The 57,671-nt window shown below is 34.6% G+C and carries 46 protein-coding genes and 1 pseudogene (1 of these 47 cut by a window edge); 8 read left to right on the top strand and 39 right to left on the bottom strand.

The annotated features are described in order from the left end of the window. From G634_RS0115140 to G634_RS0115100, 10 genes are all read right to left on the bottom strand, one after another. A protein-coding gene (locus G634_RS0115140) for an FtsW/RodA/SpoVE family cell cycle protein (protein ID WP_026505963.1) crosses the window boundary here: on the bottom strand, positions 1-755 show its 5' portion. Its footprint begins 649 nt before the window's first position; 755 of the gene's 1,404 nt are visible here — the first part of the coding sequence; it begins with the start codon at positions 753-755; its stop codon lies beyond the left edge, outside the window. Between the two features lie 8 nt (positions 756-763). After that, positions 764-1,612, bottom strand: a complete 849-nt coding sequence (locus tag G634_RS20570; protein ID WP_051234111.1) for a hypothetical protein — start codon at positions 1,610-1,612, stop codon at positions 764-766. 51 nt (positions 1,613-1,663) lie between these two features. Next, on the bottom strand, positions 1,664-2,977 hold the full coding sequence (locus G634_RS20565) for a peptidase U32 family protein (protein WP_051234109.1): 1,314 nt from the start codon (positions 2,975-2,977) through the stop codon (positions 1,664-1,666). An 18-nt stretch (positions 2,978-2,995) separates the two neighbouring features. Beyond that, entirely contained in the window at positions 2,996-3,439 is a 444-nt protein-coding gene (locus G634_RS19575) for a cell division protein ZapA (protein ID WP_051234107.1), read from the bottom strand. 60 nt (positions 3,440-3,499) lie between these two features. Beyond that, positions 3,500-4,528: a Holliday junction branch migration DNA helicase RuvB gene (gene ruvB, locus G634_RS0115125; protein WP_035800408.1), complete on the bottom strand. Its 1,029-nt coding sequence runs from the start codon at positions 4,526-4,528 to the stop codon at positions 3,500-3,502. 24 nt (positions 4,529-4,552) lie between these two features. Beyond that, positions 4,553-5,164 carry a Holliday junction branch migration protein RuvA gene (ruvA, locus tag G634_RS0115120; protein ID WP_026505961.1) on the bottom strand — a complete coding sequence of 204 codons (612 nt, stop codon included), beginning with the start codon at positions 5,162-5,164 and terminating at the stop codon, positions 4,553-4,555. A gap of 22 nt (positions 5,165-5,186) precedes the next feature. After that, positions 5,187-5,678, bottom strand: coding sequence for a Gx transporter family protein (locus G634_RS0115115; RefSeq protein ID WP_026505960.1), 492 nt, complete (start codon positions 5,676-5,678; stop codon positions 5,187-5,189). Positions 5,679-5,697: 19 nt separating this feature from the next. Further along, positions 5,698-6,099 (bottom strand): NusG domain II-containing protein, encoded by a 402-nt coding sequence (locus G634_RS0115110; RefSeq protein ID WP_051234105.1) that lies wholly within the window; start codon positions 6,097-6,099, stop codon positions 5,698-5,700. Continuing rightward, the gene (locus tag G634_RS0115105) at positions 6,096-7,058 is read right to left on the bottom strand and encodes an NAD(P)-dependent oxidoreductase (protein WP_026505958.1); all 963 of its coding nucleotides are present in this window, start codon (positions 7,056-7,058) and stop codon (positions 6,096-6,098) included. The genes G634_RS0115110 and G634_RS0115105 overlap by 4 nt, the downstream gene beginning before the upstream one ends. A gap of 219 nt (positions 7,059-7,277) precedes the next feature. Next, positions 7,278-8,654: a Sapep family Mn(2+)-dependent dipeptidase gene (locus tag G634_RS0115100; RefSeq protein WP_051234103.1), complete on the bottom strand. Its 1,377-nt coding sequence runs from the start codon at positions 8,652-8,654 to the stop codon at positions 7,278-7,280. 212 nt (positions 8,655-8,866) lie between these two features. Between G634_RS0115100 and G634_RS0115095 the strand changes: the two genes are divergently transcribed. Then, positions 8,867-9,658 carry a histidine phosphatase family protein gene (locus G634_RS0115095; RefSeq protein ID WP_026505956.1) on the top strand — a complete coding sequence of 264 codons (792 nt, stop codon included), beginning with the start codon at positions 8,867-8,869 and terminating at the stop codon, positions 9,656-9,658. 192 nt (positions 9,659-9,850) lie between these two features. After that, positions 9,851-11,536, top strand: coding sequence for a bifunctional diguanylate cyclase/phosphodiesterase (locus G634_RS0115090; protein WP_026505955.1), 1,686 nt, complete (start codon positions 9,851-9,853; stop codon positions 11,534-11,536). Positions 11,537-11,726: 190 nt separating this feature from the next. Here G634_RS0115090 and G634_RS19570 read toward each other — a convergent pair whose 3' ends face one another. From G634_RS19570 to eno, 8 genes and pseudogenes are all read right to left on the bottom strand, one after another. Continuing rightward, the gene (locus G634_RS19570; protein WP_051234101.1) at positions 11,727-12,542 is read right to left on the bottom strand and encodes a TraX family protein; all 816 of its coding nucleotides are present in this window, start codon (positions 12,540-12,542) and stop codon (positions 11,727-11,729) included. Between the two features lie 17 nt (positions 12,543-12,559). After that, entirely contained in the window at positions 12,560-14,161 is a 1,602-nt protein-coding gene (locus tag G634_RS0115080) for a hypothetical protein (protein WP_026505954.1), read from the bottom strand. A 3-nt stretch (positions 14,162-14,164) separates the two neighbouring features. After that, positions 14,165-14,873: pseudogene (locus tag G634_RS19565) on the bottom strand (ABC transporter ATP-binding protein). 41 nt (positions 14,874-14,914) lie between these two features. Then, the gene (locus tag G634_RS0115070) at positions 14,915-16,000 is read right to left on the bottom strand and encodes an NADH:flavin oxidoreductase (RefSeq protein WP_026505953.1); all 1,086 of its coding nucleotides are present in this window, start codon (positions 15,998-16,000) and stop codon (positions 14,915-14,917) included. Positions 16,001-16,116: 116 nt separating this feature from the next. Further along, positions 16,117-18,855 (bottom strand): type I pullulanase, encoded by a 2,739-nt coding sequence (pulA, locus tag G634_RS0115065; RefSeq protein WP_026505952.1) that lies wholly within the window; start codon positions 18,853-18,855, stop codon positions 16,117-16,119. A 243-nt stretch (positions 18,856-19,098) separates the two neighbouring features. Then, a complete protein-coding gene (locus tag G634_RS0115060) occupies positions 19,099-21,198 on the bottom strand; it encodes a heavy metal translocating P-type ATPase (protein WP_026505951.1) in 2,100 nt (699 codons plus the stop codon). Between the two features lie 6 nt (positions 21,199-21,204). After that, entirely contained in the window at positions 21,205-21,453 is a 249-nt protein-coding gene (locus tag G634_RS19560; RefSeq protein ID WP_035800406.1) for a DUF6110 family protein, read from the bottom strand. Between the two features lie 216 nt (positions 21,454-21,669). Then, positions 21,670-22,971, bottom strand: a complete 1,302-nt coding sequence (eno, locus tag G634_RS0115050; RefSeq protein ID WP_026505950.1) for a phosphopyruvate hydratase — start codon at positions 22,969-22,971, stop codon at positions 21,670-21,672. Between the two features lie 441 nt (positions 22,972-23,412). Here eno and G634_RS0115045 point away from each other — a divergent pair, with 441 nt between their 5' ends. Continuing rightward, on the top strand, positions 23,413-23,919 hold the full coding sequence (locus tag G634_RS0115045) for an HXXEE domain-containing protein (protein ID WP_026505949.1): 507 nt from the start codon (positions 23,413-23,415) through the stop codon (positions 23,917-23,919). Between the two features lie 78 nt (positions 23,920-23,997). On the opposite strand, the gene G634_RS20560 is transcribed toward G634_RS0115045, so the two are convergent. The 16 genes from G634_RS20560 to G634_RS0114965 form a co-directional block, all read right to left on the bottom strand. Next, the gene (locus G634_RS20560; RefSeq protein ID WP_026505948.1) at positions 23,998-25,413 is read right to left on the bottom strand and encodes a hypothetical protein; all 1,416 of its coding nucleotides are present in this window, start codon (positions 25,411-25,413) and stop codon (positions 23,998-24,000) included. A gap of 326 nt (positions 25,414-25,739) precedes the next feature. After that, positions 25,740-26,777, bottom strand: a complete 1,038-nt coding sequence (locus G634_RS0115035) for a branched-chain amino acid aminotransferase (RefSeq protein ID WP_026505947.1) — start codon at positions 26,775-26,777, stop codon at positions 25,740-25,742. Between the two features lie 156 nt (positions 26,778-26,933). Next, positions 26,934-28,430, bottom strand: coding sequence for an AI-2E family transporter (locus tag G634_RS19550; RefSeq protein WP_051234099.1), 1,497 nt, complete (start codon positions 28,428-28,430; stop codon positions 26,934-26,936). A 30-nt stretch (positions 28,431-28,460) separates the two neighbouring features. Then, positions 28,461-29,291: an Mrp/NBP35 family ATP-binding protein gene (locus G634_RS0115025; protein WP_026505946.1), complete on the bottom strand. Its 831-nt coding sequence runs from the start codon at positions 29,289-29,291 to the stop codon at positions 28,461-28,463. Between the two features lie 30 nt (positions 29,292-29,321). Beyond that, the gene (leuD, locus tag G634_RS0115020; protein ID WP_026505945.1) at positions 29,322-29,807 is read right to left on the bottom strand and encodes a 3-isopropylmalate dehydratase small subunit; all 486 of its coding nucleotides are present in this window, start codon (positions 29,805-29,807) and stop codon (positions 29,322-29,324) included. Positions 29,808-29,839: 32 nt separating this feature from the next. Beyond that, positions 29,840-31,111, bottom strand: a complete 1,272-nt coding sequence (leuC, locus tag G634_RS0115015; protein WP_026505944.1) for a 3-isopropylmalate dehydratase large subunit — start codon at positions 31,109-31,111, stop codon at positions 29,840-29,842. Beyond that, positions 31,059-33,581 (bottom strand): YfhO family protein, encoded by a 2,523-nt coding sequence (locus G634_RS0115010; RefSeq protein WP_026505943.1) that lies wholly within the window; start codon positions 33,579-33,581, stop codon positions 31,059-31,061. Before G634_RS0115010 ends, leuC begins: the two co-directional genes overlap by 53 nt. Positions 33,582-33,721: 140 nt before the next feature. Beyond that, positions 33,722-34,741, bottom strand: a complete 1,020-nt coding sequence (ilvC, locus tag G634_RS0115005; protein ID WP_026505942.1) for a ketol-acid reductoisomerase — start codon at positions 34,739-34,741, stop codon at positions 33,722-33,724. Positions 34,742-34,933: 192 nt separating this feature from the next. Then, positions 34,934-35,458: an acetolactate synthase small subunit gene (gene ilvN, locus G634_RS0115000; protein WP_026505941.1), complete on the bottom strand. Its 525-nt coding sequence runs from the start codon at positions 35,456-35,458 to the stop codon at positions 34,934-34,936. Between the two features lie 370 nt (positions 35,459-35,828). Continuing rightward, the gene (locus G634_RS0114995) at positions 35,829-36,173 is read right to left on the bottom strand and encodes a phenylpyruvate tautomerase MIF-related protein (protein ID WP_026505940.1); all 345 of its coding nucleotides are present in this window, start codon (positions 36,171-36,173) and stop codon (positions 35,829-35,831) included. Between the two features lie 16 nt (positions 36,174-36,189). After that, positions 36,190-37,029: a DUF3737 family protein gene (locus G634_RS0114990; protein WP_026505939.1), complete on the bottom strand. Its 840-nt coding sequence runs from the start codon at positions 37,027-37,029 to the stop codon at positions 36,190-36,192. 46 nt (positions 37,030-37,075) lie between these two features. Then, positions 37,076-37,840, bottom strand: a complete 765-nt coding sequence (locus tag G634_RS0114985; RefSeq protein ID WP_026505938.1) for a zinc ribbon domain-containing protein — start codon at positions 37,838-37,840, stop codon at positions 37,076-37,078. A 73-nt stretch (positions 37,841-37,913) separates the two neighbouring features. Continuing rightward, the gene (ilvN, locus tag G634_RS0114980) at positions 37,914-38,402 is read right to left on the bottom strand and encodes an acetolactate synthase small subunit (protein WP_026505937.1); all 489 of its coding nucleotides are present in this window, start codon (positions 38,400-38,402) and stop codon (positions 37,914-37,916) included. A 22-nt stretch (positions 38,403-38,424) separates the two neighbouring features. After that, a complete protein-coding gene (gene ilvB, locus G634_RS0114975) occupies positions 38,425-40,053 on the bottom strand; it encodes a biosynthetic-type acetolactate synthase large subunit (RefSeq protein WP_026505936.1) in 1,629 nt (542 codons plus the stop codon). A 54-nt stretch (positions 40,054-40,107) separates the two neighbouring features. Then, positions 40,108-42,627, bottom strand: a complete 2,520-nt coding sequence (locus tag G634_RS0114970) for a homocysteine S-methyltransferase family protein (RefSeq protein WP_026505935.1) — start codon at positions 42,625-42,627, stop codon at positions 40,108-40,110. A gap of 92 nt (positions 42,628-42,719) precedes the next feature. After that, the gene (locus G634_RS0114965) at positions 42,720-43,676 is read right to left on the bottom strand and encodes a hypothetical protein (RefSeq protein ID WP_026505934.1); all 957 of its coding nucleotides are present in this window, start codon (positions 43,674-43,676) and stop codon (positions 42,720-42,722) included. A 502-nt stretch (positions 43,677-44,178) separates the two neighbouring features. Between G634_RS0114965 and G634_RS0114960 the strand changes: the two genes are divergently transcribed. Continuing rightward, on the top strand, positions 44,179-44,745 hold the full coding sequence (locus G634_RS0114960) for a tyrosine-type recombinase/integrase (RefSeq protein ID WP_026505933.1): 567 nt from the start codon (positions 44,179-44,181) through the stop codon (positions 44,743-44,745). A gap of 150 nt (positions 44,746-44,895) precedes the next feature. Here the strand turns inward: G634_RS0114960 and G634_RS0114955 are convergent, their stop codons facing one another. Beyond that, positions 44,896-45,546, bottom strand: a complete 651-nt coding sequence (locus G634_RS0114955; protein WP_026505932.1) for a hypothetical protein — start codon at positions 45,544-45,546, stop codon at positions 44,896-44,898. A gap of 27 nt (positions 45,547-45,573) precedes the next feature. Next, positions 45,574-47,004 (bottom strand): alanine/glycine:cation symporter family protein, encoded by a 1,431-nt coding sequence (locus G634_RS0114950; protein WP_026505931.1) that lies wholly within the window; start codon positions 47,002-47,004, stop codon positions 45,574-45,576. A 329-nt stretch (positions 47,005-47,333) separates the two neighbouring features. Here G634_RS0114950 and G634_RS0114945 point away from each other — a divergent pair, with 329 nt between their 5' ends. Beyond that, a complete protein-coding gene (locus G634_RS0114945) occupies positions 47,334-48,920 on the top strand; it encodes a DUF438 domain-containing protein (RefSeq protein ID WP_026505930.1) in 1,587 nt (528 codons plus the stop codon). 50 nt (positions 48,921-48,970) lie between these two features. Here G634_RS0114945 and G634_RS0114940 read toward each other — a convergent pair whose 3' ends face one another. Then, positions 48,971-50,584: a cellulase family glycosylhydrolase gene (locus G634_RS0114940; protein ID WP_026505929.1), complete on the bottom strand. Its 1,614-nt coding sequence runs from the start codon at positions 50,582-50,584 to the stop codon at positions 48,971-48,973. A 239-nt stretch (positions 50,585-50,823) separates the two neighbouring features. Between G634_RS0114940 and G634_RS0114935 the strand changes: the two genes are divergently transcribed. Continuing rightward, positions 50,824-51,381 (top strand): hypothetical protein, encoded by a 558-nt coding sequence (locus G634_RS0114935; protein ID WP_026505928.1) that lies wholly within the window; start codon positions 50,824-50,826, stop codon positions 51,379-51,381. 141 nt (positions 51,382-51,522) lie between these two features. On the opposite strand, the gene G634_RS0114930 is transcribed toward G634_RS0114935, so the two are convergent. Together G634_RS0114930 and G634_RS0114925 are read right to left on the bottom strand one after the other, a co-directional pair. Then, positions 51,523-54,411, bottom strand: coding sequence for a glycosyl hydrolase 115 family protein (locus G634_RS0114930; RefSeq protein WP_051234097.1), 2,889 nt, complete (start codon positions 54,409-54,411; stop codon positions 51,523-51,525). Positions 54,412-54,527: 116 nt separating this feature from the next. Further along, on the bottom strand, positions 54,528-55,097 hold the full coding sequence (locus tag G634_RS0114925) for a GNAT family N-acetyltransferase (protein ID WP_035800401.1): 570 nt from the start codon (positions 55,095-55,097) through the stop codon (positions 54,528-54,530). Between the two features lie 327 nt (positions 55,098-55,424). On the opposite strand from G634_RS0114925, the gene G634_RS0114920 reads away from it, so the two are divergent. Both G634_RS0114920 and G634_RS19545 read left to right on the top strand, forming a co-directional pair. Beyond that, positions 55,425-56,786 (top strand): MATE family efflux transporter, encoded by a 1,362-nt coding sequence (locus G634_RS0114920; RefSeq protein WP_026505925.1) that lies wholly within the window; start codon positions 55,425-55,427, stop codon positions 56,784-56,786. A 14-nt stretch (positions 56,787-56,800) separates the two neighbouring features. Continuing rightward, a complete protein-coding gene (locus G634_RS19545) occupies positions 56,801-57,580 on the top strand; it encodes a PHP domain-containing protein (protein WP_051234095.1) in 780 nt (259 codons plus the stop codon). Positions 57,581-57,671: the final 91 nt, after the last annotated feature.

The raw sequence follows: 57,671 nt of genomic DNA, 5'->3' as shown, positions 1-57,671 counted from the left end.
TTTCTTGTAGACAAAAACACCATGCAAAGACATATTACAAATAAAATCGCAGATGTACCTAAATCCTTACTAATCATAAGTATGGCAATATATATCATTGTAATTGCAAAACTTAGAGTAGTTTCTGTAAGCCCGTTTGACTGATACATTGTGCTTGCTATGAAAAAAATAAGCAAAATCTTTACGAACTCTGACGGCTGGAAAGTTACATGTGCAACAGTAATTGACAAATAAGATCCATTAGTAGCCTTACCCACTATAAGAACTACACTTAAAAAGAAAACTCCCAAAAGAGAATAAACCCATTTTAAATCCATTAGTACAGGAAAACGATATACAATTTCACATGCGGCCATCATAAGAGCTATTGCAATTGCAGAAAAAATAAGTTGTCTTATTGCTTTTTTCTCATCTATTCTAAGTAGAATAATCATCGAAGTCATCATTAGAAAGGCCATATGATTTATGATAAGTCTATTAGCATCAGGAAAAATAGCTTTAGTCAGCAGCATCATTGCAAGTAACACAATAGTCATAAAAACGGCATAAAAAAAATGACTTATTACTCCCGTTCTCATTACTATCTGTAAAAAACCAAGTATTTCTATTAAAGCAAGTATAATGGTTTGCAAAACATAAATAGGACTTCTCTTTTTTTCACTTCTGTAATTAAGTGCCACGAAGCCTAAAGTAGCAAATAAAATACTAAGTCCTGCCACTAGATACTTCGAAATTTCTAATATATAAAGCGTCATTTATACTTTTACTCCACCCCTCGTTTAAAATGTCCAGTCGTATAGTTTTCATAAGGGCAATCCGCCTTATGAAGCGTTAATAAATCATTCCAAAAAGCTAAAATCTTAGAAGTTGTATTTTCATCTTCTATAGTAAAATCAATTCTAAAATTAGAAATTCCACTTTCTTTCTGTAATAATGAAAGCTGTTTGTGTAGTGAAAGCGGAACAGCATTATAGCAGACATTGAGACAGCACTTGCAATCATTTAATACCGGCAATTTATTATTTTTCCTGTCAGTCATAATAGTAATATCTCTATTAAAACGTCCCATTTTCCCACTGCAAGAATCTGTAGTTTTCTTAAGGCATCCACTACTAATCATCATAGGAATATGACCATAAATGCACATCGAAAAATCTCTTCCTGTAGTTTTATCTAAAAGAGAACTTATTTCTCTATTGTTTAATTCATACGGAATACAGGCTTCATCAATAATTTCTTCGTTAAAAAGGAAATTGCTTGCACCATGATTCCATATATAAACACCGTAGTCACCTATTACTTTTCCTGTGTATGAAATTGATTTCAAAAAGCCTAGTTCTTCAAGATTTCTTGCAAGAACCCCTTTTAAAAAATTGTTTTCTGCAAGGATTTTCTGAATATCTTCTGTAGAAAATAAATCTTTTTCTTCCCTTAACATAAAAGGAAGAACTAAATAGAAATCAATTTCACTTGCACTTTTTACCAGTGATGAAACACTATCATCTGCAAAAAGAAAATAGTCTATATATATTCTGGTTATATCAGCACTACTATTTATAACAGCTTTAAGCTGTGGTATAGTCTGCACATAAACATCTAGTTTCTTTGTCAAAATTACTTAAACCTCGAATTTATTAAATTTTTAAATTGGCTGCTCCAAAAATTATTTAGAAGGTGTCAATACACTTTCTAATTCATCTATTGCTTTTCTTCTTAATTCGTTAAGCATTTTTATAGGAATAAAAATACCTTCATCTTCCGATATATCAAGTGTTAAGTCTTCTTTAGTCAGGCTAAAAAAGCTATCACCGCATTTCATAAGATGCTTTGCAATATCATCGCTTGTCATAGGCCTGTTTGAAGCTTTTTGTACAACATCTCCAACAACTGATATACTTTCATCTCCAATAGAAAGAGTTAACACAGACTCTTCTCCAACATGAAAATAGGCATATGCGACAATAGGAAGTTTCTTTTCACCGATAATGTATTTTTCTCTTATCTTAGATAGAAGAATTTCATCTGAACCAGCGTAGCCTGGCTGATCTAATGTAACCATATTTTTGCCATTATGCTGATTATAGTATCCTGTGCTTATTCCTGTTCTAAGATATAAATGTCTAAGAATATCCATATCCTTTTTGGAAACTTTATATTCAGCCTTTGGATTTGCAAGATATTTATCTATATATTTTCTATAAATTGCTGTCACTCCTGCGGCAAATTCAGGTTTTTTCATTCTTCCCTCGATTTTGAAAGAATCTATTCCAGCTTCTATAAGGCTTGGCAGAATTTCAATTGTACACATATCTTTAAGGCTAAGAGGGTAAAAACTTTCTTGACCTTCTACTTTATAAGATAATCTACAAGGCTGTGCACAGCGACCTCTATTCCCACTTCTTCCACCTACGATACTAGAAAAAAGGCACATTCCTGAGTAGCAATAGCACATTGCTCCATGAATAAAAGCTTCAACTTCGATATCAGCTTCTTTTCGTATCCGTGAAATTTCTTTAAGGCTAAGTTCTCTTGCAGGAACTACTCGAACTGCACCTAGGCTCTTCATAAGTTTTGCTCCATGAACGCCACTAATCGCCATTTGAGTACTTGTGTGAAGCTCTACATTTGGAAAATGCTCCTTAATAAATCCAAATACACCAAAATCCTGTACGATTACTCCGTCAAGCCCTGCATCAGCATACGGCTTTAAAAAATCGTACAGGTCAGCAAATTCTTCTTCTTTAACCAGTGTATTTACGGTCATATAAAGCTTACGATTATGCAGATGTGCATATTTTATAGCTCTTACAACCTGACTTTCATCAAAATTATCAGCATACGCTCTTGCACCAAAACGCTGACCACCTATATAAACAGCATCGGCACCTGCTGCAATAGCACCTAGGAAAGCTTCATAATTTCCAGCAGGTGCTAATAATTCAGGAACATTTTTTCCTTTAAAATTGTTAAAACTCATATTTTTTCTCTAAATTAATTATCTCTTTTTATTATTTGATTGATATCCTGAAGATGAATTATTATTGTTTTTTAGCTGTGTTTCCAGTTCGATAAGCTTTTTTGCATCAGCATCAAGATTATCCTGAACATTTTTTAAATTTTTCTCTGTATTTTCCAGCTTTATTTGTGATGTAACAAGTTCATGCTTAAGATCATATAATTCTTTTTCTTTTTCCTTGATTTCTTCATCAAGAAGTCTTATCTGATCTTTCGCTTTAAAATAATCGTCTGCAAGATTGAGCTGAATCATAAGATTCTGCATATCAATTGGTTGTCTGTTAAATCCCTCAATTTCACCACACTCTGAAAGTTTGCTGTTAAGATATGATGCTACTTTTTGTAAATATTCTTCGCTTTCAAAACCTGTCAGAGTCAAAACTTTACCACCAATAATGACTTGTGTATCCGTTTTTTCTGCCATAACATCCTCCCTAAGCCCTAAATATAATGCTTTTAAACATAATATCTTATTATAGGCTCACTATTGTATTTTATCAATTCCCATTTGACGATATCCTAAATCAGACACCATTCGTCCCCTTGGAGTTCTCGTAATGAGCCCGCATTTTATAAGATACGGTTCGTATACATCTTCTATTGTTCCAGAATCTTCTCCAACAGCTGCAGCCAAAGTGTCAAGTCCAACAGGTCCTCCTCCGAACTTTTCAATCATTGTACGAAGAAGTTCGTGATCTGTTCTATCTAGTCCCATATCATCAACATCTAATAATCGTAATGCTTCTGAGACAATGTCAAGAGTTACTATTCCATTATTTCTGACCTGGGCAAAATCTCTTACTCTTTTTAGCGTTCTGTTTGCAAGTCGCGGAGTTCCTCTACTTCGTCTTGCCATTTCAATGGCACTGTCAAAATCAACTTCAACACCTAGAACTTTCGCAGATTGAATAATAATTTGAGCAAGCTCATCATCATTATAAAACTCCATTCTATGTATCATTCCAAATCTATCACGAAGAGGTGCAGATAACATACCCGCTCTTGTAGTAGCTCCAACAAGAGTAAATTTTGGAAGGTCAAGTCTTATGGAACGGGCTGTTGGCCCTTTACCAATCATAATATCTATAACAAAATCTTCCATTGCAGGATAAAGCACTTCTTCAACCTGTCTATTAAGACGGTGGATTTCATCAATAAATAAAATATCTCCTTCTTGAAGATTATTAAGTATTGCTGCCATTTCACCCGGCTTCTCAATTGCTGGTCCGGAAGTTATCTTAATATTAACCCCCATTTCACTTGCCATAATTTGAGCAAGTGTTGTTTTTCCAAGCCCTGGAGGTCCATAAAACAAAATATGATCGAGACTGTCGCCTCTTTCTTTTGCTGCTGCAATATATATTTTTAAACTCTTCTTTATCTTTTCCTGTCCTATATAATGGTCTAAAGTTTTTGGTCTTAAAGAACCTTCAACCTGAACATCTTCACTGGTAAAACCAGGTTCCATCATATTTTTACCGGCAGCAGATGTCTTGATACTGCGCTTTGGCATACAAATCCTCCAAGTTACATATTGTTATATAAATTTAAGTGACTGTTTCAATATTTCCTCAGTACTGCTTTGAGGATTATCGATAAGTACTTTTCTGACCGCTTTTAAAGCATCTGTTGAATTATATCCAAGAGCAACAAGTGCTTCAACAGCTTCATCTTTTGCTGCATTATCGCCTAAACCAGATGCTGTACTAGAAATATTTGCAGAATTAGCAGATGAAGTAATCTCTTCATTAGAAAATTTATCTTTTAATTCAAGAACCATTCTCTCCGCAGTTTTTTTGCCAATACCAGGAGCTTTTGAAATCGTCTTTACGTCGCCTGCCAAAATAGCAAACCTTAAATCGTCAGTTGAAAATACTGATAATATTAAAAGTGCCCCCTTTGGTCCTATACCAGAAACACTTATAAGACGCTTAAACATAGCAATTTCATCTCTTGTAATAAATCCATAAAGACTCATTTCGTCTTCTTTAACATTTAAATATGTAAATAATTTAGCCTTATTCCCTATTCCAGGCAGTCTGTCACAAGTCGATGCGCAAATATGGACTTCATAGCCAACACCGCCAACGTCAATAACTGCCAAATCTATATCAAGATATTCAAGAATACCTTCTACAAATGCAATCATTAGTTTTCCTCATAAAATTATTTTACCGAATCGTTTTCTTTACCACAGGAATGACAGCCTCTGCAATTATTCCTATAAGAAGACCGGTAATAAGACCTGCAATCATTAGAGCAGGTGTATAATACATTATTCCGCTTGTCTTGACGATAAACGCCGCCACAAGTAATTGACCGACATTGTGGGATACACCTCCACAAATCGATGTCCCTTTTATTGAAAATAAATCAAAATGTTTAACCAAAATCATTATAAAGCCACTTATTAAAGCTCCTGAAAGACTAAACAGTATTCCAAAAAGACTCCCAAACATAAATCCGGATAACAATATTCTGGAAGCGTTGATAAGTAAAGCTTCTTTCCAGCCAAAAAGGTATAAAACCATTACAATTGCCATGTTAGGCAAACCAAGTTTCATTCCTGGAACTGCAAAAGGAAAGGGAATTTGCGATTCAATATAAGATAGAATTAACGAAGTGCAAAGTAATAGACCAAGCTGTGACGTTTTTATCTTCATATCTCCCCCTTTTTTTACACTATTTTGCTGTAGCATCAACTTCATTTTCTTCACTCGAACTGATTCTAACTACAAGCTCGTGTGGCAAACAGATAATACTTTCTCCATTTTTAGATATTTTACCTAATAAGACACATACTTGATCGGGGCAATTAGCGCAACTCATATAACAGCTCTTGTCTTTGATAACAAGAGTGTTGCTATTACCAAATTCTCCTTTTATTTCAACTGTCTGATCAACATACAAATCATACGTTTGAGTAACTTTTCCGCCAACTACGATTTCGACCTTTGGATGCTCTGTTTTGCCATAAAAAAGAGTGAAAAAAAGCCAAATGACCAAAGCAGTCGCAGTGACTGCAATAGTCAAAATGATTTCTCTCTTAGTCTTTTTCGTACCACTTGCGCTCGTATTTGTCATGGGTTTACTATATTCCTCGGATTTCCAAGCTTCCATGCTTTGATGTTTTCTTTAACTTCTTCAATACATCTTTTTCTTGACCCTGTACTTGCCCACGCTATATGTGGAGTAACAATAAGTTTTCCACTATCTTGAATTTCGAGAAGTCTTGAATTTTGAGCCATCGGTTCAGGATCTAATACGTCTAATCCGGCTGCTGCAATTTCATTATTTAACAGTGCATTGACCAAATCGTTTTCAGAAACGACCGCGCCTCTCGCAACATTGACTAAAATAGCAGTTTTCTTCATCTTCTTAAAAGCAGTTTCATTCATTAAATTTCTGGTCAAATCACTAAGTGGACAATGAAGCGATATAATATCGCTTCTTGATAAAAGGTCATCAAATTCGACTCTTTCGTAATCGGTACAACTACTCTTTCCAGATGCTGAATAGAAAATGACTTTTGCACCAAAAGCTTTAGCTATTTCGGCTACTTTTCTTCCAATATTGCCCATTCCGACAATTCCCCAGGTCATGTTACTAAAATCACTAAAAGGTATGTCAAGACAGCAGAAATGCTCTTGGGCAGCGTAAGCACCGCTTTTTACAAAATTATCATAGTGAGGTAAATGCTCTAAAAGATAAAGAGCAAGAGCGAAAGTATGCTGAGCGACTGACATAGTCGAATAATTTCTGACATTTGCGACTTTAACATTATGCCTTGAGCACTCTTTTATGTTAGCATTATCAAAACCAGTTGCAAACTCGCATATAAGCTGAAGTTTAGGCGCATTCTCAAGAATTGTAGCTGTAATCTTACTTTTATTTATTAGAAGTACCTGTGCATCAGCAAGCCTTTCTTTGGCATTTATGTCAGTTATTTTATCTTTATAATAATCAACTTCTCCTAATTCATTAAAAATAGTGTAGTCAAGATCTTCTCCTACACTATCAATATCTGCCGCAACAATTTTCATAGTATGTTCTCTTCCTATCTTAGACTATAAGTTTTACGCAACCTTTTTGAATCTTTTCAACAACTATTGTTCTATCGCTGATTTATACAGTTTTGCTGTTTGCATATTTCATCGTAGATATCAAAACAGAATAAAGTTTCCCAATAATACCACTTATGAAATAGTACAAAACAGCAAAACTCATCTTTCTAGATTACAATATTTTTGATGATATTAAATTCAGTCTTCAATAGCCAAAAGGTTAAGAATTCCATGAACATAAATCTCAGCCTGAAGCAAAAGTTCATTTACAGGAACCCACTCATTAGCATCATGAATCTTATAGTCTGTGCCAGGAAATGCACATCCAAAAGCGATTGTATTGTTGATTTCCTTGGCATATGTACCGCCACCAATTGTCATTGGCTTATTTACTGTATCGTTTGTAACATCCTTATATGCATTATAAAGAGATTTAGCAAGAGGTGATTCCGGATCAACAAATAAAGGCTCTGATTTAACATCTATGGCTATTTCTCCGTTTTCATCCTTTGCATTTTTATCTATAAGCTTGCATACATCTTCAACATGCATTGTTACAGGGAATCTTATGTCAATTGTACCCTCTACTACACCGTCTTTCATAGAAATAACACCGCAGTTAAGAGTAAGTTTTCCATACTTATCTTCAAGCTTAATTCCAAGCTTGTCGCCATCTGTACCTGTTCCAAAGTGATCGCAATAAAAATCTGTAACAGGATCAACAAATCCAGCCTCTTTAAGTCCTTCGAATAAGAAGCTGATTGCATTAATTCCGAGTTCTGGTAAAGAAGCATGTGCCGGCTTACCTGTTACAACGAGAGTATCTACTCCGTTTTCTGAAGTTACAACAAGACCACAACCATTTTCTTCAATAACATTTTTAAGAGTATCCATATTATAGGTATTGCTCTTAACTTTAGCTGTAACCTTTCCAGGAACGATATTTTTTGCAGCACCACCCTCGATAGCGATAAGATTTGTATTCTGGCATGTATAGTGACCATGAATGATACCCTTTTCACCATAAATTTCAGGGAAATCGCCATCAGGAGTAAATCCGTAGTCAACATGACCTTCAACTTTTACATAATGTTCAAGACACTTAGAACCTGTCTCTTCGTTTGTACCCATAATAAGACGAACTCTCTTATTCATTGGAACATTCATATCTTTAAGAACTTTGAATGCTATCATTGAAGCCACAACAGCTCCTTTATCATCTGCTACTCCTCGTCCATAAACATTTCCGTCTTTTTCAACCATTTCATATGGCTCAGTATTCCAACCATCATTTTTATCAGCAGGAACAACATCAAGATGTCCGATTACACCAATAAGTTTTTTACCTGTTCCCATCTGAGCATACCCAGCATAATTATCAAGATTTTTAACTTCAAAACCGTCTTCTTTAAGCATATCAAGGGCTGTATTTAAAGCTTTAGCAGGACCTTCACCAAAAGGCATCCCTTCTTTTGCTTTTCCCTCTTCACTATTGATTGATACAAGCTTTCCTAAACGATTAAGAAGCTCTTCCCTATATGATTCTACTCTTTCCTTTATTTCATTGTTATTCATAGTATTATCCCTTCTGTCATTTCTTTGCAATGCTTTATAAATTCAGCATTTAATTCTCTTTGCAGGTAAATGTAACATTTTGAAACCACACTCTTTATGATATCACAAATATTAATTAAAAGGTCGATAAAAACATAACTAAAAATGGTAATACACCAAGTTCTACGTTATAATATGACTATAACAATACATATAGACCATGGGGAGGGTGTATGAGAATTATTTTCATAAGGCATGCAGAGCCTGATTATTCAATTGATGGTTTAACTTCAAAAGGAAAAAAAGAAGCAGTTTTACTTTCGCATAGAACTAAAAACTGGGACGTAGATGCATTTTTTTGTTCACCGCTTGGAAGAGCTAAAGAAACAGCTGCTCCTACTCTTAGACTTCATCATGCTAAAGCTACTGTTTATGATTGGCTGCAAGAATTCAATTATACAGCAAAAGATCCGATTACAGGTGAGGAACGTAACCCGTGGGATTATATGCCTGATTTCTATACAACTGCGCCTTTGATGCTCAGTCCAAAAAAATGGTATCAAAGCTCAATATATAGAGAAAATCCTGAAATAGAGAAAAAATGGGTTGAAGTTACACTTGGTCTTGACTATATCTTATCTAAATACGGATATAAACGTCATGATGGGTATTATATTTTCCATGAGCCAAATGGAACTGAACTAAATGCGGAGATTTCTGACATTCAGCTTCATGGAGATAAAGCTTACGAGTCAAGAGATGAAGATGATAGCAAAACAATTGTAATATTTGCTCATCTTGGTGTTATTGATGTAATGCTTGCTCATCTTCTCAACGTATCACCGGTTACATTATGGCATGGCACTTTTCTGCCACCATCTTCTGTAACTATTGTTAATGCGGAAAAAAGACTTCATAACCAAGCTCATTTCAGAATTCAAACACTAGGTGATACATCGCATCTTCTCATGGAAAACGAGATAGTTTCTTCGTATGGAGCCTTCGGAAGTGTATTTTCTTTTTAACGATAATGTATTGACCATTTTATCGTTTAATTCTATACTATAAATAGGAAATTCGGTCTTATTATTTTTATACTATCTAGACATATTTTTGTAATGGATTATTCTTAAACAATAAATACAGTGTCACTAAATGTGATTTTTGTTTAGATTTTAGAATAATCACCTTTATTATTTAAAAAGGTAATACTGCTTATGGAAAAAGAATATACTCCTGAACGTGTCCGTATGACAATGCAAACTCTTCGTCCGCTCTATGATATAGTAAGACTTGTCGATCCTGAGGAATGTCGAGTGATAATTATTGATGATGACAATCAAATCCATACAGGCGAAGCGTGTCACAGTGTTTGGAATAGTCATAACAGATGCAGTAATTGTACAAGTTTGAAAGCTGTACGTACATTTTCAACAGTTGAACGTACAGAAAATTATCATGGGCGTAAGTTTCAGATTCATTCAACGCCCATTATGCTTAGCTTGCCTGATGATGTGCATCTTCCATGTGTAATGGAGATGATTACTATTCAGTCTACCGTAAGTGAAGAACCTAAGATTTCTTTGCCAGAGAAAGAAAATGAAAATGTGCTCTATCTTCTTTTTCACGATCAGATGACAGGGCTTCCTAACTATGAAGGCTTTTTGTTTCAGGCCAGACACCTTTTGGAATCACACAAGGATGATTCAGGTGTTATGATTTTGCTTAATATTAGGGGGTTCCAATCAATAAACACCTTCCTTGGTCGTGAGAAGGGAAACGAAATACTTGTCTTTATAGCAGATCTTTTAAAGAACGCTTTTCCTGAAGATGCTGTTATTGGTCATGTATATGGTGACAGGTTTGCTATTTGTGTACCTTCCAGGATGTTTGACGAAGATTGCATTGCAGATATTATACTTCAATCCACAAATCAGATTCATGATTTGGCAAGGCCTATCACCTTGCACTTTGGACTATATAGAATTACTGACCATTCTCTTCCAATTCCATTTATGCTGGATCAGGCTACAATGGCAATGGAAAGAATACACCAAAATATCGTATCTGGTTTTTCATGGTTTGATCAGACACTTATGCACAAGATTTCTAGAAGAGAAAAAACTGTTCAAAGTTTTGAACGAGCGCTTGAAGAACATGAATTCCAGATATATCTTCAGCCAAGGCTTGATACATCTTCTAATGCGATTGGAGCCGAAGTATTGACAAGGTGGATACTTCCTGACGGAGATGTTGTTAAACCTGATTCCTTTATAGATATTCTTGAAGAATCAGTTCTTATCGCTAGATTTGATACTTATATTTGGGAAGAATCTGCCAAGTTATTAAAAAAATGGCAGGATATGGGAAGACGCGATTTGCATTTATCTATTCACGTCTCTTCCAGAGATTTCCTGTATTTGGATATTCCTAGATTTTTCTTTGAATTGTCAAGAAAACATTTAATAGATGCCTCAAAGTTACATATTGAAATACCGGAAACTGCAATTGGCGATCATGGCAATCTTCTGGCGGGTAATATAGTTCAGCTTCGTTCTTTTGGATTTAAAGTATTTATTGACAGATTTGGTGTAGGACAATCTTCACTTAAAATGATTGATCAGATTGAAGCTGATGGAATATGTCTTGACAGATCATTTATCGCAGAAAGCGAAAAAAGAAAACGTACCAAGATTATTCTAAGCTCAATAGTTAAAATGTGTGAAGAACTTGGGGTTACAGTGATTGCAAAGGGAATTGAGACATCAGAAACCTATGAACATCTTACAGACATCGGCGTTCCATATTTTCAGGGGCTTTTGTTCAATAAACCAATGCCAAAAGAAGAATTCGAAGAAAAATATATGCTACAAGCAAATAAAAATACCGCACCTGTTTTCTAAAATACAATTAGCCGATACCATTACTAATTCATGGTATCGGCTAAATTTTTACTATATATTTTGTTTTATTTTATAAAACAAGATTAATATCATTCTTCATAATACTTTTTTCAAACAATTTATTTAAAAACTTGTTCATAATCCTTTTTCAAACTACCATTCCACAGTCATTCATAACTAAAAAATTTATTTATAGAGCTCCAAAATGCTTTAAAATCAGCATATTGATAATTCCAAGTATTGCCAAGTGAACAGGATAGAATCCATAAAAGAAAGTCTTAATATTACGACCTTTTTGTCCATTATAAAAGTGGATAAACAGTGCATCAATTAAAGCTGCAAGTTCTACCAATCCTGCTGATATTCCAAGCCATATTACTCCTTCTATCATAGAAAATACCGGATTAAAACTTGCACTTTTCCTATTGTAGTACATTATTATTATCGTAATAATACCGCAATATGAATAATCCGTTTTTAAAATATATGCGGCAGCACATCCTGTAGCAGCTATTAAAGTACTCCCTATGATAGCTTCAATATGTGAAGAATAACCCTTATTTTTGTTCATAATATAGCTATTTGCCTTATCGATACCTGCAATTGTTAACAAACCTATTGCAAGCGTGATAAATACATTATTATAATCGGGAGCAAAGATTTTTCTGGAAAAAGCCATATCAAATGGCACTTCAGAAATAACTGCCAGTATTGCTAATCTTTGTAGATACTTTTTCAAATCATGAGTATAAAAATATCCCTCAACGATAAAAAAGCAATAAATAGGAAACGAAATTCTACCTATCATCCTCATGACTAAATAAACATTCCTTAATATTAGAACCCAGTTTTCTTCAAGTCCAATATAGTTTTTTATTACTATATCCTCAACAATTGAAGCTCCTAAATGATCTATAAACATGCAGATTACGGCAATAATTTTTAATCCGGTTGTTGTTAATCCTTTAGTAACATTTGTGTTTTGTGGTGTCGCTGCAATATTCATTAGTTTTCCTCCAAAGTCTATAGATTTGAATATAATTTTGCTCCTTTTTTGCTAATCCAAACAGTCATTACAATATTCAGGAATAACAGCACAACTGTAACAGATGTCAGAAACAAAGAAGCCCCCAAACCTTGACTAAAAAACTGTTCATATGCAAAAAATATAGCTGCTACAATACCAAAGCCTCCAAATATAGCAAGAAAAGTTCCTCCACTTCTTTTGATAGGCTCAAGTTCATTAGTCCAAGTAAGAACCGGCATTTTTATTGCAATAATTGTATTTAGAAGTCCAGAAAAAATCACATACATAATTGCCAGGCATACAATCAGTATAGCTACAGTTACTGATGTATTAGAAACAAGCAATATACAGATTGTAGCAAATATCATAGGCACAATCGTCAATATTATCTGCATAAAAGCTTTAGCAAAAAGAGTCATTTTAGCAGGAACAGGCAGTGATTGCATTACCCAAAGACTTTTCCCTTCAAGAGACACTGATGGAGCTGCTATATCACATACATTCACTAAGAATAACATTCCTACTAAAAGATAAACAGCTATATCATCTGAATTAGCAGCCATTACGAAGTCGAATGCATAAAGAACTTTTTCTTTTTTTATCAAAATAAAAATACCACTAACAATCAAAAAAACTAATCCAATGCCACAATTGAGCATATAGCTAGGACTTGCGAAAAATCTAGCAAATTCTTTTGAAAGAACAGCGCCGAATAAAGACTTTTCTTTTCTTTTTTTAGAAACATACTTAACTTTGCTTGTCTTCTCGCTGGTTGTTACAATTCCTATAAAGCTTCTCATCATCAAATAGCACAGCAGTGCTAGTGCTGCTATTGTTATACAAAAGAAAGAAAGTGCATAACTATATTTACCCTCTCCGATGCTTCCAAAAGCATATAATATATAAGCGTTTCCTTTAATTTTAGTTCCATAGGTTACAGCGTTTAATACAAGATTGTTTATAAGTTCATTTGCCTTGAAATAGCAAAAATAGTACACGCCCATAAATATCAATGATAAAAACACTGTTACAAAGCTTCTATTTTTAAGCTTCACGCTTATTTTAGCTATAATAAGACCAATAAGACAAGATACTACCATTACAAAAAAGGAAATCGAAAGTATCATCAAAATACCGCATATCAGTTTATTAGTAGAAAACTGAACATTTTGAAAATATACAATTTCCATCGGAATCGTGACGGTTAAAATATACATGATACCCATCACATATACTGTTAATAGCCTTGAAATGACTATGTCTCTTGGTGGTATTGGCATGGATAATAACAGTTCATTATCTTTTGACAAATACAAAGCATTATAAGAATTATAAATACTTCCAAAAGAGCCTATCATTATTGCGATAAATCCCATTATCAGAAAGTACAACCATTCTGTTTTACATGCTACAAGACCTTTACACATAGAGGATGCAAAAAATGTAAACATTCCTCCTAGAAGACCTATCATTATTGCCAGAAAAAATAGAACACCCAAAAAAGTAGACAACTTAGAACGCATTTTATTATTTTTAGCATCATAAAAATAGCCTTTAAATATTTCAAAGAGTTGTTTTTTTAATAAGATTTTCAGCATTATTTATTCAGCCTCCAATTCCAAGAATACTTCTTCTAAGCTGTCATCTCCTTTGACTTCCTCCATTGTTCCAATTTTAACAAGCTTTCCCTGTTTTATAATAGCAACTTTGTCGCAGAGTTTTTCTGCTACTTCCAATACGTGTGTTGAAAAAAAGATTGCTCCGCCATTGTTACAATGTTCACGCATCATCTCTTTTAAAATGTGTGCAGCTTTTGGATCTAGACCAACAAAAGGTTCATCCATAATGATTAGCTTTGGCGAATGCATCCATGCAGATATCAAGGCTAGTTTTTGTTTCATACCATGAGAATATGATGAAATAGGTTGGAGCCAATTCATTTTTTATTTCAAATAATTCAGCGTAATGATCAATTTTTTTTAACCTGTCATAAGCAGATACTCTGAATACATCAGCAACAAAGTTTAAATACTTTATTCCGCTCATATAATCATACAAATCAGGATTATCAGGTATATAAGCAATTTTTTGTTTACATTCAATAGGATTTTCTTTTACAGAAGCACCATCAATTGTGATTTTACCCTCGTCAAAATTTAAAATTCCAACAGTACTTTTAAGTGTAGTACTTTTACCGGCTCCATTATGTCCGATAAAACCAAAGATTTCACCATCCTCTATAGTTAATGATATGTCATCTACTGCTTTTTTATCACCATAAACCTTAGTTAAATGTTCTATTTTAAGCATCATTTCCTCCAGAGTTTTCATTAATTATAATGATTTTTAGTTTATCTTTTTAATGCAGCAGGACATTTATGTGGCATTCCAGGTCCATACTGACATCGTAGACAATTATAGCATTTTACAAAAGATTTACTCTCCAATACAGCTTCACTAAATGAAGGGTCTGCAAGAAGAGCTCGTCCTAAGTCAACCGTATCAACAAGTTTATTCTCAATTAGATACCTAACAGCATCAGGTGCAAGCAATCCATTTACACAAGAAACGGGAACAATGTCTTTGAAGTGTTCATGGAATCTTACTCCCAGTTCGCAAATATCATTGTATACAGGATTTCTCGCCTTAACACTAGAATCATCCCATTCTATACCGGTTGAAACTTGTAAATAGTTACATGAAGCTTTGACATATTCATCAGCTATTTTTATAGCTTCATCTACAGTAGGCTCTACTCCAGCTGTTCGAACTGAAATAAGAAAATCTTCTCCGCATTTTGCGCGTATTTTCTGTATTATTTCTGTTGCAAATCTTGCTCTGTTTTTGGCATCTCCACCATATTCATCTTTTCTATGATTTGTTTTTTTAGAAATAAACTGATTTATAAGATAGCCATGACAGCCATGAAGCTGAATTCCATCATATCCTGCTTCTTTAGCCCTAATTGCAGCCTCGACATATTTAGTCTGCATTTCATGGATTTCTTCTATAGACATCTCTCTCGAATAGACGTTCTCATCCCTGGTAGGAACAGCTGAAGGACCAATCATTTCTCCGCAATCAGGATTAGAAACGATTCCTGTATGATTGAGCTGTATAATAACTGCTGTTTCATTATCGTGGCATGCTTTTACTATTTCTTTGTGCCCTTTAATCTGCTCATCTTCCCAAAGACCCATGTGATTTTTCCAAAATCGTCCAGATGGAGTAACCGCTGTTGCTTCAACACATATAAGTCCTACACCATGTTCTGCTCTTTCTTTATAGTGTTCTATGTGCTTTGACGTAACTTTTCCATCTTCTCCTGCATAGTCAAATTTTACAGTTGGTGCCATCGTAAGTCTGTTTTTTATTACAGTTTTGTTAATTGTAATCGGACTTCCAACTAACTCCCATTTAGTACTGTTTTTGTGCATAAAAATCCCCTCTCCATAAGAATATAATAGATTAATTTTATCACAGCAAAACTATAATTAAAACAATTATATAATTCTTGTCAATTTCATTCTATGAAGAGGGAATAAATATTAAATTATTTTTTGTATTTTCTTGATGGTACTAAAATGAAAATAAACGCTGCACATATTATTGCTGTGATCATAAATCCTCCAGCAATATACTGCATTGTTCTAGTTCTTCTTGCTCCTTTTACTGCACCGGTATTTCCTTTTACAAGAATCATAGTTGAAAATGGTTCAACTGTAACATTGTTAGATACTGCGCCAAGCGATGTGCATCCTGCCTTTTTACCATTAACGCAAACGTTCCATTTTCCTTTTGGAAGACTTATACTTGTGCCTTTTTCATTAGGATTAAATACAAGAATAATCTTTTCTGAAGGTTCTCCTTCAACCTTTTTATCCTCGTTGTCCATTGTAAATGCAATAACATTTTCATCGAGATTTTCAATAGGAGTAACTCTTTTGTCAATCTCTTTTCTACTGTCTAATCGTAAAAGACTATGTTCTTTTCTAAAACTGATAAGCCCTTTATAGAATTCAAGGTTTTCCTGATACTTCTTATCATCGAGATTTTCCCATTTAATGCAGTTTATTTTATCTCCTGAGTTATAACTGTTATCATCAAAAGTTCCATCCTCTTTAACCTTAGTTCTTAATATTTCTTCACCAGCCTGCATAAAAGGAACACCCTCAGAAGTCAGATAATAAGCTGCTGCAAGATTATTCATCTTTATTCGTGTCTCTTCATCAATTTTAGGGCGAGCTGTAGCAATTCTGTCAAAAAGAGTGTTATTGTCATGGCAAGAAGCATATTGGATAATCTGAGTAGGATTCTTGCACCAGGTCTCATTTGCCATAAAAGATGCTTTCAACGATTTTTCACAGTTTTTAGCACCTGATGCCCAACCAGTCTCTGATGTATTAAATACACTTCCTTTCAGGTTATCTCTTATGTTGTCATTAAAATATGCAAAAGAAGGTGTTTTATCTGATGCTTTTTGCGTTGCTAAAATAACATTTTCTTTTGTAATATCAGTATTCATGCTCCATCCTTCGCCATAGAATATAACGTCAGGATGATTTTTGTGCACCTCTTTTACTATCTCGTTTATAGTATCAACATCCAGAAGGCCCACAAGATCAAATCTAAAACCGTCAATATGATACTCATCTGCCCAGTAACAAACCGAATCAACAATATATTTTCTAACCATTGATCTTTCTGATGCAGTATCATTACCGCATCCAGAACCATTGGAATATGTTCCATCAGCATTAATCCTGGAAAAATATCCTGGAACAAGACGATTAATGCAGAAATCTTTTCCACTATAGACGTGATTATAAACAACATCCATAACAACAGAAAGGCTATTATCGTGGAGAGATTTTATCATCTGTTTTGCTTCTTTTACTCTTGTTTCTCCATTATACGGATCAGTTGAATAAGAACCTTCCGGTACATTGAAATTAACAGGGTCATATCCCCAGTTAAACCTTTCTGTAGTCTGTAAATTTTCATCGACTGATCCAAAATCATAAAACGGCATAAGATGAATATGCGTAACACCAAGACTCTTTAAATAATCAATTCCTGTTGGATTACCTCCTTTTGTCTTGGTACCTGTTTTAGTAAAAGCTGTATACTTACCAGCATCTTTTATATTTCCATTTTCATCAACAGAAAAGTCTCTAATATGCAGTTCATAAATCATTGCATCTGTCATCTTTATTCCAGCATGTGGATTTTTGTCTTCATCCCATCCTTGCGGATTTGTAGAATCAAGATCAATGACCATGGCTCTTTTACCATTGACACCGGTTGTACGTGCATATGGATCGCAAGCTTCAACATCAAGTCCGTCAAGAACCACTTTAAAAGTATAATATGTACCCTTTAAATCACCTTGAACTTCTGCAATCCAAGTACCATTTTTGTCAGATGTCATTTTGACTTCTTCTTTTAAATCTTTTTCCCAAGGTTTACCTGATTCATACAAATTAACACTAGCTTCTTGTGCGGTTGGAGCCCATAAACGAAAAACTGTCTTATTCTTACTATAAGATGCGCCAAGGTCATTTCCTGTATAAGTATACTTATCTTCGAACTCCTTTTCTCCATAGATAATAGGCATTGATACTGGATATTCCCTGTCTTCAAAACCTATTCGATAACTTCGGCTTGCATCAAGTTTTTCTACCAATACTACATCATACAGATATTCGCTATCAGATACTTTTTTAGAAAGAGCAACTGATTTAATTTTTATTTTTCCATCTCGGCCTACTACATACAAAGAGTCTTTCAACTTATCATTCATTTTCCCTGTAAGAGTTAGCTGTAGCATATTTTTTCCATCATATACTGCTTTTTTCAACTTAGTACCAATAACCACATCATCTCCATATTTCTTCGTAGCACCTTCTGTACCCGACTCAACATAAGCATGTACTGTTCCTGATACAACTTCCGAAATATCCACATATTGATCATCTGGATAATCTTTGTCCCAATCTTTAGTTCTAACTATAAAACCAACTCTCGATGCACCATTAGTAATATTTATAGTTGCAACCATATCTCCTTCTTCTTTTTCAAAAGGATAACCTGCTCCTTCACCACCTTCTGGCCACATCCATGCGTCCCATTTTTGGTAATCACCATCTTTTCTATGATAATGAAGTTTCAGCGTTACGCCATCAGCTGCATATACACGAATTTGTGTCCATGAGTCCCCAAGAAACGTTGCTGTTACAAGCAATACCATTAGAAAAAAAGCCATTACTCTTGATGTAATACTCTTTTTCATCTCTACACCTCCTAATATTATTCAGAAAACGTTTTCCATGATTAATTTTACGCTTTTTGGCGCAGTGAGTAAAGGCTAAAACAGCGAAAGTTCAACGAAATATCATTACGATAGATAGTACTTAGTAGAACTAGATGATAATCTTTTTTGAACTTGCAAATTTAGATAAAAAAATATCCATTTGATAGAAATAATCTAACAAATGGATATTTTTTTATCTTGCTATAAATTAAAAATCAATTTTTACGAATTTGAATCATTATTATCATTTTTCAAATTTGTCAAACTATGAAGTCCCAAAGCTATAGTTGATCCATTATGAAGCATAGCACTTGTAGCAGGCGCAATAAGTCCTGTAAGTCCCATACCGATTAAACCTAGATTAAAACCAACCACAAAACGGTAATTAAAATGTATACGTTTCATAAGAAGCTTACTAAGTTCTTTCAATGTAACAAGCTTATACAAATCATCTTCAGAAATCATAACATCTGCTATTTGTCTTGCAAGCTGCGCTCCTTGACTTATAGCTATTCCACAATCAGCTTCAGAAAGTGCTGGTGAGTCATTTATTCCATCACCAATCATTATCACTGTATGTCCTTTTGCCTTCTCTCTGCTAACAAATTCAGCCTTTTCTTCCGGAAGAACTTCGGCATAATAGGAATCGACTCCAACTTCTATAGCAACTCTTCGTGCTATATGCTTAGAATCTCCTGTCATCATAACAATATTGCTAAATCCTGCATCATGAAGCTTTTTTATAACATCTGGAGCTTCTTTTCTTAACGGATCCTCAAGGCATATTACTGCTGAAAGATATCCGCCAATTGCTAAAAACAGCCTTGAATACTGTTCTGGAATATTACTTAGTTTATAACGTTCGTTTTCAGGAATAATACATTTCTCATCTTCCATTACGAAATGCCAACTACCTATAACAACTTTTTTACCATCAATATCAGAAGCAATACCATGTGCTACTACATATTCGATGCTACTATGCATTTCATCATGAACAAGTCCTTTTATGGAAGCTTCTTTAACAACAGCATTTGCAATAGAATGAGGATAATGTTCTTCAAGACAAGCTGCTATCTTAAGCATTTCATCTTTATCATTTCCTGAAAAAGTAACAATATCAACTACTTTTGGCGAAGCCATTGTAAGAGTTCCTGTTTTGTCAAAAACAATTGTATCAGCCTTAGCTATAGCTTCTAGGAACTTTCCGCCTTTTACTGTAAGATGATTGTCTTGACATTCACGCATTGCAGATAAAACTGTAACAGGCATTGATAACTTAAGAGCACATGAAAAATCAACCATAAGAACAGATAATGCCTTGGTAATATTTCTGGTTATAAGATATGCCAGAATTGTACCTCCAAATGTATAAGGAACAAGTTTATCAGCTAAATGTTCTGCTTTCGATTCAACACCAGACTTAAGCTGTTCTGAATCCTCAATCATCTTTATTATCTTTTCGTATCGGCTTGCACCTGAAGCTTTCTCTACTCTAAGAAGAATATCTCCTTCTTCTAATACAGTTCCTGCATAAACATAAGCACCTGTTTCTTTTGCTACAGGAATGCCTTCTCCGGTAAGAGCTGCCTGATTAATCATAGCTTGTCCATCAACAATTGTTCCATCAAACGGAATAACACTGCCAACTCTTACTGAAATAGTATCTCCAGGAACTATCTGACTAAAAGGAACCTGAACTTCAATACCATCTTTTCTAAGCCATACTTTATCAGATTTAAGAGCCATACTTCTTGCCAAATCATCAACAGACTTTTTATGCGTCCACTCTTCTAGAAGATCTCCTATTCCAAGAAGGAACATTACAGATGAAGCTGTTTCATAATCTCCTGTCAAAAGTGATACAGAAATAGCTGTGGCATCAAGCACTGGTACTTCTAGTTTTTTACTTTTAAATAAGCAAGCCAAACCTTTATATACGAACTTTGTCGCCATGACAAAAGCTTTAACTCGTCTTATCGGTGAAGGAAGAACAAATCTGCAACCATAGTGAAGTATAATCTTTGAAATCAGTTTTTCCTTGTATGAAGCCATTAACATACGGCTAGAGCCTTCAGGAACAAGAGCTTTTATTTCCTCAGATTCAGAATTGAATTCACAAATTTTTGAAAGTAGTTCGTCTCTATTGCCTTTGAAAACAACAACTGCATCAGCACTTCTTTCATAAACTGTAGCCTTTTCAACTCCATCAAGAGAAAGCAGATAGTATTGTAACCTATCTGCTTCCTCAAAGGAAAATCGTCTCTTAGGCATGGAAAAACGAATTCGTCCGCTTATCTCATGTTTAATGACTATTTTCATATTTAATTATTCTCCAACTACTACATCTTCCTTAGATTTGCGATCTTTATTGATTTCCTTTGCTTCTGCAAGAACATCATCGCAATTCTCCTGGATTTTGTTAGCAGTATCCATTACACACTCTTTAGCACGAAGAATAGCCGCTGTAGTATGTGTGTAGCACTTTTTTGCATCTTTGCTTGATAAAATCTTTATACCAGCTGTACCAAAAAGAACCCCACCTAAAAATAATGCACATTGACGTAAATTCTTCATAATAAAATCTCCTATCTAACACATAATTTGTTACTGAATACTTATAGTTAACAACATATCAGTAACTGTTCAATTAAACCTGGCACACAATTATCTAATTGAACCCAAAAGAAACAAACTTCATTGTACATCAATGAAATCCCAATTTCAAGTTGCTAGATAAGAAAATTTATCAACAAGGAATGACATTTACCGCATGTTCCGTAAGAATTATTATTATTTCTTTACGTGAAATGCGTCCATTCCTGGATATACTGCACTATCTCCAAGCTGTTCTTCAATTCTAAGAAGCTGATTATATTTTGCAACACGTTCTGAACGACTTGGTGCACCTGTCTTAATCTGGCATGTATTAAGAGCTACAGCAAGATCAGCAATTGTTGTATCAGCAGTTTCACCTGAACGATGTGAAGAAATCGCTGTATATCCAGCATTATGAGCCATTTTGATAGCTTCAAGAGTCTCGGATACTGATCCAATCTGATTAAGCTTAATAAGAATTGAATTACCTGCTCCAAGCTTAATGCCCTTGCTAAGTCTTTCGGTGTTAGTAACAAAAAGATCATCACCAACAAGCTGAACTTTTCCACCAATTTTAGCAGTCATCTTCTTCCAGCCATCCCAATCTTCTTCATCCAATCCATCTTCGATAGAAATAATAGGATATTTATCAACAAGGCTCTCCCAGTGAGCAATAAGTTCATCAGAAGTAAATTCTTTTCCAGATTTTGGCTGCTTATAAAAACCTTTTCCTTTTTCGCTCTTCCATTCAGATGCAGCAGCATCCATAGCAATCATGAAATCCTTGCCTGGTTCAAAACCTGCAGCCTTAATTGCTTCAAGAATCTTCTCAATAGCCTCCTCATCGTTCTTTAACTTATTAGGAGCAAAACCGCCTTCATCACCAACTGCTGTAACATCACCCATTTCACCTATAAGTTTCTTAAGGTTATGGAAAACTTCAGCGCACCAGCGAAGAGCTTCTTTAAATGAAGGAGCTCCTACAGGCATAATCATAAATTCCTGTGTATCAACAGCACTGTCAGCATGAGCACCACCATTTAAGATATTCATCATTGGAACTGGAAGTCTGTTTCCAGATACACCGCCAAGAAATCTATAAAGCGGGATATCAAGAGATTTTGCAGCAGCTCTTGCAGTTGCAATAGAAACAGCCAAAATAGCATTTGCGCCAAGTTTTGATTTATCTTTTGTACCATCAGCTTTCAACATAGCTGCATCGACTGCATAAGTGTCAGATGCGTCAAGACCTTTAACAGCATCATTTATTACAGTATTTATGTTATTAACTGCTTTTGTAACACCTTTGCCCAAATATCTTGATTTATCGCCATCTCTAAGTTCAAGTGCTTCAAATTCGCCTGTTGATGCTCCACTTGGTGCAGTTCCAGTTGCAACAGTTCCGTCTACAAGAGTTACCTGTGCTTCAACAGTCGGATTTCCACGAGAGTCCAAAATTTCTCTTCCAATAACTTTTTCGATAGTAAGTTTACTCATAATTATAATGCTCCTTTCAAAAAGCAATTTTTATAGGGAATAAATGTTTCTTAGTATCCCTAAATCTGTAATTTATTTTCAAATGTAGTAATTATCAGTTTATCGAATTCCTCTTTTCATACCCATTCGGCGTTTGGTAATAAAAAGAGGAATTCAGATGATTTACACAAAGTTAGCTATCGCTAACAATGACAATTCTATATTCTCTTTCTCTTATAGTCAATACCAGTAAATGATTATTTTTATCATGTAATTAGCCTTGATTTGTAACTTGAATTAATTGTTTTCGTTAGTCTTACCTAACTATTATATAATTGTTTTCCTTTAAAATGTTGTATTCAAATGAGAACAATTCTCAATTAGCTATAAAAAGAGTCATTTTCTCTTGTTTTATGGTAAAATTTACTTCTAAATTATTAATTATTATTGAAAGGATTTGCCATGGATAAATATGCTCTTCTTTTTCCTATCATATTTATTTTTCATGATATGGAAGAAATAATCGGATTTGGTTTTTGGTTAGATAAAAACAGGAATATGTTAAAAAATAAATATCCCTCTATCGCCAAAACCTATAAGAATTTTTCTACTGAGGGATTTGCACTCGCTGTATTTGAAGAATTTATAGTATGCACAATTGTATCGGTACTTGCCTTATATACCAAAATAACGGTTATTGAATATATTTGGTTAGGAGGTTTTATAGGATGCGCTATTCATTTCATAATTCACATTCTTCAATCCCTTTTTATAAAACAATATATACCAGCACTTGCAACTAGTATTATATCTCTGCCTATAAGCATTTTGATTATCTATAAATGCTTTGCAAAAGTTAGTAATGTAGACTTTATTTTTACAATGTGTATTTTACTTGGAATTGCAATAGTAGTCATAAATTTAAAATTTGCTCAATCGCTTATTGGATGCTTTTCAAAAAATATTTAAAAAAATAAGCAAAAAAGAGTTTGTATGTAAGAATATATTTTCTTATATACAAACTCTTTTACTATTGATTAGTTTCGATTATTTTTTTAATTCCTCTATCATTTTATCATAAGGAATATAAACACTTGAGTCTACTTCTTTTGCCTTATCTAAATCATAGACTTTTTTCAGATTAGTATTATATGTTGTTTCATCAACATCTTTTTCATCAATCTGGTAATCACGCTTTAATTCGTCTCCATCACCTTCTTTGGCATCTTCTGGTACGTATTCATGGATAAATCCATTAAAAACCTTCTTCCATCTACCATTGTCAAGATGATATACCATATCGTAGTATCCACCCATGTTTCCGTCAGAATTGCAAATTAATCCGCTTTTTTCTATATATGTGAAATGAAGTCTGCTTGTCTGAAGCTCAGTTACAGTTCCATCATGAAAGGATACAATTTGACATCCACCAGCTTCAAAGCCAGAATTTACAACTAGTTCTGGAATATCGTCATCATCAATATAAATAAGCGCATAAGTCTGTCCATCATCATTTTCAGGTCTTTCTTGGGTACAATAAGTTTCATATGCATCTTTCCATGATGAAAAACCTTTTCCAAACGTAGAACCACTAATTCCATTATAGAAATCTTCAGAATTGACAGGTTTATATTCTGAAAATGGAGTTAAGCTAAAACTAATTCGTTGAGTCTTATATTCGGTAATAAATTTCTCTGCATCGTCTTGAGTAATATCAGTTTCACTATCAGGCTTAGAAAATAACTTCCATGAAACATTCCCATTATCATCTTTAGAAGACTTTAAACTTTCAGAAACCTCAGTTTTTAATCCGTCTTTAGAAAGCTTGTAAAAGCACATCTCATTTCGGGAATCAGATAAATACTCGCTATATAAAGTATTATTGCTGCAAAGATAATATCTGGTAAATTCATCACTACCTGTAATAAAATAAGGCACATTGTGATTCACTGAATAAACAGCAAATATTACCTTTTCAAGATTTTTATCATCAGATGTATTACCGATAATAAGTTCATTTACTCCATCATTATTCAGATCAACAAAACCATATCCGGAGTATTCTAAAGCTTTTGATTTATCAAGACCATCCTTTGAATAAGCATAAGTTGCCATTGCACTTACAGGATTTGTTGTATAAAAATCACTATATACAACTGCATTTTCCAGCTGATAATACTGCATATCCAAAACATCTTCATACACACTTTCATCTGAAGATATTTTTTCTAATTTGTTATCAGATGTGCTTGCTATATTTGAAGAACTGTCTGCCTTGATTGAATCTTCAACTTGAGCATTATTTGTCATATTTAATGAACCGGAATTACGCTCTGAAGAATTTTCTGTACTATCCTTCTTAGATTCTTCTAATTGTATAGAACTTCCGCATCCACCTAACATTCCTATTATGGTAACAGCTAAAGTTGAACTGATAATTTTTTTCTTGATTTTCTTATCCATTTTCCCTTCTTTCCAATTTCAAAAAATAATTGCTAATGAAAATTTTAATTGATATGTTTATGATTTAAGAAACAAAACTTTTTGAACAATCAAGCAAAAAATATTTTGTGCAATAATATGTTACCTCAAGATGAATTTTATTACTACTTTAATATTAAGCAATTCGTCAAAGTATTCATGCAATTCATCAATTTGACTTTTCTTCTTTAATTTACGTATGAATAATCTAAGTTTTTAATTATTTTTCTTAAAAAAACTGCCATCAGCAGAGCTGATGGCAGAAAATATTTTTATTATTTAATTAATAAAATTCAATTCAAAAAGGATTAATCAACTTTTATCTCATGAATCCATCCTTCTGGTGCCTCTAATCTGCCCATCTGGATGCCTGTAAGTGTATCATAAAGTTTCTGAATAACTGGTCCCATCTTTTCCATACCTGATTCAAAACAAATTTCCTTACCATGGTCGTTAATTTTTCCTACAGGACTAATAACAGCCGCTGTTCCGCAAAGACCCATTTCTTTGAAATTATGAACTTCATCAAGGCGAACAGTTCTCTCTTCAACCTTAAGTCCAAGAATATGCTCAGCAACATATACAATTGAACGACGGGTAACGGATGGAAGAATTGAATCAGATGCAGACTTTGGTACTACTAAATTTCCATCGGCATCAACGAAAATAATGTTTGCACCACCTGTTTCTTCAATTGTAGTACGGGTAGCAGGATCAAGGTACACATTCTCTGCAAAACCTTCGTTATGAGCTGTAACAATTGCGTGAAGACTCATAGCATAGTTAAGTCCAGCTTTGATATTACCTGTACCATGTGGTGCTGCTCTATCAAAATCAGATACTTTTACTACGATTGGCTTAGCACCACCCTTGAAATAAGGTCCAACAGGAGTGCAGAACATGCGGAACTGATACTCATCAGCAGGCTTAACACCAATTACAACTGAAGAGCCGAACATAACAGGCCTTATGTACAATGTTGCTCCGCTTCCATATGGTGGAACCCAATCCTTATTAGCTGAAACAACCTTATCTAATGCATCGATAAATTGTTCTTCAGAAAAAGGCGGCATCTCCAAGCGCTTTGCTGAATCAACCATACGTTTTGCATTAAGATCTGGACGGAAAGTAACAATTCTTCCATCTTCTGTCTCATATGCCTTAAGTCCCTCAAAGCATGACTGTGAATACTGCAAAACACCAGCACATTCGTTGAGGACAACATTGGCATCATCTGTAATATGTCCTTCGTCCCATTTGCCATTTTTAAAGTCAGACACATAACGATAGTCTGTCTTCATATAAGAAAAACCAATATTTGCCCAGTCTAATTCTTTCTTTGCCATTTTTATTGTCCCCTTTGCATATATTTACTTTAAAGCATTAAAGTATTGCTATGTAAACATTATAGAACACCTTTTTATATTGTCAAGGTATAATAATGCTTTCTATTACTAATGTTTACTCATCTACGTTCAAATATTCCATTTAACCTTTACATACTATTCTTCGGATCTACTTTCTGCTTTAATGGACTCATCAGTAACTTTTACAACATTATTATCTATTTGATTAGTACTTGATTTATCAGCTGTCGTTTTTGATTTTTTTATAATTTCTTCATCATTACTCTCAGCTTTTGCCTTAGTTTTTTCTTCGAGTTTTTTATCTCTTTTTTTCTTAGAACTAAATAACCTACTCCACGATGACTGCTCAGGTTTTGATCTATACTTAACACTGTTTTTATCACTTAAATAGAAAATCTTCCCATCTTCTATATACGCTGTTTCGATATAAGTTTCATCATCTGTTGTCAATTTTTTCTTTTCAAGGCTATAGTTTGTAATTTGATGAATAACTGTGTAGATTACTGCAAAAATAGGAACACCCAAAATCCATCCTGCAAATCCCCAAATGCTGCCAAAAAGCATAATAGAGAATATTACCCAAAAAGCTGAAAGTCCTGTTGAACTTCCAAGAATCTTTGGACCCAAAATGTTACCATCAAACTGCTGTAAAATAATTACAAAAACAAGAAAGATTAAAGCTTTTATAGGATTTATAAGAATCAAAATCAGTACCCCCATTATTCCGCCAATATATGGTCCAAAAAATGGTATAAGATTCGTAACTCCTACTATAACAGCTATTAGCACAGGATAAGGAATATCCATTAGTTCATTACCAATATAACTCATCAAACCTATGATAAGAGAATCTATTATTTTACCTAGCAAAAAACCAATAAAAGTATGATGAACCAATCTACAACCTGAGATTATCTCGTTAGCTACATTTTCATTAAAGAATGCATAAGCCATTTTTTTGGCACAGCCACAAAAACTTTCTTTTGAGTGAAGTGTATAAATCGCAACAATGAAACCTACAATGAGATTAATAAATACACCTACTATATTTAAAGCCTGTTTTGAAACTGTAGTAACAATCGAATCAAGATTTGGAATTACTTTATCTTGTGCGAATCTATTCAGCCTTCGATATCCTTGAGATATCAAATAAGTAATATTATGCCTAACCTCTGGTTTTGACTTGTCCAAAAAATCATTTAAGCGATACTGTAAATTGTAGTAATATGCAGGAATATTCCTAATAATATCTGTTATGCTCTGAAAAAGCTGGGGAATAACATAGGAAAAGAGTCCCCATACAAGACTTATAAGAAAAGCCATTGTTATAGCAATAGATATATTTCTTATAAGCTTTTTTTGCTTTAATTCACCTTTTTCATCGCGCTTTGCTCCACAAAATTCCCAGATTCTTTCAAGTATTTTCTGCTCTACAAAATTCATGACAGGAGACATTACATACGCAATAATTACTCCGTATACAATGCCTTTCATGCCACCTACAATCTCGCTTACACCATCTATTAAAATACTTCCCTGAAACAATACATAATAGACTAGCATAATTAGAAATGCAGTTATTGTAATTGTTATTGCCCACGTAATCTGATTTCTATCTGGTTTCAACTTCAAAACTGATACCTCGCCTTTATGCCTGTCTAATTACTGATTATCATTTTCCTTAATAAGTGATTTTAACTTATAAACAAGGCTATCTAAATCTTCAAGTTCCAGTTTTTCAATCTCACCTTTATCAGCATATGAAGCAAATGAAGAATCAAGTGGGAGTCTTCCAATCACATCAATTCCCTTTGAAGCTGCATATGAATCAATTTTACTTTCGCCAAAAATCTGAAGCATTTCACCACAATGTGGACACTTCATATAACTCATATTCTCAACAAGTCCTAATACAGGGATTTTCATCATATCAGCCATATTTATCGCTTTTTCAACAATCATGGCTACCAGATCCTGAGGAGTAGACACCACTATAATTCCATCAACGGGAAGTGACTGAAATACTGTAAGCGGTACATCTCCAGTTCCAGGAGGCATATCTACAAACATGTAGTCTACATCTCCCCACATCACTTCTGCCCAAAACTGTTTTACAACTCCCGCGATAACAGGTCCTCTCCAAATTACAGGATCAGTCTCACTCTTCATCAAAAGATTAAGTGACATAATCTTGATATCAGTCTCTGATTTTGCTGGAATAATAAGATTACTCTCATTGACCTGTTCTACGCTTTCAACATTGAACATTTTTGGAATAGATGGTCCAGTTATATCTGCATCTAAAATTGCCGTCTTGAATCCTGCTCTGTTCATTGCACATGCGCTAAGTGCTGTAACAAAGCTTTTTCCAACACCACCTTTTCCTGAAACAATACCAATAACTTTTTTTACATGAGTTCCCTTAGCAGGCTCAACTCTAAAGTTAGGTGGCTGTTTAGCAGCAAATTTTTTCCTTAGTTCTTCGTTTGCCATTTAGTTTTCCTCCTACCTAAAACAGTAATATTAACTATTCAGGTAATTAACAAGTCCTCCGCAATCAATTATTTTTTGCATAAAAGGAGGAAATGCCTGTCCTTTATATTTTTTACCTGTAGTCTCATCAGTAATGATACCACTATTGAAGTCAACATTCACGCAATCTCCAGAAGAAATTTCATTTGCTGCTTCAGGACATTCCACTATAGGCAGACCGATATTGATACTATTTCGATAAAATATTCTTGCAAAAGTATCAGCTATAACGCATGAAACACCAGCAGCTTTAATGGAAATAGGTGCATGTTCTCTAGATGAACCACATCCAAAGTTCTTCGTTGCAACTATGATGTCGCCTTCTTGTACTTTATTTACAAAATCTTTATCAATATCTTCCATGCAGTGCTTTGCTAAATCTTTTGGATCTGTATTGTTTAGATATCTTGCAGGAATTATGACATCTGTGTCAACATTGTCACCATATTTAAAAACAGTTCCTCTTGCGTTCTCCATTACACTTCTCCTCTAATTGTATCTTTGGCATATTATTCAACTACTTCACTTGGCTGAGAAATTTTGCCAGTCACAGCACTTGCTGCAGCAACTTCCGGTGAAGCAAGATAAATTTCTGAATCAATTGCTCCCATTCGTCCAACAAAGTTTCTATTAGTAGTAGAAACACATTTTTCACCACTTGCAAGAACTCCCATATATCCACCAAGACAAGGTCCACAGGTAGGTGTAGAAACAATACCACCAGCAGTAATGAAAGTTTCAATAAGTCCCTCTTTCAATGCCTGAAGATAAATTTTTTGAGTAGCCGGGATGACAATAAGACGAACACCCTCTGCAATATGCTTTCCTTCGAGAATCTTAGCTGCAGCTCTTAAATCAGAAATTCTTCCATTTGTACAAGATCCTATTACAACCTGATCTATCTTTATTTCTGGAATTTCATCAAAAGTTTTAGCATTTTCAGGAAGATGAGGAAATGCTACGGTTGATTTAAGAGTTGATAAATCGATTTCAATTGTTCTAACATATTCAGCATCTTCGTCAGCTTCAAACACCTCATATTCTTTAGATGGCGCATGCTCCTTTAAATACTCGATTGTTTTGTCATCAACCGGAAAGATACCATTTTTTCCACCAGCTTCAATTGCCATATTGGCTATAGTAAATCTATCGTCCATAGAAAGTTCATGTACACCTTCTCCGGTAAATTCAATAGACTGATACAAAGCACCATCAACGCCTATCATTCCAATAATATGAAGAATTAAATCTTTTCCTGATACATACTTTGGCATTTTGCCTTTTAATACAAATTTGATTGCTGAAGGAACTTTAAACCAAGCCTTACCAGTAGACATTCCTGCAGCCATATCGGTTGAGCCTACACCAGTTGAAAATGCTCCAAGAGCACCATATGTACAAGTATGTGAATCTGCTCCTATAATAACATCACCCGGAACAGTCAGTCCGCTTTCAGGAAGAAGTGCATGCTCAATACCCATCTGACCTACTTCGAAATAATTAGTAATTTTATTACGACGCGCAAATTCTCTTACACACTTACAATTTTCAGCCGATTTAATATCTTTATTTGGCACAAAATGATCAGGAACAAGTGCAATCTTATCCTTATCAAAGACGCCTTTTTTATTAAAGCGTTCCATCTGCGATATAGCAACCGGACTAGTAATATCATTTCCTAAAACTAAATCTAGATTCGCCTCAATAAGCTGACCAGCTTCTACATAATCAAGCCCCGCATGTTTTGCCAGAATCTTCTGGCTCATCGTCATTTTGCTCATCTACCCAATCTCCTTTTTTCCTTTGAGATTTAAAAACAATAAAATACATAATAACGAGACATATACCACTAGCACTAATATATGCTCCTGTTTTCAAATATGCAGGAAAATATCTGACAGTAATGTCATGAATCCCACTTTCAACAGGAATCGCCATGAGTCCATAATCTGCAGTGATTATCTCTGTTTCTTTTCCATCAACATAGGCTTTCATCCCTGGAACATTTGGAACAGAGAAAAAAACTAGTTCCTTAGTAGTAAAATCAGCTGTAGTAGCTTTAAAACCATCTTTTGTAGTTTTAAAATCAGTACATGCTGTTTTTCTTCTTGAATAACAGTTATTTCTAAATTCCACAACATCCATTCCAGTCTCAATATCTAAAGAAGATAATTCCTGTAATGATAAAAAGCCTTGTTTTTTCAGTTCATTAACTTTATCATCTGGTAAAATAATTGTCTTAACCAGATATTTATCTGCCTCGCTGGCATTTACAAGTTCCCAAGAACTTTCTTTTGTATAATAATCAAAAGTAAATCCCATAGGAATATAATTACTATTTTCATATAGGGTGAAACCATTTTGTGTTGCATTTTCACCTGCTTCGAAATAGTCCATCGTTCCTTCATCTTTTCCGAATTCGCCATCTGTATTAATATCTGTATTTTCTATATAATATCTGCAAGATAAAAGAGCTCGCAATCCTACTCTGTCAAGCGGCGAATCGGATTCGACGGTTCTGGTAATGCCCGCTGCTTTTTTATAAAAATCAAAAATCTGACTATTTACAGTAGACAGGAAACAATGTACGGTAGGAATTCCCCAACACATTTCATAATTTGTCGAAGTGGAATCAGTCTCAACTCTGCAAAAAGATGAATTATCTATAAGAGGTTTTGTATCAAGCATCTGGATCTGCCACATTTTCATTCCATAATCGCTTATAAGTGAACTTCCATTCCACAACACAATCATAGTGCCAAAGACACCTGCTCCAACTATTCCTAAATATGACCACAACAGTCTCCAAAATCGTCTTCTGGTTAGAAATACAATAAGAATAAGTACAGCATAAAAAACAGCTGTTCCAAGTACGTCACGCCAGAACATGTCTTTGTTAATCAGCATAGACATATAAGCTATATTTCCATCATCATCTCTTGATGGAAGAACAGCTATTATTATCATAAGCAAAAAAAGTAAAATAGTTGCAAGCGTTCCTATTCTTAGATTCTGACCATTTACTTCAGTTTCCAATATTTCGACAGTTGCAAGTGACATGAGTAATATCGGCATATAGAACCATCTTGCATAATATTCTGAATTAAATAGTGAAAACATTGAATTCAGAACCGGAATAAAAGAAATGAATAAAGAGATTAACAGCATACTCTTTTTCCAGTCTTTTTTTCCTTTGTTCATGCGAAAATATCCAATAACTCCGGCTAGTCCGAACATAGGAAGATATATAGCAAGAGAAGCATTTTTCACTGTTGCAGTGTAAAAAAGCGTTCCTCTTCCAATAATATCCGGAAGCATAACCATGCTCTTTAGAATGTCCCAATACATCTTGGCACTTGGATAAACTACCATATCATATCCAAGAAGATAATTACTAAGTCTGCTGTTACCAGCAACTCCTCCAAAAGCAAGCATAAGGAAAAGTCCAGCCAGCATTACACCAATAATTCCTCCAAAAGCTGCTCTAAAAAACATTCTTATAACATTTTGCTTTGGATTATTTTTTACATACCTTACAAAAAAATACAAAATTAAAAATATAACCTGTCCAAAGAAGAAATAATAATTAATAATGCTGCACACCATTACTGATAATGCAAACATAATAAGTGGTTTTCCTGATAATATATTTTTTTTCAAATTCTTTTTATCATCCACTTCCATTAACTTATCAAAAGCAAGCATCAAAAGAGGGAAAAAAGCAACTGCATCTGTAAAATGATTAAACACTATGTTACACGCATTAAAACCACAAAAAGCAAACAACAGCGCACCAATTTTCGCACCTTTATTAGTTCTTGAATTATTTCTAAAATACAGATAACCATTAGCCGTAGCAACTCCATATTTAAGTGCCATCAAAAATGGCATCATATATGCCAAAAAATGCTCTGGAAAAGGTATTGTAATCCAAAAAAATGGGCTTCCCATAAGATAAAATGACAAATCTGCCACTAAATCTCCACCAAGGTCAAGATTGAAATTCCAAAAGAACTGACCATTTCGTACTGCTCTATGCGCTAAAACATAAAAAGGCACTTGCTGAACATTATAATCACCATAATAAAAAAATAGTCCATTGTGATGTATAATAATCGGAAGTGCAGCAATTGCGTACATTACAAAGCCAAGACACAGCATCAATAAATAATTTTTTAATACCACATGACCTTTTTTGGGAATTAATTCAATTTCTTCGTAGGATTGTTTTATTTCAGATTCTTCTATCACGACGTTTTCTCCCTATTAACCTTAAGTTGTGATTAGGTATTTTTTTAGAAAAAGAGGAGTGTCACCAATCAGGTGGACGGTGGCACTCCTTAATAATACCTTAATCTGCTGGCTTTCGCAAGAAACGCCAACTAATCTAATTAGTTGTTGATAAGCTTGTCATTTTCATTATTCCAGCTATAAAGCTTTCTGATTTCTGTACCAACCTTTTCAGATGGATGAGCTGCAGCTTTCTTCTTCATAGCTTGGAAGTGAATTTGACCATTCTTCATATCCTGAATAAACTCAGAAGCAAATGTACCATCCTGAATGTCAGAAAGTACCTTCTTCATAGCCTTCTTAGTCTCTTCTGTGATAATCTTAGGACCTGTTACGTAATCGCCATACTCAGCAGTGTTAGAGATAGAATATCTCATACCTTCGAATCCGCTCTGATAAATAAGATCAACAATAAGCTTCATTTCGTGAATACACTCAAAGTATGCGTTTCTTGGATCGTAACCAGCCTCACAAAGAGTTTCGAAACCAGTCTGCATAAGTGCACATACACCACCGCAAAGAACAGCCTGCTCACCAAAAAGGTCTGTCTCAGTCTCTGTCTTGAAAGTTGTCTCAAGGATACCAGCTCTTGCTCCACCAATACCAGCACCATAAGCAAGTGCAAGATCAAGAGCCTTACCTGTAGCATCCTGCTCTACTGCAACTAGACAAGGAGTTCCTTTACCTGCTTCGTACTCAGAGCGAACTGTGTGTCCAGGAGCCTTAGGTGCAATCATTGTTACATCTACATCCTTAGGAGGAACGATGAGCTTATAGTTAATGTTGAAACCATGAGCGAACATCAGCATATTGCCTGGTTCAAGGTTTGGCTCTACATCAGCTTTGTACATATCAGCCTGCTTCTCATCATTGATAAGAATCATGATGATATCAGCCCACTTTGCAGCATCTGCTGTATTCATAACTGTAAGTCCCTGAGACTCTGCCTTAGCCTTAGACTTGGAACCCTCATATAATCCAATTCGAACATCACAACCTGAATCCTTGAGATTCAAAGCATGTGCATGTCCCTGTGAACCATAACCGATAATGGCAATCTTCTTGCCTTCCAATAAAGAGAGATTACAATCTTCCTGATAAAAAATTCTAGCATCTGCCATAACTACATTTCCTCCATCTTTCTATATAATATTTGAATGATTAGCGTCAATTTGTGTTACTTATATTTCTAGCAAGGCAATAGACCTGTAAACTATCCCCAGTAACTTTTTTCTGACGTTGTGCCATATATGATAAAAGGTAAAAACCTTTACCAGCAATTATCTTATTGATAGTATTGTTTATCAAAACTGTTACTCATCAAGATAAACAACATTCTCAATTCCTCGTCCAAGACCTGCCAAACCAGTTCTTGCCAGTTCCAAAATCTCATAACCATCTAAAAGTCTGAGAAAAGCTTCAATTTTGTCCTGATTACCGGTTATTTCGATAATAAGACTTTCTGTTCCAACATCAATAATTTTACATCTGAATACATCGGCAACTGCTATAATCTGTTGTCTCTGCTCTGCATTAGCTCTTACCTTTACAAGAGCCAGTTCCCTGTAAACAGATTCATTAGGCTTAAGTTCATGGATATCTCTTACGTCTACTAGCTTTGCAACCTGTTTCTCAATCTGATCCAAAATAACATCATCACCAACAGTGACTATCGTAATTCGAGTAAATCTAGGATCAGCTGTTACACCTGCTGTAATTGATTCAATGTTGTAACCTCTTCTTGAAAACAATCCAGAAATTCGACTAAGAGTACCTGATGTGTTGTCAACTAGTAATTGGAAAACCTTTTTATAGGTTTGTGTAGTAGTATCTGCCATGCATCTTCACCTCTTTAAAGTATGAAATCATATCATTGTTATTCGACTTTTCGTTAATTTGTTTTACAAAATACTTGGTCGATTTAGGTCAATTATATATGTGTAAATTTAACCTGTCAACCATACAAATTTATCCTTTATTTATAATTTTCTTAACCTATTTTAATCTGATAGAGCGTTGCACTTTGACGCTTTAAACTGTGATACATAGAGTTGTTAATAATTATTAGCTCATCGCTGCCTTTATCGAAAGAATAGAATTTACTGTGATTTTTGTAAAAACGTGCATTAAATCACGCAAAAAAGCTGTGAAGAAATGAAAAATCATATCATTTCTTCACAGCTTTTAGTGTATTGTCATATTAAAAAGTTAGAAATTCGCTCCATTCCAACCCCAGTCTTTTACGCTGAAATAACTGATATAGAGCTTATCCGAAGCAATTCCAAGGACCTCTCCATATATTTTCGTTAATTCCTCAGTCATTTTTTGGGTGCTACTTCCGGAGATGCTTCCAAAAACTTTCACTTCAATATATGCCATTGGAGCCTCGTTTTCTCCACGAAAATACATAGGAATATCACCCTCAATTGCAATCATCAACCAGTTCTCCGATTTTCCCGGAAAAATCTGTATAGCTTCTCCTAAGCGTGTCTTCAACAAAACTTCTTTTTCTTTTGAAACTGTAATATTAGTTTTAGTATCAATAAACGGCATTCTCTCCTCCTTTATTTTAACTTCCTATTATTTCAATTTCACCTTGAGAATTTGGATCATCTCTTATTATCTCACCAACCTTTGGCACAACAATTTTTCCGCTCTTTGGATTTTTAATGCTTACAACTTCGCTAACAAGAGTCGCTTCAACTTCAGACTTTTCAAAAGCAAGATCTGATTCAATCATTTTACAGTTTATAAGCTTAAGATTCTTACAATAACATAAAGGCTGTGTGCCAATTATAGTACAGTTTTCAAAAGTTACATTTTCGCAATACCATGCTAAGTACTCACCCTTTATAGTACTATTTCTTATCACAACATCTTTAGCATGCCAAAAAGAATCCTTGGTATCGAAATTACAGTTATCAAAAAATGATTCTGTAATATATTGAAAAGAATACTTCCCTTTAAGCTCAACTTTATTAAAGCTTAGATTTTCTGACCTCATCATAAAATATTCACTAACAGCTTTTGAATCGCACATAGTAATATTTTTTACAGACCAGCCAAATTCGGGTGATACAATATCACAATCATGAATTGATACATTTTCACACTCTCGAAGTGCTTTTATACCATGCATTCTAGTATTATTAATCGAAATATTCTTAGAATACCACAATGAAGCTCGACATTTATCTGTCATTTCAGAGTTATTAATAGACAGATTATCATCATGCCAAAATGGATATCTTAGATTAAAGAAGCAATTATTAACACTAATGTTTCTGCTTTCTTTTAAAGCACTTTCACCATCTAAAGGTCCATCAAACTTGCAATTATTAAGGCAAGCACCATCGCTATTATATAAAGCTCTTTCCTGATCAAAATTCTGATTTTCGATATTTACCATAAAAACACCAACTTTCCATAATAGACATTAAAGTCAGTCACAGTATTCAAGATAAAAGATAAGTAATAAATTCAGAAATAGCAATAATAGCGATAAATGCACCAATAACAATGTAAACATCTTTTTTTATAGAATATCGACTTAAAAATCCGCCACCATACTCGCCCATAGGATAACCATAACCTATCTGATTATTCTGATAATATCCATTTGAATATAAAGTTGGATTTCCTGCAGACTCAGCATACATTCCGGTATCAGTATACCCAATTGCATTTGTATACGTAGCATTTACAGCATTACTATGCCCCAATAAGTTGGCATTCGTATATGCAGATGTTCCCGTATTTCCATATCCAGATGCATTTGTATATGCTGTATTATTATTTATATATGCTGCATTATTATTTCCACATCTAGTTGCATTTGAATACGTTGTATTTACATTGTTATATCCCACAGCAGTCTGCTTCGCAGTATTTCCAGCGTTGCTATACTCTACTGTATTTGAATATGACGCACCTTCACTATTACTGTATGAAGCTGTATTGCTATTTCCAGAATAACCCGAATTAGCATTTACTGCAATCTTGCTATTAAGAGCTGAATTCGAATATGCATTAGATTCTGAAGTATTGCTGCTAGAAGTTGCATTTGAATATGCATTTAATCCTGTATTATTCCTATTATTATCTGTTACATTACCTTGATTATTATATAATCCGTTGTAGCTAACATTTAATGACTTTCCGCAAAATGTACAGAACTTTACTCCCTCTTTAAGTTCGTGTCCACAATTATAACAAATCATTCCCCGTCCTCTTTTTCTGTATAACATTGTTTTCATCGCCTACTTATAAAAATCTGTAGACGACAGAATAAAACTATTTTTCATTCTCAATGCATTTAGTAAGTGCTAAAGTGCCTGTTCTGGCTACTTCAGCAATAGATATACCTCTTAACATTGACAACAAAAGCTGTACTCTTTCTGGAACATCACAGATTTGAATCATCATGTAGCTCTTAGACATATCTACAATCTGAGCATGCATTATTTCGCAATTCTCCATGATGTCTCTGCGATTATTCTTATTATATTTTACCTTAATTAGCATTAATTCTCTACTAATACTATCAAATTCGTCAAAAGTTTTTACTTTTATTACATCTAGTTTTTTGTTTAACTGTTTCTCAACCTGCTCTAATACACATTTGTCACCACTTGATACAATGGTCATTCGTGAAACAGCTTTATCTTCTGTCTCACCAACAGCAAGAGAATCAATATTAAAAGATCTCCTGGCAAAAAGACCTGCTACTTTTGACAAAACACCTGTTCTATTTTCAACTAGAACTGAATATATTTTTTTCATAATGCTTTCCTCAATTTTAATATTACGCCTTTGCTAAATCCATTGGATCGACAATTACTTCCATAAGTACAGAATCATCATTTTTCAAAAAATCATCAATAGACTCTTCCATATCCTTTCGTCCATCAAGTTTTATATATCTCATATCATAAGCTTTTGCAATATATGATAAGTCAGGCTTTCCTGCAATATCAACCATTGAATAATGATCCTGCCAAGTGTAATGTTGATACTCTCTTACCATTCCAAGATAATTGTTTCTAAAAACGATTATTTTCACAGGAACTTCAAACTGATTCATTGTGGCCAATTCCATCATAGACATCTGAAAAGCTCCATCTCCGCATCCAACAACAACCTGCTTTTTTCCGTCAGCAAGTTTTGCTCCGATTCCAGCGGGGATAGAATATCCCATTGTCCCCATTCCGCCACTTGTCATAAAGCGCTGATTTTCTTTTATATTAAAAAATGCTGTAGCCCAAATCTGATTTTGACCTACATCGGCAATATAAATCGCATCATTCTCCATTTTTGATGAAAGCTTATTCAAAAAAATCTTAGAATCAACATATTCATCTCCTATAACAGGTCTGTTATCAGGATGAGCTTTTTTCTCTTCATTTAGTTCATTAATCCAATCTGTATGGTCTTTAACTGTAATTTCATTTTCAGTAATCTGTCCAAATATTCTTTTGATATCACCAACAAGAGGAATTGTCGGACCAACATTTTTTCCGATTTCAGCAGGATCAACATCAATATGAACCAGAATTTTATTCTCTGTAATCATATCAGGTCTATTAACAGCCCTATCTGCAACTCTTGCACCTACCATAAGTACCAAATCAGATCTGTCAAGTGCCTTGTTGGCAAAAAAACGTCCATTGTTTCCAACCATTCCGTAGTACAGAGGATTTTCGCTATCCATTGCACCAAGTCCCATCATTGTGGATACAACCGGGATTTGATATTTTTTGGCGAAATCTCTTATTATATCTTTAGCATCAGCCAAAAGAACACCACCGCCTACGCACATTATTGGTCTTTCAGATTTTTCAACAACTTTAATCACTTTTCGAATCTGGGCTGCATTTCCATCCACCGTTGGTTTGTAGGTGCGCATAGTAATACTATCAGGATACTTAAAATTATTAATAGTCTTTTGTTGAATATCAATCGGAATGTCGATTAATACAGGGCCTTTTCTGCCTGAATTGGCTATAAAAAAAGCCTCTTTAAATATTCTTGGAATATCGTTAACATCTCGTACAAGATAGCTATATTTCACAAAAGATTCGACAGCTCCTGTAATATCTGCCTCCTGAAAAACGTCCGAACCAATCATGGCACTGTTAACCTGACCAGTAATTGCAACAAGAGGGATACTATCTGCAAAAGCTGTAGCAATTCCTGTTATCAAATTGGTTGCACCTGGACCTGATGTTACAACACAGACACCTGGTTTTCCGCTTATTCTGGCATATCCACTTGCGCAATGAGCCGCATTCTGCTCAGTTCTGATAAGAATCTTCTGAATATCAGAACTAAGCAGACTATTATAAAAAGGTGCTATTGCCACTCCTGGATATCCGAACAATACTTCAACCTTTTCTTTTTCTAAACACTTTACAATTGCATCTGCTCCGTTCATCAAAAGCCTCCGTAAATCTAATTTTGTACTTATAAAAATCAAGAATTTTTAAAATCATCCTATTAGTTTATCAATTACTTTTACACAATCAGCAGCATCTGAAGAATATCCATCCGCGCCGATTTCATCGGCATACTCCTTAGTAACACATGCGCCGCCTATAACAATCTTGGATTTGCATTTTTTATCCCTTGCAATAGAAATAACATTTTTCATTTCAGCCATTGTAGTAGTCATAAGAGCACTAAGTGCAATTACCTGAGCGTTTTCCCTAATTGCCGTATCTACTACAATTTCAGATTCTACATCTTTTCCTAAATCTATGACATTATAGCCATAATTCTTAAGCATCAATACCACGAGATTTTTTCCAATATCATGAACATCACCATGAACAGTCGCAATTACAACGGTTCCCTTTGACTCTTGAACACTATCTGACGTTTTAAGAAGCGGCTCTAAATATGCAATGCTAAGTTTCATAGCTTCGGCGCTTCCTATAAGCTGAGGCAAAAAATACGTTCCCTTATCAAATTTCGCCCCAACATCATTTATTGCTGGCATAAGGACATTGTTCAAGATATCTTGAGGATTACATCCCATTTCTACAGCATTTTGAGTATTTTTAGCAATTCCTCTTTTGTTTCCGCTCAATACATCTTTATAGATAGTATCGAGAGCCTGCTGTTTTGGATCAGTATTCGTCAGACTATTGTCATTTTTTGCAGTGTCACCAAAGTTTGTTCGATTTCTCGCAGTCTCTCCGCTTTCCATATCTGGATAAATCATTCCCGGCTTTGCTTTCTTTCCGTCTTCAAGATCATACCTTAGCATTCTATTGATATAACTAATATCAGAATTTTCTTTATTTATAAGCAAATCAGATGCAAATGCGGCATTTATAAGCAACTCCTGAGATGGATTAGCAATAGCCATAGTAAGTCCTCTATCTATCGCCATAGTCAAAAAAGCAGTATTCACAAAACTTCTTTGCGGAAGTCCAAATGATATATTTGAAAGACCACAAATCGTTGCAAAGTCATTTTCTTTACAATATCTAATAGTTTCCAAAGTCTTAACAGCTGCATCTTTGTCCGCACCTACTGTAGCCACAAGACCATCAACCACTATATCATTTTTACTTAATCCGTATTCTTTTGCGAGTTTTGTAAGTCTTTCGATATTATCGATTTTCTCTTCGAGGGTATTTGGAATACCATTTTCTCCTACTGGGAGTAAAATGAACATCGCGCCATATTTTTTTGCCAAAGGAAGGCACACTTCTGCCTTACCCTTTTCAAGTGAAATAGAGTTAATCAATGCTCTGCCAGGATACCATCTAAGAGCTTTTTCTAACACCTCAACATTACTTGTGTCAATGCAAAGAGGAAGATTTGTAACCTGAGTCACCTCAAAAAGTACCTTCATCATTATCTCTTTTTCATCTATTCCACTCATACCAACATTAACGTCAAGAATAGATGCACCATCATTTTCCTGTTCCTGTGCAAAATCACAGACCATATCCAGACAGTCATTTCTAAGCTGTTCTTGAAGTTTTTTCTTACCTGTCGGATTGATTCTTTCGCCTACAATCATAAATGGATCATTTAATGAAAATGAACAAATATCTCTTTCTGATGTTAAAATTCGAACCCCGACTTTTTTCCTGCTTATTCTCTCCATATCTTTTAAAGCTATCGATTCAAAACGGTCTTTCAGTGCTTTAATAAATAACGGCGTGGTACCGCAGCACCCTCCAAGTACAGATGCTCCATTTTCAACCAAAACATCCATCTGCTGTGCAAATTCTTCAGGTTCAACATCATAAAAAGTATTACCATCTTTATCAATTTGCGGAAGCCCTGCATTTGGTTTAGCAATAATCGGAATAGATGTAACCTCTGCCATTCTCCTTATGACTTCTGCCATTTTATCAGGTCCTGTTGAACAGTTTGCGCCAACACAAACCGCTCCCAGAGATTCCATCACAACCGCAGCACACTCAGGAGTAGTTCCGTAAAGCGTTCTACAATCAGATTCAAATGTCAAAGTCACCATAACAGGAAGCTTTGAAACTTCTTTTGCAGCAATCAAAGCAGCCCTACATTCTTGAAGGCTCATCATAGTTTCAACAATAAGAATATCCACTCCAGCATCATCTAATACTTTTATTTGTTCTTTATATACTTCAATAAGCTCATCAAAAGACAAATCTCCAACCGGCTGCAGTTGCCTACCTGTCATTGTAATATCACCTGCCACATAAGCCTTACCAGAGGATGCCTCCTTAGAAAGCGCTACAAGATCCCTATTGATCCGTTCGAGCTTATCTTCAAGACCGTATTCCTTCAATTTTATTCTATTTGCTGTGAATGTTGGAGCATAAAGAATATTACTTCCTGCCTCGACATATTGTTTTTGAAGACTTAGCATGACATCTTTGTGCTCTAGAATCCAAGCCTCCGGACACACACCAGCTGGCATTCCTGCCTTCATTAAATTTGTACCCGTTGCTCCATCCAGAAAAACAGGACTAGATTTACACAGTTCCCAAAACATTTCTTTTGTCATGCTACTCCTCCGATAGTTTTCTAATCAATTTACTTTATCCTATCACAGTAGCAAAAAAACTACAAACAAAAACATTTAAATATAGAAGATTCTTAGTCTTTTTTATCTGTTTTCTGGACTGTATTTTGTCTCGTTTCTTCTAAAAGTTTTAAATACTTTTCCATTGCTTTATTGGACTGTTCTCGAATGCTTTGAATCTGCATGAACATCTCATCTTTTGTTTCAAGCACCGCTTGCTTTCGTGCAATTTGAATTTCAGCCTCCTTGGAGTTTTTCAAAGCTTCAATCTTAGCCTTATAATCTTCGTTTTCCTTTTCAAGAAATTCATTTCTCGTTATAAGAACCTTATTTTGGCTTACAACCTTTGATAAGTTTTCTTTTATTGGTGATTCAGCTTTTTTCAAAGAAGAAATTTCATCCTCTAACTTAACAATTATTTTGACATTATTTTCATAAAGTGTTCTAGTATTCTTGTCATTTTCTTTTGCCTGTTTGAGTTCTTCCTGTAATTTTCTGTTTGTTTCTTCTAGAGAATTTTGAATCTTGCTGGAATTGTTTTCAAGTTCTTCATATTTGATTTTTTGGCTTTCTAACTCTTTTTCTTTTTCTTCTAATTCGATCTTTAAAGGCTTTAACTCTTCTTGTGATTCTTCAAGTTTTTCCGACATATTTTTTATTCTATCCTGCAACTCTACAATTATAGAATCTTTTGATTCAAGTTGCTTCGCAAAATCCGCTCTTGCCAGTATCTTAGCATTCTGAATATTTTTTAGTAGGTCTAACATCATACCTCGCATTATTTCCTGATAGTTTTCAAATGTTTCCAAAACATCAGAGCCACTTTCGAGGTTGTTCTTTTCGCTTTGCCCTTCATATGTAGCAATCAACTGAGCCATTACATGTTGTTGATTTCCACCAATCTTCTCTGCGATTTTTCTAAAGGCATCATGTGTTTCATCATCTAATCTAAATCCTCGAACCTTTGTTGTATTGTCACGAGTTGTTTCTTCTAATAGTGCTTCTTCTCTTTTGGTAAGTTTCTCTGCCATTTTCCTTATCCTTATCCATTATGATATTAACCGTGTATATGATTGTAAAACAGATTTTTCGCCAAGAACCATCTGCTTTTTTTGGCAAAAAAATCTTATTTTTTCATTCCTACAAGTAATATTATAGCATTATAAACTCGACTGTTCAATACTGTTGTGTATAACATATACATGTTAAACATTGTTATACATACAAAAGTGCGGATATTGCATAATTTGCGAACTAGAAAATGTGGATTTTAAGCGTCTTTTGCGATATAATATGAGATATAAGGCGTATAGATAAATTTGTATGGTCTATCAATAAATTACTAAAAAAGCCTGTTTCGTACATGCGAATTAGATCAGAACACATTTTTCAGAACTCATAGGTTATTGTTTTCACCCGAAAAAACTGGTAACCGTACTAGCCCCAAATTTATCATTAGAAAATTTTGCATTCGAAACAATATTTTTGCTGTGATTTAGGATACAAAAAGCAATCAAAATACGGAGAAATATAATGGGATCATATACAACTGTTCCTTTAACAAAGGAACAATACAAAGAAATAATAGACACAATGAGAAAAGGCTCCATGTGGTTTAGACCAAATACCAGAATCGCTGAAGCATTAATAACTGAAGCAAATCTCGGAATACGAATCGAAGATGTTTTGGCACTAAAGCCTTCAAACTTCATCTTTGCAGGCGGATTATATAAGATTAATATTGTCGAACACAAAACAAAGAAACGAAGATACAAGACAATAAGTACAGATTTTTATAAGCATCTTAATGCTTACATAAAAGAAAATAAAATAAAAAAAGATGAACGAATCTTCCCGATTACAGAAAGAACCGTTCAAAAATATCTGCAAAAAGTCTGCTACTATTTAGAGTATGAAAACATATCTACTCATTCATTCAGGAAATATTGTGGAATGAATCTATACGAAGCAAGTGGCTACAATATCATCAAAGTCATGAACTTTTATCAACATAGTAGTCCTGCAATCACTCAAAGATACCTTGGAGTAAGCTCCTATGAGGAAGACCAAATGCTTCAAGCATATACAGAGCTTGTGTGATAAGTTACCATCCAAAAAATCTTTACATGCAACTTTCTTTATTTCCGCTGTATATTTGGACATAAAAAGTCCCCTAAGTAGATTGGGTTATTCACCTTGCCTACTTAGGGGGACTCATATAAAAGACTCAGCTTTTCCTTTTTAATACCATTATGAGCAAAGCATAATAACTGCCGCTTCACCATTTGAAACCTGAATATCGAGTAACAGCCCAGAATCAAGGCAGCTTTGAAGAGTCTGTGCAAATTCTTCTTTTGTCATCTCCTGGGAGCCATCCTCACCACCCATACACAAATATGTAGTGCTCTCTGTAAGCTTTAATTCTATAACTTCCTCAGGATTAACTCCCACTACATCTTGATCCATGAAGTTTCTAAAATTAGTTGTGCCAACGATTCTAAGCGCATCTCCATTAATACCAGCTTCATAAATAATTGCCTGCAAAACCCCAGATTGATCCGGCTTGCCTGACTCACTTTTTTTAGATGATTGAAGATTACCGCTTATATAGTATACTCCAGATTCTTGATTTTCCGATGCTGGATCATTAATCGTTGATACTCCTTCATTTGAAGAAGTACTACCTGTGTCTTCATTACCGCTAGTGGCATTACCACTTTCATTAGTATTACCATCTAAATTTTGATTTTCATCTGCGGTTTTATCCTGTGTTACAGAATTCTGAACAACCTCCCCTGTTACGCCTTGGGGCGCATTTTTAGCATCATCACTCTTTGCTCCACATCCAGCAAAACAAACACACATAAAAGCAATCATCATCAATCTTGAAAATTTTGTCATAACCTTCTCCTTTTTAGCCTTTGTTTTTTAAAGAACTATTTCATCATCTTCTTTCCAATATTCAACATCATCATCTGACAATCCTATATTTTCAGCCAGAAAAACCGGGGATTTTCCTTCATTCCTTTGCTTTTCATAATCTTTCAAAGCATTAATAGCTACTTTACCAAGTATCATACAAGCTGGAAGATTAATAAGTGTCATTCCTCCCATTGTAATATCTGCAAGTGACCAAGCTGCGCCCATAGGAATAATTGCTCCAATAAATATAACTACAACACATATCAGATGAAAAAATCTCATAAACTTCTTTGATGGAGTTCTCTTTTTATTCAGGAAAATAATAGCATTATCAACATAATAGAGATTTCCAAGTAACGTTGTAAACGCAAATAAAATCATTGCACAGGTAATGAAAATTGGTCCAAACTTGCCAAATACAGTTGAGATTGCATTTTGAACGTAAAGCGCACCAGACACTTTTTCATTTCGTTCTACACCACTCGAAAGACACATAAGTGCTGTTGCTGTGCAAAGAAGAAGCGTATCAATATATACAGACAAAGTCTGAACAAGACCCTGTTTAACAGGATGTGAAACTTTAGCTGATGCCGAAGCATTTGGAGCAGATCCTACACCTGCTTCATTTGAATACAAACCTCTTTTAATGCCATAAACCATGCATGATCCTGCTATTCCACCAAAAATCGCTTCAAAATCAAAAGCATCCCTAAAAATCATCCCGAACATAGAAGGAACCATTTTTATGTTAACCAGAATAACAACAAAAGAAATAATAACATATGAAATTCCCATAATCGGCACGATAAATCCTGTTAGCTTAACTATTCTTTTACCGCCTCCAAGAAGACAATAACCAGTAAACACAGCAAGAATCAATCCGATTATAAACGGTGAAGATTCTTTGTCATAGAACGGATATGTTTCAAAAGTCGATTGGAGGTTGTAAGAACACAAAAGATTAAAACCGATTGCATATGTAGCTATTAAAAATACACAAAAAGCTCCTGCAATTTTAGGCGCTTTCAAAGCCTTCTCAATATAATAGGCCGGACCTCCATAAAAAACACCATTTTCATCTTTTCTTTTATAAATCTGAGCAAGTGTACTTTCAATAAAAGCTGATGATGCTCCAATTATGCATAAAAGCCACATCCAAAAGCATGCACCAGGTCCGCCAAGACATAGTGCAGTAGAAACTCCGACTATATTGCCTGTTCCTACTCTTGATGCTGTTGACACCAGCATCGCCTGCAATGAAGAAATATTATTCTTATCTTTAGATGGTTCCATCAGTATTCTCAAAGACTCTGGAAATAACCGAATCTGTACACCTCTAGTAACAAACGTGAAATATGCTCCTGCCAAAGTTAATACAATAATCAAAACCGGATAATACATCACACTATCAATTTTATCTAATATACTTACTACCATAATCCTCCTTATATAATCATTTTTGTTGAATTTTTTAAGACATATCTAACTCAGTGAATAAACTAGATTTTCACTATCAATATTTGTGATTCCTGAAAAAACAGGTCAAGAAATTGATGCTTTACGACGTTGAAATTATATCAAAAGTTAGTTTTTATGTAAATGTTTATAGCAACAGACCAGCAAATTAATTACTATTTACTTGCATATATTTTATTTAAATAATATATTCGTGTTGCATATGTCACACTTTTTTATTTTGCCTTTGTTATACTATACTCAAGAATAAGAAAAAACAAATAAGCCACAATAAATCAGAGGTAAAAATCATGGAAAAACGAATCAATTTAAAGAAAAGTGTATATGAACTTTGCAGTGAATATCCAGAACTCATCCAGATTATGGAAGATCTTGGCTTTAACGATGTTACAAACAAAGCCAAATTAAATACTATTGGAAGGGTTATGACCATTCCAAAAGGTGCCATAGTCAAAGGAATTGACATGATTGATGTGGTATTAGCACTTAAAAATAATGGATTTGTTTTAGAAGGAAAAATGCCCGATTTTGTTTCAAAAAAACTTGATAAAAATTTGGAAGAAAAGTCATCACATGCACAAGACAACAATACCGATGAAAGAACAGAACTATTAAAAAACTACATTAAACGTCTTAGTAGTGGTGAAGATTTAGAATCAGTAAAAAAAGATTTCGTTGAAAACTTTTCTGAAGTAGAAGCCGGAGAAATCGCTAAAGCTGAGCAGTCTTTAATTGCCGGCGGAATGCCCGTATCAGAAGTACAAAAACTTTGTGATGTTCACTCTGCTCTTTTCCATGGTGCTACAAAGGCAGAAAAGATAGCAAACGCAGAGAAAGCTGTAGAAAAAAGTCTTAACGACAAAAACTATGGTATGGGTATTGGTTCTAAGAGGAAAGCAAAACCTGTAAAAAGACAAGACGGTGCCGATGAAAAGTATCTTGAGCTAAAAGAAATTCCAAATCATCCACTCAACATCTTTGCTCTTGAAAACGAAGCAATTTCTAATGCATTGCAAAATCTCCGAAAATCAATGGAGAATAAATCTGAAGTACTAAATGCATTAGATAAAGCCAGAGAACTCTCTATTCACTATGCGGAAAAAGGAGATTTACTCTACCCTCTTTTGAAACAAAAATACGGATTTGCCGGTCCCTCCGATGTTATGTGGTCTGTAGATGATGATATTAGAGATGAAATGAAAAATCTTTCAGGAAGTGCAAAAGAATTTTCTTCACTTCTTGAAGATACCGAATGGAATAACAGATTAAATGATGTTGTTACAAGAGCTGAAGAAATGATATATAAAGAAGAAAGTATTCTTTTTCCATTGTGTGCCAAAAACTTCAGCACAAAAGAATGGCAAGATATTGCCAGAGATTTTGACGATTACAAACCATGTCTTATCCAAAAGCGTCCTTTATGGGAAAAAGCCACACCTAAAACACACATAGAAAATCTTACTCAGACTTTAGGTTGCATCAATTTCCCATCCGGACACTTAAGTGCTTATCAGCTTGATGCTATGCTAAACACGATTCCTATAGAGATATCGTTTGTAGATGAAAATAACATCAATTGCTATTTCAACGAACAAAAAGAGCCAAAACTCTTCAAACGTCCAATCATGGCGCTAGATAGAGAGGTTTTCTCCTGTCATCCGCCTAAAATAGAGCCACTTGTTCGCACTATTATTGAAGATTTTAGAAACGGTACACGTTCCTGTGTGGATGTATGGGCAAATCGTGATAATCAGCCAGTACTTATCAAATATATGGCTGTAAGAGATGCCAAAAATAATTATGTTGGCACTCTTGAATGTGTACAGCCAATGGGTTTTGCACAGGAACATTTCGAAAAGTTATCTAAAGAAAAGTGACAAAAATCCTATTCTTAATCCGTTTTGCTGTTTGTATATTGCGTTGCCTGTTACTGTACGCTGCAATCTATAGTATCACCTATAGAACCTGTGCCTTGAATTCCAAACTCAATGGCTTTTTTGGAATCAATTGAAGAGTTCCAGGACATAGGTGTAATTACATAATAGTTACCTTCCTCTGCAACATTAACACACCAGCTGGATTCAATCTTAACATCTTTTTTGTTCACCTTAACGGTCCAGTTATTAACTTTGCTATCAGAAGTATTCTCTACTTTGAATACAACCTGATATCCTGCCCCCCAGCTGCTAATGTTGTAAGAGGTTTTCAAACCTTGTACTGACGGAACTGGTTCTGGTGTAGGAACCGGAATTGGATCAGGTGTTGGCTGCGGATCTGGCTTTGGTATAGGTGCTGGTGAAGGCTCTGGATCTGTAGAAGGAACTTTCTTACCATTTATTGTAGCTGGTGTTCCATCTACATGTTTCATTATAGTGGTAATAATTTGTGGATCAGTCCACTTCAAAGTCTTTCTATTAATGTATCTGTGGCATTCACCATTTGATCCGGATGCATCATTTTCATAAACATTATTATCCCATAGAACCATTGCAACATTGCTATACTTTGCTGCAGCAGACCAGAAATAATCAGCCCACTTTACACGCTCTGAAGAATTATTTCTATTGGTAGCGCTTGTTTCACCTACAATTACAGGTACGTTCTTAGAAATAAACTTTGAATTAAGATCATTGAAAAAGTAATCAACATCACTCTTTGTGCTCTGATCGAATTTAGTTACAAAAGAATCGCTGGCAAGAGCAAAATTATAAGGAATATATGCATGAACAGATAAAATTAGTCTGTCTCTAACAGTATCTTTAGGCATATGGAATCCGTCAGTCATACAACCTTCAATTGAAGCATCGTACCCAGGAACCATTACACATCTATCAGCATTATTTCCGCCAGTTTTTCTGATCGCATTAAGTGCTGTCTGATTATAATCATTAATGCAGTTTACAGCTTCTTTTATCTGTGCGCTTGGATTGTTTCTTGGGAACCACCATTCCTCACTGCTTCCAACAAGTCTAGGCTCATTCATTGTTTCAAATACAAGATGATAGTCATAATTCTTGAACTTGTTGGCAATCTGTGTCCAAACTGATGTAAAATATGCTTCTGAACGCTGTTTGTTTGCATTATTAGGTACATAGAAGCAGTACTCAGAGTTGATATCATGATGTGTATTCAAAATTACATACATATCATTTGCAATACAATAGTCAACAACTTCTTTTACTCTATTCATGAAGAAGTCAGGAATTTGATAATTTGATCCAGTCGTGTACTGTCCCCATGATACAGGAATTCGAACAGTGTTAAAGCCGGCCTTAGCCACTTCATCTATCAGCTCCTTGGTAGTTTCCGGATTTCCCCAGTATGTTTCGTTTGAAACAGTATATGGATAATTAGCTTTCTGTCCGAAAGAATCAAGACTATTTCCAATATTCCATCCTACTCTCATATCCGAAACAACCTGTGCAGCTGTTCTACCTGCTCTACCAGCCGCATGACTTACCATAACCGGAAGTGCCGTAATAAAAATAAACAAAGATAACAATAATGTTAATGCCTTAGTTACTTTTTTAAATCTTGGCATTATGATACCTCCCATGTTTTTTATTTGTCGCGACACCATTATAATAGGTGGTTTTATATACAAAAGTCAATATAAATATTAATATTTTTGTAATTTCTGTAACTTTTAACAAAATTGCATGTCATTTATTGTGAAAAGAGAAAACGAAACAAATGTTTCTTATCTTAATATATTGCCCAATGATATTTTACGTATTAAAATAGTGTAGTATTTGATTATCAACGTTGGAGGGAGACATTTTGAAAAATTATTTTAAGTTAAGTCAGTCAAAGCGCTATCTTGTTACGTGCTTTTTTATCATTACTCTTTTATTATCTGGATGTAAAAAGAAAAATTCAGAACTAGAGACCTATAGACAAAACATGGAAAGTTTCTTTGTAAACATAGCCACTTACAATGAAGCAATCAATAACATTGATGCAACTAAAGATGATGCAACAGCACAACTTCTTACACAACTCGACAATTTAAATGCAGAGTTTACAAAGATGGCAGGTTACAGTGTACCGGAAGACTTCCATGCAGCCGCATCTCTTGCTACAGAGGCAGCAGATTATATGAATAAAGCCAATGTCTCTTTTCATGAAGCATATGACGGAGAGTATAATGCTGATTCCGAATCACAGGCAAAAGAATACTATGCAAGAGCAAATACCAGAGTTAAATATATGATTTCTATTCTTCATGGACAAATACCTTCTGGTGAAGGAGTTAGTATTACTACTAAAAATGCCAAAGATTTCACACCAGTCGATGACCAAAATATGACCTCTCCTGAAGAAAACGGCGATGAGTAATCGTTACTGCATCGCCATACATTTTTATCTATAAGATATATTTTGTCAAAAATATAGTAACAAAAACCTAGATTACAATGAAATTTTTCAAGTAATCTAGGTTTTCTTAAGTTTATAGCTGATTTTTACTGACTTGTAATATTATTTAACTACATAACTTTCTTCAGGACCAAAGTAGCTATCTTTCATCTTGGCATCTTCACTGAAAACAACAAGCTTCTCAAATGCAAAGCTTGGCTCACCAGCGTATACAGTAATAACATTCTCACCTTTATCTAAACTTACTTTTACATTTACTACTCTAGCCTTATCCAGAACACCATTAGCCCAGTTCAAATCCATCCATTCAGTATAGAAGCCTTCAGGAACTCCATTTACTTTAATTGCCTCTTTATCATTTACTGCTACGAAGAAGCTTTCATGCTGACCTTTCTTTGCAGGGTTTCTGGAAAGAAGATAGAAGGAAAGATTATATTCTCCGCTTTCTTTAGCAATTACACCATATTTTACAAAAGGAGCAGACTTTACATCATTAAAGCAGGAATTCATCGGAAGAGCTTTTATAGCATCATGTTCTCTTCCAAGATCTTTAATAACTTCAAAACAAGCACCCTCTACATCCTTCTTCTCAATATAATGCTCTGCAAGAATACTGCAATAGCCTTGGCTTTCAACAAAATATCCCTTTTTAGAATACTTCTCATCACCTTTTGCCACAATTACCATATGAGTAACAGATTTTTGACCATTATCAAAAGTCACAAATACTCTAGCCTTTACTTCCTTTTCTCCACTAAACTTATCTTTATGAGCAAAGAATGTAACAACATCGTGACCGCTCTTTTCAAATTCAACTCTTCCTGAAGGCTTATCGCAGTAAATGATATCATCTTCAATTTCGATTTCATAAGAATAGGACATATCTCCTCTGCTGTCAAAGTCAAGAATAGCCTTAGTTCCATCCGGTCTAGTCAAATCATCGTTTCTAAGAACAACATTATCTGCCCAGTGAGTTCCAAGATGATATTCATCACTTCCTCTAAATCCAATTACAGCCTTTGGTCCATGAATAGGATGAACTCTTCGCACAATAGGATATGTCCAGTTCCAATCATCCCAATTCTTGAAGCCAGTGTGAGCAGATGCAAGACAATGATTCCATTTGCCGCCATTCATTTTATGGAAACTGTCAACAAGTCTAATATCCTCATTAATACAATTCTCGATTTCATCAGCATAGTCATTTGCTCTGATTACACCTCTATTTGCAAGCTCATAATTCATTCCAGTCTTAACCCACGCGCTTACAAGATTCAAAGATGCAGACGCAGCATATCCAATCATACTCCCATAAGTAGTAAGAGCGTCACCTTCAAGCTCATCAAAAAGCTCATAACTTGTCTTCAAAATATCATCAACTTCTGCAAGAACTCTTTCTCCTTCATTGTAATGAGTTGGATGATAAATAGTCTCATTCATAGTCTCTGGAGTTCTGGCATGATTCCACTTGATGTAACCATTTAAAACCTTTAAAATCTTCTCTTTGGTTTCATCTTTAATTTTTTCGCCAAACTGAACATCTAACCAATCTTTTGCAAAAACATCAGTCTTATTAACTTGAGATGAACCATAAGCTTCAAAATCATATGCAAGATTCATAAAGAAACTCAAAGGATATTCCATTTCCTTCAAATCACCTACATTTACAATCCACATCTTTCGAACGCCAAACTCATAAGCCTGAGTCATCTGCTCCCAGATTTTTGCAATCTTGTTGCAATTAGTCCATTCATAACTAATCGGCGCACCATGATAATCGAAGTGATAATACATACCAAAACCGCCCTTATGCAAGATTGTTTCCTCATCAGGAAGGTTACGAAGATTGCCAAAGTTGTCATCACTAAGAAGGAAAATAACATTTTCAAGTTCCTTCCAGTCTTTTAAACCTTCGCAAGTATCATCACCATAATAATAATCCTCAACCTCTTTGTAAATTGCAATCATCAAAGGAGTATTCTCAAGATTATACTTTTTCAAAATAGCAAGCTGAGCTCTAATAGCATTTTTTACAACTTCTATATTATCTTTAAGAGTAGCATCTTCTGGCATAAGCTTAGAATCATTCTCACCACGCATACCAATAGTAATAACGTTCTCGAAATCTTTGTTTCTGATAATTCCATCTTCCCAGAACTTTGCAACAGCTTCTTTATTGGAAATAAAATTCCAGGAAGAGTCATCGCCATACTTTTTGTACTGATTCTGCCATTCAAGACCAGCTCTGCACATAGGTTCATGGTGAGATGTTCCCATCACAACACCATAAACATCTGCAAGATGTGCATTTTCAATTCCAGGACCTTCCTCTGAAAAAGAAGAATTCCACATAGCAGGCCACAAATAGTTACCTTTAAGTCTTAATACAAGTTCAAAAATTTTCTCATATGCTTTGGCATTAACACCGCCAAAAGTATCTGTAGCCCAGTTACCAAAAGCCGGCCATTCATCATTTATAAAGAAACCTCTAAATTCAACAGAAGGCTCCTTTGATACATAACCATCAGGAATTGTAATAGATAATTCACTTTTTTTAGCAGGAACAGCATCTCCAAAATAGATAAGAGGCGATACACCGCAAAGCTCTGACAAATGGAACATACCATAGATAGTACCTCGCTTGTCACTTCCGGCTATAACAAGAAGATTTTCAATATCATCTCTATCACTGAACGGATTAGACACAAACTGATACTTATAAACCTCTCTCTTACCCTCAATATCAGAAAGTGCTATTTTACCCTTTTTCTCAAGCTCAGATAAAATAGTGCTCTTGCCACATGTTGCCATTAATACAGCTGTTTTCTTAGAAAGCTTCTCTACACTATCTGCTATTTCAACAGATGCATCAACAATCTGAAAGATATCACCCGCAACAGTCTTTGCAACCCTCTGTACACCCTCAAAACTCTCTTTTTCTACAAGAAAGTCAACCTGCATACCATTTTCAAACATTACTAATTTTCCCATAATTCCTCTCTCTTCTCACTTATTTTATTAACAAATCGGCATAAAAGTTTTCAAAATACCAATTTTTTATTTATGTCTTTTACTAAAAGCAAGTAACATTCTTTTATTAGTGTGATTCAGAAAATAGTGTATTCTCCAAATTTAACCTCTCCGATATTATTCTCATGGTCTCCTAACATCTTTTCCATCCATACCATGTCGTACCATGTACCAAATTTGTAACCGCTATTATGAAAAGTGCCAACAAGTTTGTAACCCATTTTTTCATGAAAATAATAACTATCATTTGTCAAATGCTCATCTACCCTACCATCTGACAGATATGCTATACATGCATTTGCATTAAGTACTCCCATACTCTTTAGAGATTTCTCTAAAGAAGAATAAAGCATGCGACCAATGCCTGATCTCTTCATGTTTTTTGCAACATAAATAGTTGTTTCCACATTGAAATCATAAGCTTTTCTTTCCTTGAAAGTGTTTGCATAAGCATACCCAAGTATTTTACCATCTTCAACAGCTTTGATATATGGATACTTTGCAGAAATTTCCCTGATTCTTTTGGTAAATTCATCAATTCCCGGAACTTCATATTCGAAGCTAATTGCAGTATCAGTTACGTAGGACGCATATATCTCTAAAAGCTCGCTGGCGTCTTCAATTTTTACTCTTTCAATTCTTATCATTGATTAACTCCTTATCTTTGATTAACATGTTATGATTAACCCGATGTAATTGATTATTTTAAGTATTTACTGTTAGAATAATCTCCCCAATCCCTATTTAAAACTTCTTGACATTATTTTTTACTAATGTTATCTTTACTATCGTTAAACAAATAGTTAGTAGGGCAGATACAGTATTCAATATCAGAAATAGTATTGTTAATGTATAGATTTTTTGCATAAACAACATTATACATCTGCTACGGTACGGAAATCCACAATCCTTTGATGATTGGGGATTTTTTTTTTAACTAAATTTATTACAGTATGTATGAAAGGAATAATCAAGTGGAACAAAATATCTTTGAAACCAAAAACATTAAACTTCTATACTTAAAAATGGCCATACCTGTAGTTCTTGGAATGGTCGTAACTCTAATCTATAACCTAGTAGATACTTATTATATTTCCCAAACTAATAACACCGCACTTATCTCAGGAGTATCTATCTGTGCTCCACTATTCACCTTCATGCTCGCAGTTGGAGATATCTTTGGACTAGGCGGAAGCTCAGTAATATCCAGACTCCTTGGCGAAGGCAAAATTGAAGAAGCAAGAAAGAAAAGTTCTTTTTGTTTCTATTCATCTATCATATGCAGCCTTTTCATCACTTTTTTTATGCTTATATTCAAACCTGAAATCTTATCTTTACTTGGCACAACCAATGAAACTTTCTTTTATGCAGAAAGCTATTACAAATACCTTGTACTTGGATCTGTTACCATTATATTCTCACTCGTTCCTTCCAACCTTCTTAGAACAGAAGGATATGCAGTAACCTCCATGGCCGGAATTATATTCGGAACAATTGTAAATATCATTCTTGATCCAATATTTATTTTTAAATTGAACTACGGAGCAGCAGGTGCTGCAATTGCTACAATAATCGGTTATAGCTGCACATGTGCTTTTTTCATCTTTTTTATAGCATTTAAGAGCAAAAAATTATCAATAAGACTTTCTGATTTGTCTTTTGATTTTAATACAATGCGCGCAATTCTTTTCATAGGACTTCCAGCATCTATCACTAACCTAATGCAGACTATTGGACTCACACTTACTAACAATAGTCTTAACAGATACGGTTATGAAACTGTAGCCTTAATGGGTGTCGTATTAAAAGTAGTAAATATAGCAACATTGATAATAGTAGGACTTGCCTTCGGCGGCCAGCCAATCTTTGGTTATAATTATGGTGCAAAAAAATATGCCAAATTAAAAGAAACTATTCTTTTTGGTATGTCACTTACAGCTGGAACGGGAATAGTATTCGCATTGACAATGAGTGTATTCTCCAACCCTATTATTTCTCACTTTTTCTCAGATGAAAGCCTCATCTTATCTGGAGCCCAAATGCTAAGAATGCAGATGATAGGTATACCACTTTTTGCCATAAGCCTTGTAATTACCTGTTGTTTCCAATCAACAGGTAAAGCATTAAGTGCACTTCTTCTTTCTATATGCCGTCAGGGAATTGTATTTGTAATTGTAATAAAATTGCTTATGGAAATATTCGGTTTAAATGGTATAATTATTTCGCAGTCTGTTTCTGACATAGTAACAGTGTTTATTGCACTTATCTTGTTCAGAATCAGCCTTGGCAAAGAGTTTTTTGGTTCTAAAGAAAAAAGTCAAAAACAAGATTTATAAAAAGTGAGGATAAAATGGAATATATCTACGAAACTCATCTTCATACCATAGAAGGAAGCGCATGTTCAGTAACCCCTGCTAAAAACTATATCGAATATATGAAAAATCTTGGCTATAACGGAATAATTGTTACTGATCACTTTTTCAACGGCAATAGCTGCGTCCCAAAAGATTTGCCATGGGATGAAAGAGTTGAGCTCTACTGTAAAGGTTATGAACACGCTCTCATGGAAGCTGATGGCAAGGATTTTACAGTGCTCTTCGGAATAGAATACAACTTTGAAGGTGATGAATACTTATTGTACGGTGTAGATAAAAAGTGGCTTTTGGATAATCCTGACATTATGGAATGTTCTAGACAAAAAGTCTATGAACTTGTACACAAATATGGCGGAATCATGGTTCAGGCACACCCTTACAGAGAAAGGGGATACCTCTCCCACATACACCTTACACCATCAGTATGTGATGGCGCTGAAGTATATAATTCTGGCAATCCAGACTATCAGAACGCTCTGGGATATCATTTTGCAAGGGAGCATAACTTTACAATGTCTGCCGGATCAGATATTCATTCAGTTAAACAAAACGATATGGGCGGAATGAGTTTCCCATATAAAATTGAGACCATAAAAGATTATGTAAAAGCATTTAAAAATGGCGATGGAACACCAGTCTTTAAGAAAAATGTTCACGGAGAAAGCACCCCATTCAGACCAGTTGCAGAATCAAAAGAACTAACAACAATCACTCAGGAAGCTTCACTTGAAGTTGTATATCATTCGAAAATATAGATTTTTGTCACTGCGTTCCAAAAACTACGCAAACTGGCCATTTAAAAAGGCTTCGCCTTGGACCAGTTTGCCGCTTGACTTTTGTTCTCAC

The sequence above is a fragment of the Butyrivibrio sp. NC3005 genome, from assembly GCF_000424545.1.
Lineage (GTDB): Bacteria > Bacillota > Clostridia > Lachnospirales > Lachnospiraceae > Butyrivibrio.
Note: the sequence above shows the minus strand (reverse complement) of the source record. Positions and strands in the feature narration are given on the sequence as shown.

Excerpts from the sequence above, each read along its gene's own strand:
- G634_RS20565 (WP_051234109.1), bottom strand. The coding sequence starts at position 2,977 with ATGAGTTTTAACAATTTTAAAGGAAAAAATGTTCCTGAATTATTAGCA.
- G634_RS19575 (WP_051234107.1), bottom strand. The coding sequence starts at position 3,439 with ATGGCAGAAAAAACGGATACACAAGTCATTATTGGTGGTAAAGTTTTG.
- ruvB (WP_035800408.1), bottom strand. The coding sequence starts at position 4,528 with ATGCCAAAGCGCAGTATCAAGACATCTGCTGCCGGTAAAAATATGATG.
- ruvA (WP_026505961.1), bottom strand. The coding sequence starts at position 5,164 with ATGATTGCATTTGTAGAAGGTATTCTTGAATATCTTGATATAGATTTG.
- G634_RS0115115 (WP_026505960.1), bottom strand. The coding sequence starts at position 5,678 with ATGAAGATAAAAACGTCACAGCTTGGTCTATTACTTTGCACTTCGTTA.
- G634_RS0115110 (WP_051234105.1), bottom strand. The coding sequence starts at position 6,099 with ATGACAAATACGAGCGCAAGTGGTACGAAAAAGACTAAGAGAGAAATC.
- G634_RS0115105 (WP_026505958.1), bottom strand. The coding sequence starts at position 7,058 with ATGAAAATTGTTGCGGCAGATATTGATAGTGTAGGAGAAGATCTTGAC.
- G634_RS0115100 (WP_051234103.1), bottom strand. The coding sequence starts at position 8,654 with ATGAATAACAATGAAATAAAGGAAAGAGTAGAATCATATAGGGAAGAG.
- G634_RS0115095 (WP_026505956.1), top strand. The coding sequence starts at position 8,867 with ATGAGAATTATTTTCATAAGGCATGCAGAGCCTGATTATTCAATTGAT.
- G634_RS0115090 (WP_026505955.1), top strand. The coding sequence starts at position 9,851 with ATGGAAAAAGAATATACTCCTGAACGTGTCCGTATGACAATGCAAACT.
- G634_RS19570 (WP_051234101.1), bottom strand. The coding sequence starts at position 12,542 with ATGAATATTGCAGCGACACCACAAAACACAAATGTTACTAAAGGATTA.
- G634_RS0115080 (WP_026505954.1), bottom strand. The coding sequence starts at position 14,161 with ATGCTGAAAATCTTATTAAAAAAACAACTCTTTGAAATATTTAAAGGC.
- G634_RS0115070 (WP_026505953.1), bottom strand. The coding sequence starts at position 16,000 with ATGCACAAAAACAGTACTAAATGGGAGTTAGTTGGAAGTCCGATTACA.
- pulA (WP_026505952.1), bottom strand. The coding sequence starts at position 18,855 with ATGAAAAAGAGTATTACATCAAGAGTAATGGCTTTTTTTCTAATGGTA.
- G634_RS0115060 (WP_026505951.1), bottom strand. The coding sequence starts at position 21,198 with ATGAAAATAGTCATTAAACATGAGATAAGCGGACGAATTCGTTTTTCC.
- G634_RS19560 (WP_035800406.1), bottom strand. The coding sequence starts at position 21,453 with ATGAAGAATTTACGTCAATGTGCATTATTTTTAGGTGGGGTTCTTTTT.
- eno (WP_026505950.1), bottom strand. The coding sequence starts at position 22,971 with ATGAGTAAACTTACTATCGAAAAAGTTATTGGAAGAGAAATTTTGGAC.
- G634_RS0115045 (WP_026505949.1), top strand. The coding sequence starts at position 23,413 with ATGGATAAATATGCTCTTCTTTTTCCTATCATATTTATTTTTCATGAT.
- G634_RS20560 (WP_026505948.1), bottom strand. The coding sequence starts at position 25,413 with ATGGATAAGAAAATCAAGAAAAAAATTATCAGTTCAACTTTAGCTGTT.
- G634_RS0115035 (WP_026505947.1), bottom strand. The coding sequence starts at position 26,777 with ATGGCAAAGAAAGAATTAGACTGGGCAAATATTGGTTTTTCTTATATG.
- G634_RS0115025 (WP_026505946.1), bottom strand. The coding sequence starts at position 29,291 with ATGGCAAACGAAGAACTAAGGAAAAAATTTGCTGCTAAACAGCCACCT.
- leuD (WP_026505945.1), bottom strand. The coding sequence starts at position 29,807 with ATGGAGAACGCAAGAGGAACTGTTTTTAAATATGGTGACAATGTTGAC.
- leuC (WP_026505944.1), bottom strand. The coding sequence starts at position 31,111 with ATGAGCAAAATGACGATGAGCCAGAAGATTCTGGCAAAACATGCGGGG.
- ilvC (WP_026505942.1), bottom strand. The coding sequence starts at position 34,741 with ATGGCAGATGCTAGAATTTTTTATCAGGAAGATTGTAATCTCTCTTTA.
- ilvN (WP_026505941.1), bottom strand. The coding sequence starts at position 35,458 with ATGGCAGATACTACTACACAAACCTATAAAAAGGTTTTCCAATTACTA.
- G634_RS0114995 (WP_026505940.1), bottom strand. The coding sequence starts at position 36,173 with ATGCCGTTTATTGATACTAAAACTAATATTACAGTTTCAAAAGAAAAA.
- G634_RS0114990 (WP_026505939.1), bottom strand. The coding sequence starts at position 37,029 with ATGGTAAATATCGAAAATCAGAATTTTGATCAGGAAAGAGCTTTATAT.
- G634_RS0114985 (WP_026505938.1), bottom strand. The coding sequence starts at position 37,840 with ATGATTTGTTATAATTGTGGACACGAACTTAAAGAGGGAGTAAAGTTC.
- ilvN (WP_026505937.1), bottom strand. The coding sequence starts at position 38,402 with ATGAAAAAAATATATTCAGTTCTAGTTGAAAATAGAACAGGTGTTTTG.
- ilvB (WP_026505936.1), bottom strand. The coding sequence starts at position 40,053 with ATGAACGGAGCAGATGCAATTGTAAAGTGTTTAGAAAAAGAAAAGGTT.
- G634_RS0114970 (WP_026505935.1), bottom strand. The coding sequence starts at position 42,627 with ATGACAAAAGAAATGTTTTGGGAACTGTGTAAATCTAGTCCTGTTTTT.
- G634_RS0114965 (WP_026505934.1), bottom strand. The coding sequence starts at position 43,676 with ATGGCAGAGAAACTTACCAAAAGAGAAGAAGCACTATTAGAAGAAACA.
- G634_RS0114960 (WP_026505933.1), top strand. The coding sequence starts at position 44,179 with ATGGGATCATATACAACTGTTCCTTTAACAAAGGAACAATACAAAGAA.
- G634_RS0114955 (WP_026505932.1), bottom strand. The coding sequence starts at position 45,546 with ATGACAAAATTTTCAAGATTGATGATGATTGCTTTTATGTGTGTTTGT.
- G634_RS0114950 (WP_026505931.1), bottom strand. The coding sequence starts at position 47,004 with ATGGTAGTAAGTATATTAGATAAAATTGATAGTGTGATGTATTATCCG.
- G634_RS0114945 (WP_026505930.1), top strand. The coding sequence starts at position 47,334 with ATGGAAAAACGAATCAATTTAAAGAAAAGTGTATATGAACTTTGCAGT.
- G634_RS0114940 (WP_026505929.1), bottom strand. The coding sequence starts at position 50,584 with ATGCCAAGATTTAAAAAAGTAACTAAGGCATTAACATTATTGTTATCT.
- G634_RS0114930 (WP_051234097.1), bottom strand. The coding sequence starts at position 54,411 with ATGGGAAAATTAGTAATGTTTGAAAATGGTATGCAGGTTGACTTTCTT.
- G634_RS0114925 (WP_035800401.1), bottom strand. The coding sequence starts at position 55,097 with ATGATAAGAATTGAAAGAGTAAAAATTGAAGACGCCAGCGAGCTTTTA.
- G634_RS19545 (WP_051234095.1), top strand. The coding sequence starts at position 56,801 with ATGGAATATATCTACGAAACTCATCTTCATACCATAGAAGGAAGCGCA.